Source organism: Streptosporangium sp. NPDC002607, from assembly GCF_053592655.1.
On the sequence record NZ_JBSFWD010000053.1, the window covers coordinates 1 to 54,009 of the forward strand.

Genomic DNA, 54,009 nt, shown 5'->3' on the forward strand with positions numbered 1-54,009 from the left:
AGGGAGCCGCAGCGTGCTGCGGTGACCGACGACAACGCGGCGAGGCGCCGCCTGACCGACCGCAGTAGGCAAAAGATCCGCAGGACAGGACCTAGAGGCGTCACCCTGCGGGAGTACGGCCGCAGATGTTTACCGCGTGCTCTGAATTGGGCTACGGTAAGCCATACCGTTCTGATTTCAGTGAATGCGTGTACAGGGATAACTCAGAGGACCGGCATCCGATGGCGACATCCGGATCTGGTTTGCGACTCGGTCAGGAGTGACAAACGATGGCGATGCTGAAAGCGGGCGACCGGCTGCGGAGTCGGGTGTGCACGACCGAAGTGATCGTCGTCCGGGCCACGGGCGACGACGTGTCGGTGTGCTGCGGCGGGCTGCCGATGGCCCGCGGCGACGAGGTCGTGGAGAAGCCCTCGGCAGGTTCCGCTCCGGGAGCCCCCGGGACCCTGCTCGGCAAGCGGTACTCCGACGAGGCGCGCCGGGTGGAGTTGCTGTGCGTCCAGGCGGGCGACGGTCCGCTGACGATCGACGGCCAGGTTCTCTCCACCCAGACGGCGAAGCCCCTGCCCGCTTCGGACTGAACGGGCCGAACGTCGATGAGCTACACCGGAGCCGGCCGGAACCGGCTCCGGTGAACATGTACCGCACCGGGTCCGTGGTCGGACTGCAGCCCCCGGGCCGCCTACGCCGGTCGTGACAGGCGTGCGCGCCTCATCGCCCGGTGCACCGCCGTCGCGTCGGCGGCACCGCGCAGATCCACCCCCACGAGCGGCTCGTACACCTCTCCCGACGACTCGAACGGGGGCCGTCCGCGGCGCCGTCCGCCGGTTCGGCAACGGAGACGCGAAGAAGGCCGACCGCTCGCCTCCCACTCTGACGATGTGGCATGTCGTTCCTTTCTCCGCCGGGCACCCTCATATCGACAGGAGGGCCTGCTCATGGCCCGGGTACACACCGGCTCAGAACCGGCGTGACACCGGAAACGGCCCCGTGACCGCGCCGGTCATGGGGCCGTTCTCGTACCGCGTCACGAGCGCGAAACGCTGTGAAGCGGGTCCTGATGAGCGGTCAGGCCTGCCGGTCCGGGAAGTTGTACACCCGGCGCGCGTTGAGCTCGACCATCTTCCTGGCCTCGTCCTCCGGCACGTCGACCAGCGCCTCGGCCAGCATCTTGCGGGTGTTCGGCCAGTTGCTGTCCGAGTGCGGGTAGTCGCTCTCGAACATGATGTTGTCGATTCCGATGGTGTGCCTGGCCGCGATTCCGGCGTTGTCGGAGATGAAGCAGCCGAAGATGTGCTTGCGGAACAGGTCGGACGGCCGGACCGCCCGGTTGACGTCGTTGTACCAGCGGTGCCGCTCCCACACGAAGTCGATGCGCTCGACCATGTAGGGCATCCAGCCGATGCCGCCCTCCGACAGCGCGATCTTCAGGTTCGGGAACTTGTGGAAGACCGGCGAGAGCAGCAGCTCGGAGGTGGCCGACATGGAGTTCAGGCCGAACAGCGAGATCGCGACGGTGAAGTTCGTCGAGCTTCCCTCCGCCGACACGTCGGGCGAACCACCGGAACCGAAGTGCAGCGAGAGCGGCATGTCCGTCTCCTGCGCGGCCGCCAGCAGCGGGTCCCAGTGGTCGGTGTGCCAGGACGGCAGGCCGAGCCGATGGGGCAGCTCGACGAAGGTGAAGGACTTCGCGCCCTTCGCGGCGGTGCGGTGGATCTCCCTCACCGACTCCTCGACATCCCACCACGGCACCATGACGAGCGGGATCTGCCGGTCGGGGGCGTAGGCGCACCACTCGTCGAGGATGAAGTCGTTGTACGCCTGCACGCACAGCCGACCGAGCTCCAGATCCTTGGAACGGGAGAAGACGGTGCCCGCGAAGCCTCCCATGTTCGGGAAGCACAGCTGTGCCCAGACACCCTCGGTGTCCATGTCCTTGATCCGGTCTTCGATCCGGTGACAGCCCGGGAGCATGTCATCGTAGGAACGGGGATCCATCCCGTAGTCCTTGGGATGCTTGCCGGCCACCGCGTTCAGCGCGAAATTTCCGGCCTTCTCTCCCTCATAGATCCACCAGTCGTTGCCGTCCTCCACCTTCTCGATACGCGGCGCGACGTCTTTGTACTTACTCGGAAGCCGGTCGAGCCACACCTGCGGGTGCTCGATCACGTGGTCGTCGACGGAGACGATCTTCGCGTCGTCAGGAAGCATCAGCGTCCTCCTAGATCACCTGGGAACCTGCACGGGGGGCGCCCTGGCGGCTGCGGCGATGACGAGACCCGTTCGAAAGGGCGGCGTCCGGCGATCACGCATGCCTGCACGCCTGGTGGACCATCCCGCGTCGCCCTTCGGAAAGCGAGTTATCGCCAACCAATTCGTAAGACTTACGGTACTTCCATCGCGCACTCTTGTCACTACCGTATTTCAACCGTGTGAACAGGTGCTTTCCGGCAGCCGGCCGGGCTTGAGGGCGTCTCCGACAAGTCGTCCCAGTACATTGCCAGCACTCATAGTAATACATACAGTATGGATTACTGTCGAGGTAGCCTCCGGGTCTGTCGCCGAGGGCTTCGGCCGCCGTGCCGTCTCGGGTCCGGCCAGGCAGACCTCAGTCACTCAGTCGCAAGGAGAAGACGAATGCCACTGGACGTGGAGAGCTGGTCAAACGCGGGTCTCGAGTTCCGCATCGAGAAGCAGGTGGCGTTTCTCGTCCTCAATCGGCCGGCTTTGAGGAACGCCGTGCACCATCCGCTGCGGGACGCGATCCTCGCCGCGCTGGACGAGGTCAACAGCGACGCCGACATCCGGGCCGCGGTCATCACCGGAGCGGGAGGAGCCTTCTGCTCCGGGGCCGATCTGAGCGAACCGGATCACATCGAGATCCCACCGGCGCACCGCCGCGGCACCCACACGCACATCGCCCGCGAGGACGGGCTGTCGTACGGCTGGTGGCGCGTGATCGAGAAGGTGTGGGAGAACACCAAGCCGATCGTCGCCGCGGTCGACGGCGCCGCCTACGGGTTCGGCTGCAACTTCGCCTTCGCCTGCGACCTCGTCATCGCCGGGGAGAACGCCCGGTTCTGTGAGGTCTTCGTCCAGCGTGGCCTGCCCCTGGAGGCGAGCGGCGCCTACCTGCTCACCCGGGGTGTGAGCCCGGTCCGGGCCAAGGAGATAGCGCTGTTCGGCGATGTGCTTCCGGCGCGTACCGCCCTGGAGTGGGGTCTGGTCAACCGGTGCGTGCCGGACGACCAGGTGCTCGAGGTCGCGACCGAGTGGGCGGAGCGGCTTGCCCAGGGCCCGACGATCGGCATCGGGCACATCAAGTCCCAGATCAACGCGGGCCTGGACATGAACATCCAGCAGACCTGGCGCGAGGAGGTCACCTTCCTGGGCATCGGATCCGGCGCGGACAGCGCGGAGGCGATGGCGGCCTTCAAGGAGAGGCGTCCGCCGAACTTCACCGGCCGCTGACCGTCGCGGTCGAAGGCGGAGTCCTTTCACGCCCCCGCCTTCGACCGCCGCTACCCCGCGCCAACCGGCTACAACCCGTTCAGCACACCGATCCTGTCGCGGTGGTGGTGGGGGTCCCCGAACATGAACTCCAGCGACTTCGCCCTGCGCAGGTAGAGGTGGGCCGGATGCTCCCAGGTGTATCCGATCCCTCCGTGGACCTGGATCGCCGTCTCCACGACCCGCGTCGCGGCAACGGAGCAGTACGCCTTGGCGACGGCGGCGATCTCGGCCAGCGCGGCCGGGTCCTCCGCGGCGGCGCGGCTGGCCGCGTTCACCGCGGCTCCGGAGCACTCCACCAGCGCGAACATCTCCGCGCACAGGTGCTTGACGGCCTGGAAGGAACCGATGGGCCTGTCGAATTGCTCCCGTGTCTTGACGTACTCGACCGAGATCTCCAGCATGCGCTCGGCCACACCCAGTTGCTCCGCCGCCGCCGCGACGGCACCGACCGCCAGCAACCTCTCCAGTGGCCGGGTGAAGTCGTCGCCGATCCGGACGGCGGGGGTGCGCGCGAGGTCCACCGTGACCTGCCGCCGGGTCCTGTCCAGCCCGTCGAGCTCCTCGACGGTGACCCCGGGGGCGTTCCGTTCGACGGCGAATAGTCCCGTCTGCTGTCCCACCGGGGCCACCAGCAGGAGAAGGTCGGCGACCTGACCGTCCGTGACCCGCGTCTTGCGGCCGGTGAGGCGCCAGCCGTCCGGTCCGGACTCGGCCACCGTCCGCGTACCCCGCTCGTCGTGGATGCCCACCGCGGCGACCGAGCGGCCCTCGGCGATGGCCGGAAGATACCGTTTCGCCGCCGCCACGTCACCGCTGCCCAGCAGGGCCGTGGGAGCCAGGACGCCGCTGGACAGCAGCGGGGCGCAGAGCAGGACCCGTGCCGCCTCCTGAAGAACCACCGCCATCTCAACCTGTCCCAGACCTTGACCACCGAACTCCTCGGGGATGAGCACTCCGGCCAGCCCCAGCTGCGCGGCCATCTGCCGCCAGGTGTCGAGGTCGGCTCCCCGCTCGTCGTCGATCAGGCCGCGCACGCGCGACTCGGGCGACCTCTCCGTGAGGAAGGCTCGAACGACCGTACGGAACTCCTGCCGTTCCGCGGCTGTTGTCGGTGTCACGCTCGATCTCCTTATGTCCTGTGCGTCGTCCACGTCAGCTGCGAGGAAGTCCGAGCACCCGTTCGGCGATGATGTTCTTGACGATCTCCGTGGTGCCGGCCGCGATGGTCGTCGCACGGCCGGAGAGATAGTCATGGGCCACGCCGGGGACGACACCGCTGACCCCGTCGACGCCCGCTATGGTCATGCACGTCGCGTCGAGTTGCTGGCTCGTCTGGCTCCACACCAGTTTGATCACGGACTGTTCCGGTCCCGGCGCGTCGCCGCCGGCGATCCTGTCCAGCATCTGCTCGCCCAGCATCGCGAGAACGCGGCTGTCCACGTACCGCTGCAGCAGCTCGTCCCGGAGTTGCGGCGCCAGCGGCTCGTCGCGCGCCTCCGGCCGGTTCTCCACCAGGGCGGTCCGTGCCCGCGTCTCCAGACGGCTCGCGAAGACGGCGACGCCCGCCCGTTCGTGGCCGAGGGTGGTCATCGTGACCTCCCACCCCCGGTTGAGCGGGCCAAGCAGATTCTCTCGTGGGATCCGCACGTCGGTGAAGAAGACCTCGGCGAACTCCGCTTCCCCGTTGATCTGCCTGATCGGGCGGACCTCGATGCCCGGGGTGTCCATGCGCACCAGCAGGACGGAGATGCCCTTGTGCTTCGGGGCCGAGCCGTCGGTCCGCACCAGGAGTTCCATGTGCGTGGCGTGCATGCCGTTCGATGTCCAGATCTTCTGGCCGTTGACGACGAACTCGTTCCCGTCCTGCTCCGCCCGGGTGCGCAGGCCGGCCAGGTCGGAGCCCGCGCCAGGCTCGCTGAACCCCTGGCACCAGATCTCGTCCGTGCTCAGGATGGCGGCCAGATGCCTCTTCTGCTCCGGCGTGCCGTACACCTGCAGCGTCGGCCCGACGTTCTTCAACCCGAGCATGCCGGGCAGTACGGGGGCCCCGTATCCGGCGAGCACGTCCTCGACCGCGAGCAACTCCGCCGTACCGAGACCACGGCCGCCGTATGTCGTGGGCCAGCCGGGGGCGGCCCACCCCTGGGACGCCATCAGGCGCTGCCAGGCGCAGCGGGCCTGCCAGGAGGAGTCGTCGGGCCACTGGTCGCGCCAGGCGGGCAACGACTTGTCGAGGAAGGCGCGCAACTCGTTCAGGACTTCGCTCATCGAAGAACCCCCATGATCTGGACAGCGTTGCAAAGGCTCTTACTGTAAGATATACGATATCTATCACAAGAATCTGGATGAAGCCTGATCTCACCTGGGAGCGAAAGATTTCATCACGGCGGGCACCTGCCATGGGGCGCGGAGCGCAGGCGAGGCGTCGATCGGCGCCCGGGGTATGCGGGCTCATCCGTCCAGCCGAGTAATGATCTTGACTACCGGGGACGGCCCAACGCCGTAGACTGGCTTCGGTAATGATGACTGTAAGGCATACCGCTTGGAGAGGTCCCATGCCGCCGAAAGCAGGGCAGACAAAGGCGAAGGCTGGCGTGTCGACCCGCCGGCCACGGGGTTCGTTGAGCCGGGAAGAGATAGTCAGAGGAGCCTACGAACTCGTCGAGATGGAGAGCGTCGACGAGTTGAGCATGCCCCGGCTGGGACGACACCTCGGCGTCGGAGTCACCAGCATCTACTGGTACTTCCGCAGCAAGGAGGAACTGCTCGACGCGCTCACCGAGCAGGCGGCGCGCCGGTTCAACGAGATCCTGCCGGAGTTCAGCGGGTATGACTGGGACGAACATCTGCGGCAGTATTTCCGCGCCTTCCGGCGTGTCTTCATCGAGAACCCGTCGCTGTGCGACCTCGTCGTCCTGCGAGCGCCCATGCAGTCGCAGCAGGCGATGGTCCACTACTTCGCCCGCCTCGACAAGGAGATCGGCGTGCTCGTGCAGGCCGGCTTCTCCACGGAGGAGGCGGTGCGCGCCTACATGACGCTCTCGGTCTACGCCCGAGGCTGCGTCGTGCAGGATCGGCTCTATTCCATGGCGGGCCGGTCGGCCAAAGGCGAGGAGGAGGAGCAGCAGCTCTTCGCTGCACTCGTCGGCCGGGCGTCCCTCCCGGTGATGGCCGAGGCGATCACGTACTGGAGCAACAGCTTCGCCACCGACGACGACTTCGAAGCCGGTCTGACGATCATCATCGACGGGCTTCGCGAGCGGTTGGCCCGGACCTTGACGCAGGCCGAAGGCCGTACCGAGGAATGACCACCGAGGGCAGCCAGGAGGGGCGGCTCCGGGCGGACGCGAACGCGACCTGCCGCCCCGGTCGAGCTCCCGCCCACGAAGCCGCGACCGGCTCGCGAACGCGGTAGGAGACACGGAGTCTCCGTGATTCGTATCCGCCGCCCGCTCCTCATCGGATTGACCTCAAAGGAGCGGAGAGCGACCTCGGTGTGTGTTTATGAGGCGGTCATCAGCATGGCCCCGGAGAACGGTCCCACAGCGTTGGCCCATACCGCGACTTCCGCCCCCGGCACCTGACGATCACCGCATTCGCCGCGGAGCTGGCGGATGGACTCGATGCAGAAGTTCGCCCCATGGCGGCGCCCCACGTTACAGGCCCCCCCGTCGGTGTTCACCGGAAGGCGTCCGCCCAGACGCGTGTGACCGGCTTCCACGAAGGGACCGGACTCGCCGAGCCCGCAGAAGCCGAGCGCCTCCAGCCACTGGAACACGATGATGGTGAAACCGTCGTAGAGCTGTGCGCAGTCCACGTCCTCGGGCCGCAGGTCGGTACGGTTCCACAGCTCGCGGGCGGCATGGAAGGGAGACGACCGGGTGAAGTCGTCGAGGTTCTCGAAGGTCATGTACTTGACCGAGGAGTAGGCCGCGGACTCCACGAAGACCGGCTTCTTCCGCCAGCTGTCGGCACGCTCCCCACTGGTGAAGATGACCGCGGAAGCGGAGTCGACGGGATAGTCGCAGTCCAGAATGCGGACCGGTGTGCTCAGGTAGCGCGAGGCCAGGTAGTCCTCGACGGTGAGCGGATCCCGGAAGATCGCGTCATCGTTCATGCTCGCGTGGTACCGCTGCGCGACGACGTGCGCGCCGAACTGCTCCTCGGTGGTACCGAAGGTGTCCATGTGCAGCCGCGCGGGCAGGGCCGCGATCGACTGGATCGGCGAGATCGAGCCGAAGGGAACGGTGAACTGGGCATCGTCGGGCGCGTATGTCGGTTTGACGGACGCCCCGTCCTTGGCCAGCCGATCGCCCGTGCTCACGCTCTGGTTGATGATCCGCAGGGTGAGCACGGTGTGGGCGAGCCCGGACTTGATGGCCGCGACGGCCTGGATGGCCGGCCCGACGTACGAGGGTCCCGCGGTGCCGTACCAGTTCAGGGTGTCCACACCCAGCATGTAGGCCAGGTCCATCGGGTCGACCACGTCGAGCCCGTCAGGAGCGGGTCCCGCGACCCCCCACAGCAGTGCGATCCCGTCCAGGTCCTGCGGCGTCATCCCGGCATCCGCCAGGGCGGCTTTGGCCGCCTGGATCGCGAGCTGCCAGGAGGTGAGGCCGGTACGGCGCCCGGTCGTGGAATAGCCGACGCCCACGGCCGCCACACGGTCGTTGCCCTTCATCACTTCTCCTCGGTCTGTGCGGACCCGTCGGCCCCGGTACGGTCCGACTCGGCAAGGGGCCGGAACAGCGGCAGGGTCACCTCCGGAGTCACCTCGGTGAAGACCACCTCAAGTGCCATGCCCGTGCGGATCCGCTCTCGCGGGCAGTCCACGATGTTCGTCGTCATGCGGAGGCCGGGCTGCTCCACCAGCTCCACCACGGCGATGTTGTACGGCACGCGATCCACGAAGTACGGATGAAACGCCTGCACCGCCCACGTGTAGCTGTACAGGACCGCCCGCCCGGAAACGCGTTCCGGCGCCAGCTCCATCGACAGGCACCGGTTACAGATGGGGCGCGGGTAGTGCACGAAGTGCCCGCAGGACTGGCAACGCAGGAACTTCAGCTCTCCGGCTCGCGTCGCCTCCCAGAAGAACGCGGTCAGCGCGTTGGGTTCCGGTAGCGGCGGCGAAGCCGTCGCGTTCGCGGTGGTCGTCATGTTCGATCTCCCTCGACAATCGGCCTGAAACACGATCCGCCGACCACGGAGTACTCGCGATCATAGTGGACGTAAGCCATACCGATAGTCTTACTGAAATGCATTCGAGTATGCAACACTCCAGATCGACGAGACGATCTGGGCGAGAGTGAGCAGCAGTGAAAGTACTCGACGGCATACGCATCCTCGATCTCACGACGTGGGCCTTCTGCCCCGCTGCCGGCACGATCCTGGCCAGCTGGGGTGCCGATGTCATCCACATCGAGAACCCGTCCGCGCCCGACCCGATGCGCGTGTTCGACGGAGGCGGCATCGAACCCGGCCAGGCCAACTGGATGTTCAGGCACTACAACCGGGGCAAGCGCGCCATCGCCCTGAACCTGGCCGACGACGAGGGTCGCGAGATCATCCACCGGCTGGCCGAGACCGCGGACGTGTTCCTGACGAGCTATCTGCCCGCGACCCGCAGGAAGCTGGGGGTCGACATCGACGACATCCGAGCCCGGAACCCGCGCATCGTGTACGCGAAGGGCACGGGTGCGGGGCCACGCGGCCCCGAGGCCGAGCGCGGCGGCTACGACTCCGCCTCCTGGTGGGCGCGCGGGTCGCTGGCCGGCACCGCGATGGCCGTCACCGGCATCGACCGACCCTCCGGCATGGTCGGCCACGGCGACGGAATGTCGGGCCTGGTCTTCGCGGGCGGGATCTGCGCGGCACTGCTCCAGCGTGAGCGCACCGGCGTGGCCCCGGTGGTCGACGCCTCACTGCTGGGCAGCGCGATGTGGTTCAACGCACCCGCGATCATCAGCAGCACGTTCCCTCCCGGCCGACAGGCGTTCAACTCCCGGCCGGCGCGCGAGCAGATCCACTGGACCGGGAACACCTATCGAACCGCGGATGGGCGTTTCCTCTCCCTCACCCTGCTCGGCGACCACGAGCGGGACTGGAGGGACCTCTGCCTGCATCTGGACCGCCTCGACCTGCTGGACGATTCGCGGTTCGCCGGGGCCGCGAACCGTGCCCGGCACAGCGCCGAACTCGTGCGCGTTCTCGACGAGACGTTCGCCACCAGGAGCCTGTCGGAATGGCGGACCATTCTCGTGACCATGAGCGGCGTGTGGGCGCCGGTGCAGACGCCGCGTGAGACGCACGACGATCCGCAGGTCATCGCCAACGGCTTCATCCAGGAGGTGGAGTACCCGGACGGCCCGCTGCCGCTGGTCGTCCCGCCCATTCTCTTCGACCAGGATCCCGGCCGGCCGAAGCGGGCACCGGAGTTCGCCGAGCACACCGCGGCGGTGCTCGAGGAAGCCGGGTACAGCCCCGAGGCCATAGCCCGGCATCGCGAGCGCGGTGTGATCGCGTAGGGGCGCCCGCCCGGTGGCGTGCCCCACGTCTCCGCGGAGGCTCCACAGTGTCGCGGACCTCCGCGGAGACGTGGGACGGTGCGCGATGCCCCGGCCATGGCGTGCGGGGAATCCCCGGGACGCGGCCTCAGTCCGCGGGCGACGGAGCGGGCACGGAGGAGCGCCTACCGCGCCGCGGGGCGGCCCAGGTGTGCAGCAGCACCAGGCCCAGGAGCGCACACCCCGCCCCCGCCAGGAAGATGCCGGAGTAGCCGCCGAAACCGTAGACGAGTCCCAGCAGCGCACCACCGGCCCCCGCCGCGATGTCGAAGAACATCGTGAAGGTCGCCACCGCGACCGCACGCTCCGCGGGGGGCACCCGGTTGACCGTGAACGCGAGCAGCGCAGGGTACTGCAACGCGGTGCCGGTGGCGAAGACGGCGGTACCGCCGTACAACCCGATCGCGGTGGGGACCGTGGCTATCAGGATAAGGCCCACGGTGATCAGCAGGGTGGCCACCGTGCTGACCGCCGCCCCGCCGAAACGGTCCGGAATCCGGCCGCCGAACAGCCGGAGCAGCAAGATGATCATGCCGTAGGCGAGGAACACGTACTGCGACCCGCCGACCCCGATCTCGCGGGTGTACAGCGGCAGGAACGTGGAGAAGGCGACCGCGCCGAACATGCCGAGGGCGAGGACCGCGCCGGGGCCGAGCGCGGACCGTTGTATCCGCGGTAGCCGCCCCGGCCGCTCCGTCAGCTCCTCGCGGCCGGGCTCGTCCGCCTTCTTCGGCAGGAGCCGGGCCGCCACGACTCCGACGAGCGCGAGCGCGCCGGCCGCCAGGCAGGCGCCCCGGATCCCGGCCAGTTGCACGATCGTCTCGCCCAGGGCCGGCCCGACACCGATGCCGAGCCACGGTGCGATCGAGAAGTAGCTCACCGCCTCGCCGCGCCGCTCCGCCGGGGCGATGCCGGTGACCAGCGTGATCGCGCTGACCAGGAAGAGTGCCTGGCCCAGTCCGGTGATGAGCCGGAAAAGCGAGAGGCTCACCAGTTCCGGCGCGATCCCGTATCCGATGAACGACAGCGACGCCAGCAGGGTGCCGACCAGCACGGTCCTCTTCAGCCCCAAGGACTCGCCGAACCTCGGGGCCCAGGGCCGGATGATGATGGAGGACACCGCCATGCCCCCCACGATGAACCCGACGAGGGCGCCTCCACCTCCCAGGTCGTCGACGATCAGGCGCGGCAGCATCGGAATCGTCATCCCGCTGGCGAAGAAGAAGACCGTTCCGCAGATCGCGATGCCGAGAAAGGGGCGGGTGACCAGCCGGGGCCGGTCCGCTCGTGTCGTGGTGGCGGTCACCGGCTCCCCTCTTCGGCCTTGGCGGGCGCCGGGCGCCAGGCCGCGCCGAGCAGCACCGCCGCGCCGAGCAGCCCGAGCCCCACGCCGATGGCCAGGCCGGTCCCACCGGCCAGGTCGATGCCCAGCGCCCCGTCCACCGAGGCCCTGCCCGGACCGGCCAGGGAGACTGCGGCACAGATCACCGCGATCATCAGCACGTACTCGTATCCGTCCCGGAACACGAAGAAGCCGTTGGACCGGTGCGAGATCACCCCGGCGACCGTCATCACACCGATCGCGGCGGCGCAGGCCAGCGGGGTGAGCAGGCCGATCGCGATGCCGATCCCCGCGGCCAGTTCGGCCAACACGCTCGCCCACGCGTGCACGACCCCCGGGCGCAGCCCCAGCCCTTCGAACCAGCCCGCCGTACCGGCGATCTTCCCTCCGCCGAACGCGTGATTGAGACCGTGCGCCACCAGGGTGAGACCCACGCACACCCGGATCAAGAGCAGAGCCACGTCTGTTACTTCCATGTCAACTTCCTTCTCGCTCACACCGCGCATCGCGGCGGCTCCGGTTCCCTGACCGTCCACGCTCGCCCGCCCGTCCGGCGGATGGACGGCTCACACCCGCTCGATGATCAGTGCGTTCGCCATCCCGCCGGCTTCACAGATCGTCTGCAGCCCGAACCGCCCACCGCGCAGCTCCAGCGCGTTGAGCAGCGTGACGAGCTGGCGGGCGCCGGTGGCGCCGAGCGGATGCCCGAGCGCGATCGCGCCGCCGTTGACGTTCACTCGTCCCTGGTCGGCGCCGATCTCCCGCTGCCAGGCGAGCACCACCGGAGCGAAGGCCTCGTTCACCTCGAACAGGTCGATGTCGTCGACGGTCAACCCGGCGCGCGCCAGCACCTTCCCGGTGGCGGGGATCACCGCCGTGAGCATCATCAGCGGGTCGTCGCCCTCCGCCACCGCGGCCCGCAGGACGGCCCGGATCCGGAGCCCGAGCCGGTCCGCCGTCTCCCTGTCGGCGATCAGCACACCAGCCGCGCCATCGCTGATCTGCGAGCTGTTGCCCGCGGTGATGCTCCAGTCGATCTCCGGGAAGCGCGCGGCGGACTCATCGGTACGGAATGCGGGACGCAGCTTCCCCAGCGCCTCGACACTGACCTCGGAGCGGATTCCCTCGTCGACGGAGAACTCGTCGTGACCGCCGGCGGGGACGGGGAGGATCTCACGGGCGAAGTCCCCCCGAGCCGTCGCGGCGGCCGCCCTGCGGTGCGACTCGGCGGAGAACTCGTCCAGTTCCGTGCGGGAGAGCCCCCAGTGAGCGGTGACGAGTTCGGCGGCGACGCCCTGGTGCACCAGTCCGTCCGGATAGCGACCGGCCATCCGGCGCCCGTAGACGTCCAAAGTGCCCGCCGCGGTCCCCCACGGCGCCCGGCTCATCGACTCGACTCCACAGGCGACGACGATGTCGGCGGCACCGCACATCACCGCCTGCGCGGCGAACTGCACCGCCTGCAGTGACGAACCGCACTGCCGGTCCACCGTCGTGCCCGGCACCCGTTCCGGCAGGCCGGCCGCGAGCACGGCGTTGCGCGCGATGTTCGCGGCCTGCTCCCCGGCCTGCGTCACGCAACCGGCCACAACGTCATCGATGAGGGCGGGGTCGAACCCGTTGCGCGTCACCAGGGCATCGAGCACGTGCGCGAGCAGGTCGACCGGATGCAGACCCGCCAGTGCCCCGCCGGTACGTCCGCGCGCGATCGGAGTACGGAGCGCGTCGACGATCACCGCCTCACGCATCGTTGTTTCCTTCCTCGTCTTCGGAACCGGCCGGGCGATCCGAGGGATACGACGGGTGCGGGCGCGACGGCCCCGCACGCAGCGACTCGACGAATCGCAGGGTCCGCAGCATGTCGTTCAGATGGGTGCAGCCGGCCGTCCCGGTCAGCGTGGTCCGTACCGCACCGTCGATCTCGCTCAGCGCGACGCCCGCCAGCCTGCCGACGTTGAGCGCGGCAAGCGGGCATTCCGCGAACGGCAGTGGCCGCGGGGTCGCGTTCACCGAGACGAGAACGGGTGGAGTGCCGTGGGCGCGAGCGTGCAGCTCGTACTCGTGGATCACCGCCTCCTCGCCGTCCGGCTCTTCGTAGGTGTCACGGAAGTAGCTGTAGATCGGACTGTTCTCATCGAGGGCGACATCCAGCAACCGTCTCCGGCGCACCGTGCCGGGTCTCGTCGGCCGATCCTCGTGCCAGCCGTTCGCGTCGGTCATCTCCGCCAGCGGGGTCGCGGCATGGTGGTCGCTCAGGATCTCCGATCCCGCAGGGGGTTCCTGGGTCGCCCGCCGAATCGCACTCCCTCCCGGCGCCCAGCCCATGCAGGTTCCGCTGAGGGGATGGCGGCGTGAGGCGGGCATCGACGGTTCGGTGGCCCGCTCGGCGCGCAACCGGCCGTATCCGGAGACGATGCCGAGCCCCGGGAAGTCGTCCAGCAGTGCCCCCTCCAACGAGGTGGGCCGGATCGAGGACAGGTTCGCGAGCACGGCCCGGAAGCCCCTGCGCGTGTCACGGCCGAGCAGTGCCTCCGCGAGCTCGGGCATCGTGGGGACCTCCAGCCCCCGCAGTTCCCCCGCGGCCCCGATGCGCGCGGAGATCTCCAGCCGGTCGAGGACCCGCGTCCCGCCCCCGGCCTCGGTCAGCAGGTCGCGGGCGCGGGCCGTCAGGAACCAGCCCGCCGCCCAGGAGCCGTCGGGAGCCGCGTCGAGCGTCACGGTCCTGCGCACCGAACCCCGGCGGCGCTCCGGTAGCACCCCGAGCGTCGCAGCGGCCGTACCGACTCTCTCCGCAGTCAGCGGAGGATCTTCATCCCTCATGGACACTCCTTCGAGGTCCTCGGCCCCGATCACAGCGGACGTCGGATCGAGGCGTCGGTTGCGGTTGGCCACCCGGACGACAATAGATACTGTAATTCATTCGGCAAGCCTTACGACAGTTGCCTCCGACAAAGCCGCGCACCGGAAGGACGGCTCCCTCCGGTGCGCGTCCGTGGTCTCACACCTCCTCGGCGACCTCACCGCCCAGGTAACTCTGCGCCACAGCGGCCATTCCGGCGTCGACGGGTCCCTCCCACACGACCGACCCGCGGCGCATGATCAGCACCCGATCCGCGAAACCGAGCGCCTTGTCCACGTACTGCTCGATCAACACGATGCTCACTCCCGTGGTCCTGGTCTTGGCGAGTGCCGTGTACACGGCCTCGATGACCAGCGGGGCCAGGCCCAGCGAGAGTTCGTCGATGACGATCAGACGGGGGTTGGTCACCAGCGCGCGAGCCAGCGCGAGCATCTGCTGCTCACCGCCGGAAAGGGTCTGAGCAACCTGCTTGACCCGCTCGCCGAGGATCGGGAAGTACTCGTAGGCCCGCGCCTCCGCGGCACGCCGCTGCCCGCGAGGCAGCGTGCGAACGCCGAGTTTGATGTTCTCCGCGACCGTCAGGGTGGGGAAGATGCCCCGCCCTTCCGGCAGGTAGACGACACCGTTGCGGGCGAGCCGGTATGGCGTGCTCTCCGTGTGCGGGTGCCCGGCCACCTCGATGCTGCCGCTCGCGGGCTTCAACAGCCCGGCGAGGGCTTTGGCCACCGTGCTCTTGCCCGCACCGTTGGAGCCGAGGACGGCCAGGCACTCTCCCTGGGCCACCCGGAAGGAGACCCCGTCGACGGCGACGGCGTCGCCGTACCGGATTGTGAGATCGTCGACAACCACCGTGTCCGTCACGCCTGCACCGTCCCCAGGTATGCCGCCTGAACGGCCTCGCTGTTCTTGATCTCATCCGGTGTGCCCGACTCGATCAGCTTCCCGAAGTCGAGCACGAAGATCTTGTCGCTGATGCTGAGAACCAGCTCCAGGTCGTGCTCGACCAGCAGCACCGCGATCGATCGCTCGCGGCACAGCCGCTTCACCAGGTCCGCGAAGACACCGGTCTCCGTGGCGTTGAGCCCGGCGGACGGTTCGTCGAGGAGCAGCAGCCGCGGCTCGTTGGCCAGGCACTGTGCCACCTCGACGAGCCGCCTGGTTCCCATCGGCAACGCGTCGGGGGTGGCATCGGCCATCGCGTCGAGCCCGAGTTCACCGAGCAACTCGTCGGCCCGCTCCGTCTCGCCGGCGCGGTCGGTCCTGCCCAGCCCCAGCACATCCCGCCAGAAGCGCGACCGATGATCGGCCGCGCGGTGCGCCAGCACGATGTGCTGGCGCACCGTGAGCTCCTTCACCAGCTGCGGTGACTGGAACGTCCGGGCCATCCCCTTACGCGCGAACGCCTGGGGGGGCTGCCCGGTCAGATCCGCGCCCTCCATCAGCACACGACCGGAGTTGGGCCGGAGCAGGCCCGAGGCGACGGCGAGCGTCGTGCTCTTGCCCGCGCCGTTCGGGCCGATAAGCGCGGTGACCCGGCTCGCGCACGCGTCGATCGAGACGTCGTCGAGAGCCTTGACACCTCCGAAGTTCACGCTGATCCCATGGCATTCGAGGGTTGTTCGCGCGGTTGTCATGCCCTCTCCTCCACCGGCTCCTGCCGGGCCTGGCCATCACCGACGGATTCGGCCTCGGGCCTCTCGACGGGCCTTTGTGACCGGCTCGCGACCGCCCGTTCGACGGCTACCGCCAGGCCTCTCATTTGCGCTCTGAGCTGGACGTTGATGCCGCTGGGCTGGGCGACCAGCAGGATCGCCATCAGCCCGAACAGCAGCGCCGGCAGATCGCCGAGCTCGCTGGGCAGGAACAGTCCGAACAGCGGCGGCATCACGGCGAGCGACAGCCCGGCCATGGCCGCACCACCCATGCTGTTCGCGCCCTGCGCGATCGCCACGGCGAACCAGACAAGACCGGCCGTCGCGAGATAGGCGTTGGGCAGTGCCACCAGCTGGTAGCTGGCCACGAATCCGCCACCGAGGCCGGCGACGCCGGCCCCCAGTATGAACGCCCACAGCCGGGCGCCGAAGATGTTGAACCCGAGCGTCTCCGCCCGGGCCCGGCTCGCCCGGATCGTGGCGAACACCATGCCGGTCGTCGACCGTCGCAGGTTCCACAGCAGCAGACCCACCGCGGCGAAGGAGGCGACCATCAGGAAGTAGAACGACACGTTGCCGTCGAAGACGAACGATCCGATCGCCGGCCGGTCGACGGCGATGCCCGAGTCCATGTTGGAGAACTGCTGCATCGGAAACACCACCTCGCCGATGAGCAGCGCGAACGCGAAGGTGGTGATCGCCGTGTAGAGCTGGCCCAGGGGCAGGCACACGACCCCGACCACGATGCCGCACAGCCCCGCGATCACCGCGCTCAGCAGGATCGCCGGCAGCACCGGCAGCCCGTACACGGTGGCCAGCTGACCGGTGGCGATCGCGCCGAGGCCGGCGAAGGTGATCTGCGACAGGCCGATCACACCGACCTCGCCGGTGATCAGGCGGTAGGAGAGGAAGATCACCGAATAGGCGAGCCCGAGCGCCACCACCCCGATCCAGAAGTCGTCCAGCACGATCGGGAAGAAGACGATCACACCTGCGAGCAGGATCCATCCGACCCGCCGGTCCCATCTCCCCTCCTTGCCGCGCATCAGAGCCGCGTTGTGCGCCTGGCGACGGTCGATGTCGCTCTGCAACGAGGCGACCTCGCGCTGCTGGGTCTCGGCCCGCAGCTCGCTCGACCTGCTGTAGACGAGGATCGCGATCATCATGAACAGGAACGGGATGCTCGGCCGCAGTGCCGTCGCCAGCAGTCCCGAATCGGGCAGGTACGGGACCACGACGGACTGGGCGACGCCGACGAGCAACGCTCCGGCGAAGGCCCGCCACAGGTTGGTCAGCTTGCCGATCACCACACCGGCGAAGGAGGCGGCGATGAGGTTCGCGAAGCTGAGCGAGTCCAGCCCGACTCTCGGCGCGATCAGGATGCCGGCGAGTCCGGCCAGCGCCGCACCGGCGGCCCAGGTCACCGCGGTGACGGCGTTCGGGTTCGTCCCGGTGAGCACGGTCATCAGCTTGGAGTCCACGGCACCGCGAGTGATCAGCCCCGCCGTCGTGCCGTACAGCACCACCGCGCCCACCGCGGCGACCAACACCGCCGCGCCGAGGATGAGCAGCTGTTCGCTGGAGAGCGCGACTCCGGCGATGTTGAGAACGACCTCCGGATTTTTGATCAGTCCCGCCGCCTCGTACACCGGCTGGTGCCCGAAGATGAGCGCCGTGGCGGCGGTCAGCGCCACCTGCAGGCCGATGGTGCCGGCCAGGCGGACCAGGGGCACCGACGAGCCGAGCCGGTTCAGCAGCACCGCCCAGAGCAGCAGTCCGAGACCCGGGGCGATCACGAAAAGGCAGAGCACCGCGGCGACGAACACCGGCAGGCCCACCTCCGTGTGCAGGAAGTGATAGCAGTAGGCCACGAAGAACGCGATGGCCGCCTGTCCGAAGTTGAACACCTTGGAGGCGTTGTACGTGATCACCAGCGCCATGGCGGAGATCGCGTAGATACCGCCGGTCACCAGACCGCCGACAATGTAGCTCAGCATGTCGGCCCTCCGGCGTCGGGTGCGGCCAGGGCCGTGGTTCCAGTGGCCCCGAGGTGGCTCACCCGGAGAGATGTCTGAGAAGCGAATTCATAACCCACGTCGGTCCGTCCCTTTCGGTCGTCGGGAATCCTTGGGCCCAAGACAGCGGCCACGGACTCTCACGCCCCGAATCGGTTGATCTCTACTGAACCTTGACCAGTTCGCCGCAGATCTTGTCGGCGTCCGGCACGTACTTGCCGTCCTTGATGGTCTCGAGCCAGACGCACTTGACCGGGTCTCCGTTCGGGAGGATGCCCGGCTTGAAACTCACCGGCTGCACCAGCAGCCCGCGCCCCGTGTACGCCTCCTCCTTCCGCAGGTTGTCGATGAACGCCTGACGGGTGGGCGATGCGCCGGCCAGGTCAAGCCCGTGCAGGAACAGGTCCGCGGAAATCCAGCCGACAGCGGTGAAGAGGTTGCCCGCCGGGTCGACCTTCGGGGCGTACTTGGCCATCAGTTCCCGGTACTTCCTGACCGGCTCCTGGTCGAGTTCGAGCGGGATCGTCCCGCTGGGCGTGCCGAGCGCCCCTTCGAGCGCCTTGCCCGCCTGGGCGATGGCGCTGGGGTCATAGGTGACGTACCCCGCCTTCAACTCGATGCCCTGCTGCTTGACCGCCTGCATGATCGACACATTGGACTGCGTGAGCATGGGGAGGTAGACACCGTCGACGCCGAGCTCCTTCAGACGCACGGCGATCGCGGTGGCGTCGAACGATCCGAGCGGGATGTCGTACTGCTTCATCACCACCGGAAGGCCCACCTGCTTCGAGGCGAAGACGAAGGCGTCCGCGGAGTTGATGGCTCCCGGGGAGTTATGCGCGAAGACCGCCATCTTGGTCACGCCACGGTCCTTCACCGTCTGCGCGGTCGCAGTCTGGGCCAGGCCCATCGCGAAGGAGCCGTAGGCTCCGAAGGCGTTACGGTCGTTCGCGAAGGGCGGCTGTCCCGGGAACCCCGTCACCGGCACGTTGTTCTGCTTCAGATAGGCGTACATCGTGTCGACCCGGGAGGCGGCGATGATGCCGAACGCCTTCTCCGACTGCACGGCGTTCCGGCCGGCGACCACCTGCTGGGCGCCGTCCCCGGCGTCGTCGAGGGTGACGAGCTTGATCTTGCGGCCGTGCACGCCGCCGGCCGCGTTGGCCTCTTCGAAGCGTGCCCTGATTCCCTGCTCGAAGCCGTCGAACGTGGGTGCCGACGGACCGGTCTTCGGCACGACTATGGCCACCTTGACCTCGGTGTCGGTGATGCCGGGAGTGTCACTGCCGCCCGAGCCTCCGTCACCACAGGCGGTGGACGCGGTGAGCGCGAGCAGCAGGACGCCCGCGAGGCGAGCTCGTACCGAGGACGAGCGGCCCTCGTGCCGTTCGCCGGAGCGGGGAGAGAAACGTGTGAGCATCAGGAATGTCCTTTCGACCGGGATGTTTGGCGGCTTGCCGGCCTCTGAGGTACCGAGCCGATCTGGATGGGTGTCTGGCACGCGTTCCGGCCTGGCAGTGGTGGCGAAACCTGGCCGCCCCTGCCATGGGTCACTCCAGTCGAATGCCTTACCGTTTGGATTACGGTTGTGTATTTGGTAATCCCTGGGAGCGGAGGGGTCAAGGGGGCGGGAAGCATCTGTTTGACACTTGTTATCCCGAGATATCTGGATATTCGAGGCAGCCCGAAGAGCGCGCTCGGCGCGACACCGGCGGCACGGACGGGGAGGGGACGGCTCGGAGGGGGAGGACACGTCCGGGGACCGGCCGACGGTCCCCGGACGTTGAGGCGACGCGCGTCAGCCCTGGGCGGACATGACCCGGGCCCGTTGGACGAGTTCCCGCCGGAGGATCTTTCCGGTGGCGGTCTGCGGCAGTTCCCCGAGGAAGACGACGTCGTCCGGTGTCCTGGAACTGCGCAACCGGGCGCGCACCCACGCGCGGATGTCCTCGCCGTCAACGGAGTGACCGGATCTGACGACGACGAAGGCGACGATGCGATGCCCCCACTCGTTGTCGTCGACACCGGCGACGGCGACCTCGGCGACCGCGGGGTGATCGAGGATGACATCCTCCACCTCCGCGGGGGCGATGTTCTCCCCGCCGCGGATTATGGTGTCGTCGGAACGGCCACCGACGAAGAGATAGCCGTCCTCGTCGACGTGTCCATGGTCCCGGGTGGCGAACCAACCGTCCCGGTCCAGGGTGGTACCGGACTCGAGGTACTCACCGGCGACCTGAGCACCACGCACCCAGATCTCTCCCGGCACGCCGGTCGGGCAGATCCCGCCCTGATCGTCGCGGATCTCGACGGCGATGCCCGGTAGCGGACGTCCCGCCGAGCCGAGCCTGGCCCGGACCCCGGGATCGTCGGCGGTGAGGGCGTCCCGATGGTCCTGCGGAAAGAGGACCGCGATGGAGGACGAGGTCTCGGTGAGGCCGTAGGCGTTGACGAAGTCGGTCTCGGGGAACAGCCGCAACGCCCGCTCGATCACCTGACGCGGCATCTTCGCACCCCCGTAGGACAGGGAGCGCAGCGATTCCGGAGCGGGCACGCCGCCGCGTTCCAACTCGTCCACGATGCGGGCGAGCATGGTGGGCACGACCATCGTGTGGGTGATCTGCTCGGTCCGGACGATGTCAAGCCATCCGGATGCCGAGAAGCTGTCGAGATAGACGATGCGGCGCCCGGCGTACAGGTTCGTCAGCAGGTTCGCCACCGCCGCGATGTGGTAGGGGGGAACGGCGACCAGGGTGGCCTCGTCCTCGCCGGCGGACCCGAACTCGACGGTGCCGAGCGCGTAGGAGGCCAGGTGCCGATGCCTGAGCACCGCGCTCTTCGGCGTGGAGGTCGTGCCGCTGGTCTGCAGGAGCACGGCGATGTCGTCGGGATCGGGAGAGTCCACCGGCAGGCCGGGGCCACCGCCCTCAAGGCACCGGGCCGGCCAGTCGGCGAGGGAGATCCACCGGGTTTCCGCACCGGCCAGCGCACCGACCCGCTCCCCGGCGATGAGTAGCGGGGCGGACTGCCTGGCCAGCGTGTCCGCGAGCGCCTGGGGCGCGAGCCGGTAGTTCAGCGGCAGGAACGGCATGTTCGCCGCCGCGGCCGCGAACATCGCCACCGGGAAAGCCGGGCCGTTCTCACCGACGAACACGACGGTCCGCCGGTCCTCAGACCGGATCAACCCCGCACCCCCGGCGGCCGCCTCCCGCAGCTGTCGATAGGTAATGCCGGTCCGCTGGGATCCCAAGGCCACCCGGTCACCGAATCCGGCAACCGCCATGTCCAGCAGCATCAGCGTGTTCATCGCGACTCTCCGAATCGGTCCGTGGCGGGCAGAGGTTCGTCGTTCCGCATCAGGGTCCATCCATTGCACAGGCTTATAGTTAGCAATACAGTAGTGTCTACGGTACTTCTCCACAACGGTCGTCCCGAGGTTTCCGCCCACCCGAGTTCGCCCTGACAGCACGGCACTCGGGAAGATTTCCGGAACTCGGAGTCCCCCTTCAACGCGGCTCTCCGTGGCCGCACGGCCCTCAAGGTGGTTTCCATGACAGACGTGCTCGCGGGTGTCCGAGTGATCGAGCTGGCTTCCTGGACCTTCGTTCCCTCGGCGGGAGTGGCGCTGTCCGACTGGGGGGCAGACGTGATCAAGGTCGAGCATCCCGACGGAGGCGATCCGGGCAGGGCGCTGGTGGTCGGCGGTCTGCGGCCCGGCGGCGGGAAAACCGAACTGGACTACATGATGGAGCTCGGCAACCGGGGCAAACGCAGCGTCGGGCTCGACCTGCGGACCGAGCAGGGCAGGGAGCTCCTGCTCCGCCTGGTGGCGAACGCCGACGTGTTCCTCACCAACTGGCTGCCCGCCGCGCGGCGCAAGCTGCGCATCGACGTCGAGGACCTGCGTGCGGTCAACCCGAAGCTGATCTACGCGCGGGGCTCCGGCCTGGGCCCACGGGGAGCGGAGGCGGAGAACGGAGGCTTCGACTCGGCGACGTTCATGGCCCGGGGTTCGGTCGCCTACGCGCTGGCCACCGACCCGGCACAGCGGCCGATCGCCCAGCGGCCTGCCTACGGCGACCTGCCCTCGGGACTGACCCTGGCCGGGGGCATCGCAGCCGCCATGTACCGTCGCGAACGCACCGGCGAACCGTCCGTGGTGGACGTGTCGCTGATGGCTCAGGCGATGTGGACGATGGCACCGGACATCATGGCCGCCGACTTCTTCGACGTCGACCGGATCCCGATCGGCGTGGGCAAGACGGCGATGAACCCGATCACGAACGCCTACCGGACCCGGGACGGACGCTGGCTCCAGCTCGTCATGTTGCAGCCGGACCGCTACTGGCGTCCGCTGTGCGCCGCGCTCGGCCACCCCGAACTCGCCGACGACCCGCGGTTCCCCGACGGCGCCTCACTGGTGGCGAACGCCGCCGACGCGGTCGGCGAGCTCGACCGGATCTTCGCCGCACACGATCTGGACCACTGGCGGCAGGCGCTGGCCCGGCAGGAAGGCGTCTGGGCCGTGGTCCAGTCCCCCAAGGAAGTCCTCAGCGACCAGCAGGCCGTCGCCAACGGGTACGTCGTCCAGGCCAAGGACCCGGCGGGCGTGCCGTACCACTTCGTCGCGAACCCGATCCAGATCGACGAGACCGCGCCTCGGCCCACGTCCTCCCCGGAACACGGCCAGCACACCGAGGAGGTCCTCCTCGAAGCCGGGCTCAGCTGGGCCGAGATCGCCACGGCCAAGGAGAGCGGCGCGGCGATGTGACCGCCCCGGCACATCGCCCACGATCAGATTTCAAGGAGCAACGACATGTCCACTGACGCAACCCTCGCCGGACGAGTAGTGATCGTGACGGGGGCCGGACGGGGAATCGGCCGGGAGGAGGCCCTGGCCTTCGCCAGGGCGGGCGCCTCGGTGGTGGTGAACGACCTGGGCGGATCCGCGGACGGGCAGGGCGCCTCCAGCGGGCCGGCCGAGGAGGTGGCCCAGGAGATCCGGGCGGCCGGCGGCCGCGCCATCGCCAACGGCGAGGACGTCTCGGACCCTGACGGCGCGACGCGACTGGTCCAGTCGGCGCTGGAGGAGTTCGGCGGCCTCGACGTGCTGGTGAACAACGCCGGCATCCTGCGTGACCGCGCCCTGGTCAACATGACGATCGAGGACTGGGACGCCGTCATCCGGGTCCACCTGCGCGGGCACTTCTGTGTCCTGCGGGCCGCCGCCCGATACTGGCGAACCCAGTCCAAGCAGGGACGTCCGGTCGACGCGCGAGTGATCAACACCTCCTCCGGCAGCGGCCTGTTCGGCAACTTCGGCCAGGCCGGCTACGGTGCGGCGAAGGCGGGCATCGCAGGCCTCACGCTCATCGCCGCCACGGAACTCGCGTCGTACGGGGTCACGGTCAACGCCATTGCCCCGGTCGCCCGCACCCGGCTCACCGCCACCGCCGGCATGAGCCTCGACGCCGAGCCCGACACCTTCGACCCGCTCGACCCCGCGGGCATCGCCCCCCTGGTGGTCTGGCTGGCCGGCCCTGCCGCCCAGAAGGTCACCGCACGCGTCTTCCATGTCTCGGCCGGCCACGTCGCGGTCTGCGAAGGCTGGAACATCGGCCCCAAGACCAGGCGGGATCGGCCGTGGACCACTGCCGAGCTCGACGAGATCATCCCCGAACTGGTCGCCGCCGCCGCCCCGAACGCCGGCGTGCTCGACCACCAGAAGGACTGATCCATGCCTGTCGACCTCACCGCGGTGGGTTATCGCAGCGCGCCCCATCAGGTCACCTGGAACGCCGACCAGGCCATGCTCTACGCCCTCGGCGTCGGTGCCGGCGCCCAGGACCCGCTGGACGAATTGCCGTTCACCACCGAGAACTCCGAAGGTCTCCCCCAGCGGGCCCTGCCGACGTTCGCCGTCATCCTGTCCATGATCCCGCTCGGCCGTTCCTACGGTGACTTCGATCCGGCCAGGCTCCTCCACGCCGAGCAGGGCATCAGGCTGTACCGGCCCCTGCCCGTCGCGGGGGAAGGGCTGGTCACCGCGGGCATCGACGCGATGTACGACAAGGGCAGCGGCGCGCTGGTCACCGTCAGCTCACGCCTCACCGACGCGCACGGCGAACCGATCGCCGACGTCACCCGCGGCGCCTTTCTACGCGGTGAGGGAGGTTTCGGGGGAGAACGCGGCCCCGCCGACACCTGGCAGGTCCCCGACCGGGAGCCCGACGCCGTGGTCGAGGAGCGGACGGCCCCCAACCAGGCGCTGCTGTACCGGCTGTCCGGCGACCGCAACCCGCTGCATTCCGATCCGAAGTTCGCCGCCGCCGGCGGGTTCGACCGGCCGATCCTGCATGGCCTGTGCACGTACGGCTTCGCCGGCCGTGCTCTGCTGCGCGGCGCGTGTGAATCCGAACCGGCCCGGCTGACCGAGATGAGCTGCCGGTTCAGCAGGCCGACCTATCCCGGGGGCACCTTGCGCACATCCATCTGGATCGACGGCGAACAGGTGTGGTTCCGCACCGCGGACGGTGATGGAGCGATCGTGCTCGACCGCGGCAGGGCCCGGATCGGCGCGCCGTCATGAGCGGCCCGGCTCTTCCCGTACCGACCCCGGAGACCCGGTTCTACTGGGACAGGGCGAGCCAGGGCGAGCTCTGGCTGCGCCGCTGCGGCCCGTGTGACCGCGCCTACTTCTATCCACGTGACCACTGCCCGTTCTGCGGCGGCGCGGAGGTGTCCTGGGTACGGGCGCGAGGACGGGGGCGGCTCGCGTCCTACGTGATCAGCCATCGGCCGGCGCCGGGCTACGACGACGTGCCGTTCGTGATCGCCCTCGTCGAACTGGTGGAAGGACCGAGGATGCTCACCAACATTCTCGAGGTGGAACCCGACCCGTCGAAGCTGCCGATCGGTCTGGAACTCGACGTGGTCTTCGAGCGGCGTGGGGATATCAGCGTTCCCCAGTTCCGGCCGGTGGGCGAGGCGGGCCATGAGTGATCTGCTGATAGTGGGCGCGGCGGAGTCCGAGCGGATCGGCTCGGTGCCCGACCGGTCCGCGATGCAGTTGCACGTCGAGCCGGCGCTGGCCGCTCTGGCGGAGTGCGGTCTCACTCCGGCCGAGGTGGACGGGATCGCCTGCGCCACGTTCTCGCCGGTCGAGCTGGCTCACTACCTGGGAGTCAGACCGCGCTGGCTCGACGGCACCAATGTGGGCGGCTGCTCCTACATGCTGCACGTGCGGCACGCCGTCGCCGCCATCCGCGGCGGGGCCGCATCGGTGGTCGTGGTGGCCCACGGCCAGTCGGGCCGGTCCCGGGTGGGCGAGCCGCCGTACTCGTTCAACCCGGCCGGCGCGGTCGGCCAGTTCGAGGCGCCGTACGGCCTCGCCGGGCCGCCCAGCAGGTTCACGCTGCCCGCGCTCGCCTACCTGAACCGGTACGGCGTCACCGAGGAACAACTGGCCTTTGTCGCGGTGGCCCAGCGACGGTGGGCCACGAGCAACCCCCGCGCCTTCCGCCGTGACCCGATCACGGTGCAGGACGTGCTCGCCAGCAGATTGATCGCCTGGCCGTTCCACATCCACGAGTGCTGCGTGGTCACCGACGGCGGCGGCGCTCTGGTGATCACTTCCGAGAGGCGTGCCGCCGACCTCGACATCACCCACCCGGCGGTACGAATCCTCGGCACGGGAGAATCCAGTGAGGGCCCCGGGGTCTCCATGATGGATGACCTCACCTCCTTCCGTGCGTTCCGTGACGCGTCTCGGGAGGCATTCGGCGAGGCCGGGATGACCACCGATGACATCGATCACCTGATGATCTACGACGCGTTCGCGCACGTCCCGCTCTACGGGCTGGAGGACCTCGGGTTCGTCGGCCGCGGCGAGGCCGGCGCGTTCGTGGCGAGCGGTGCCACCGCGCCGGGGGGAACGCTTCCGATGAACACCAACGGCGGCGGCCTGTCCTACACCCATACCGGAATGTACGGGATGTTCGCCATCCAGGAGGCCGTGCGCCAGCTCCGCGGCCAGGCCGCGGCCCAGGTTCCCGGCGTGCGCACCAGCCTCGTGCAGGGCATCGGCGGCATGTTCGGATCGGCCGGAACCCTGGTGCTCGGCAGCTCGTAGCGTCCGATCGCCGGACGAGATCCGCTCCCGCGCCGGCCGGGGCGGATCCTCACATGGCCGGCCCGCGTCCCGGCGACACCGCGCCCCCGTGCCGTCCGGCCAAGGTCGAGCCGGAGCCCGGCGACGTGCGGTCGTGCCGCTTTTCGGCCTGCCCTGATGGCCGCCGGTACCGGGTCCGCGGCCGGTTTCCGGAAAACGATGGATCGGCGGCTCGACCTGCTTTGATCTTTCACCTTTTCTCTTTAACCGGCATGCCCGTGCCCGCGTCGCCATACGGGTAACAGACCACTCAGCCCATCGAACCGTCGATCTCGAAACAGTGGATCGCGGCATGGCGGGCACGGGAATGCGCGTTCAGCCGCTTCCTGAAAGGTGAGCCGATTGTGTTTCACGGCCGGATTCACAGATCTCGCCGTCAACCAGGCCCCGGGGCCTCCGCGGGATTCTCGGCTCAACGACCGGTCGGCGTACGAGCGATTACATTACCCCGAATCCCGCTCACGCCCTCTCCGGTCCGGAATTCCTCAGCGTCCCGCCGGAAACTCGTAGATCAGGCGAATCGCGTCGTCGATGGCCTTGTACACGTTGTCGATGGTCCGGCGTCCCATGATCCAGGCGCGCAGCGCGCGGGTGAGGTCCGCGCCGACGTCATCGCCAGGGGACCGGCCGGGGCCGCCTGGCGGCGATTGCCGGGTGGCAGGGTGCCGAACGCCCGCCGGATGAACGTTTCACGCTCGGCGCACGCCTTTTCACAGCTTTGACCAGGTCATCCCCGCACCGGAAGCCGGAGCCGGCGGCCGCCTACCTTCGGACGGCCGCCGATGTGATACTTCCGGTGCCGGGAAGCCCGATTCGAGCACCCCGCGCGTTTCTCCGGAAACACACTTCGTTCATGCCGCAGGAGAATTGATGCGCAGAATGCGAGCTTTACTCGTTTCGGCCTTCCTTGCCACCGGCCTGGCGCTGTCCGTCGGTGTGCTGCCCGCGCAGGCCGCCACACTCAGAAACGTCTACTACTACGACTGGGACTGCCACCGGGTCGGAAACCTCGGCATCCAGGAGGGGTGGTGGACCTCGTACACCTGCACCCCCCAGTCCGGGTTCTGGTTCCTCTACGCATGACGCCGCTCCCGGCACGCCCGCGTGCCGGCCGGCGGCCGGGAGCGGAGACCCCGGGATTCGGCGGTCGCGCGGGGTGGCCGCCGGATCGGGCCGCGCCGCCCGATCCGGCGGCCACCTCGCGTCACGGGCGTGCGAGAAGGGTCGCGATCCCCTGTCCCACGCCGATGCACATCGTGGCGATGGCGTGCTCGTGCCCCTCGTCGGCCATGGTCATCGCGGCGGTCAGTGCCAGGCGGGCGCCGCTCATGCCGAGCGGGTGGCCGAGCGCGATCGCGCCGCCGTGCGGGTTGACGTGCTCGGCGTCATCGGGCAGCCCGAGCAGGCGCAGCACCGCCAGGGACTGTGCGGCGAAGGCCTCGTTGAGCTCGATGGTCCCGACCCGGTCGAGGCCGACGCCGGTCCGCTCGGTGAGCCGCCGCACCGCGGGTGCCGGGCCGACGCCCATGACCCGCGGCTCGACGCCGACGCTCGTCGTCGCGACGATCCGCGCCAGGGGTTCGAGGCCGTAGCGCGACACCGCCTCCTCCGAGGCCAGGAGCAGGGCCGCGGCGCCGTCGTTGACCCCTGAGGAGTTGCCGGCGGTGACGGAGCCCCCCTCGAAGAGAGGCCGCAGCGCGGCGAGCCGCTCCGGCGAGGTCTCGCGGGGATGCTCGTCGGCGGTGACGAGCGTGGGGTCGCCCTTGCGCCGGGGCACCGGCACGGGGACGATCTCGCGTTCCAGGCGGCCGCTCGCCTGTGCCTTCGCCGCCCGTTCCTGGGAGCGCAGCGCGAAGGCGTCCTGGTCCTCGCGGCTGATGCCGTGGTCGTCGGCGACGTTCTGTGCGGTGCGCGGCATGGCGTCCGTGCCGTACGTCCGCTGCATCTCGGGGTTGACGAAGCGCCAGCCGATCGTCGTGTCATGGATCTCCGCGGTACGTCCGAAGGCGGTGGCCGCCTTCGGCTGCACGAACGGTGCCCGGCTCATGCTCTCCACGCCGCCCGCGATGACGAGGTCGGCGTCGCCCGCGACGATGGCGCGGGCTCCGTACGCCACGGCGTCGAGGCCGGACCCGCAGAGCCGGTTCACCGTCACCCCGGGCACGGTCACCGGCAGGCCGGCCAGCAGAGCGGCCATCCGGGCGACGTTGCGGTTGTCCTCCCCCGCCTGGTTGGCGCAGCCGAGGACGACCTCGTCGGTCGCCTCCCAGTCGACACCGCCGTACCGGGTGGTCAGCTCGCGGACGACGTGGGCCGCGAGGTCGTCGGGGCGTACCTCGGCGAGAGCGCCGGCGTACCTGCCGACGGGGGTGCGGACCCCGGAGACGAGGTAGGCGATGCGGGTAACACTCATGTGGGCCTCCAGAAAGACGTGTCAGCGATCCTCGTCGAACAGCAAGGTCTCCACCCGCTGCCGATAGTCGCGGTAGATCTGCCGGTACCGCTCGACGGCCCCGGCGCGATCGCCCCGCTCGATCAGCTCAAGGGTCTGCCGGTAGCCGGTCAGCCAAACGCTCCACACGTCGCTCTCGGCGGTGAGGGCCAGCACCCGCAGGGTGCGCGTGACCACCAGGTCGACGTGGGTCTGCAGTTCCCGGTTACCGCTCGCCAGGATGACCACCGTGCTGAAGTCCGCCCCCGCGGCGGCGGCGGCCGTCACGTTGCCCTGCCGGAGACCCTCGGCGAACTCGCCGAGCTTGACGCGCAGAGCGGCGACGTGCTCGTCGGTGATGTTCTCCATGCCCCACTCGAAACCGGCGCAGGCCAGCACCATCATCACGTCGATCAGCTCGAGCGCGCTCTTCTGGGTCACCCGGGTGACCTGCCGCGTCCGGTTGGGCGAGATGTCGATCAGTCCCTCGGCGGCGAGCTGGGTGATCGCCTCACGTACCGGGGTGATGCTCACGCCCAGCCGAGCCGCTATCTCCGCGTCCTTGATCAACGCGCCCGGTTTCAGCAGGCCGGTGATGATCTCCTCGCGCAACCGGCGCAGGACCGCTTCTTTCCGCGTCAGCGGTACCGCAAAGGACATGGGGACGCTCTCGGTCAGGAGGAAGCCGACGCCGCCATCCTACGATCCCCGCTCGGAGACTGATCAAGCGGAGCCCGAAGCGGCCGAGAAGGCGCGGCGGCAACGCGGCACACGCCCCGGAGCCATGGGTTTAGGTCAGCACACAAACCCCTCAGAGCTGTTGACTCCTCATAGAATGCATTTTACATTGATGTAACTTCCAGATAGTACGTACGTGATGCTCTCCCTGATCGCGACAGGGCAACCATTCCCGGGCCAGAGGGCGCCCGATGGCGGGACACCGCCGCACGAGATGACGCCCGGCCACCAGAGATCTCCGCACCGCGGGACAGGTCTACGCCCCACGACCCGCCGGCGCGGCCGTATCCCCATATCACCGGCGACTCCCAGCCACACGCACGAGTTCCGCACCATGGTCGACCTCCTGCCGGACGGCACCGCCGGCCTGGACCACGTCATCCCGGCGATCGTCGGGAGCCTGGCCGGGCGGTCCGTCTGACGCCGCCACCCGTCACTCCCTCGCGGAGCCCCGGCCCGCGCCACCGACCCGTCCGCCGTGACGCCCCGGTTGCGAGCGGGTCCCCCACCACCCCGGTCAGATGAGCATGGCCCTGAGGCGATGACGCACGCCCTCATGGCCGGATGGCGTCGTGAGGTCGCGATCTCCGCGCCGCGCATACCGATTCGTCACACCCCTCGCACCTCAGGAGGACGAATGTCCGCACCCGACTCCGGCCCGCGCACCGTTCCCGCCTCCGTCGACGTCGTTGTCGTCGGCGCCGGCTTCTCGGGCATGTACCTGCTGCACAAGCTCCGCGAGATGGACCTGTCCGCGGTCGTGTTCGAGACCGGCACCGACGTCGGCGGCACCTGGTACTGGAACCGCTATCCCGGAGCCCGGGTGGACGTGGAGAGCCTGGCCTACTCCTACTCGTTCTCCTCAGACCTTGAGCAGGAGTACGAGTGGCAGGAGCGCTACCCGACCCAACCGGAGATCCTCCGGTACGCGCGACACGTCGCCGACCGGTTCGGCCTGCGCAGGGACATCCTCTTCGAAACACGCGTGGCGGCGGCCACCTACGACGAGCCCGGCAGGACCTGGCTGGTGCGCACCGAGGCCGGGGAAACCGTCACCGCCCGCTTCCTCGTCATGGCCACCGGCTGCCTGTCGTCTTCGAAGCTGCCGGAGATCCCCGGCATCGACGGCTTCGGCGGCGCCACCTACCACACGGCGCACTGGCCACACGAGGGTGTGGACTTCAGCGGCATGCGAGTCGGGATCATCGGCACCGGGTCCTCCGGCGTGCAGTCGATCCCGGTCATCGCCGAGCAGGCCACCGACCTCACCGTCTTCCAGCGCACCCCCGCTTACAGCCTCCCGGCCCGTAACCGCAGGCTGCGTCCGGACGAGATCGCCGACATGAAGGCGAACTACCGGGCCTTCCGCCAGGCCCAGAAGGAGTCCGGGTTCGGGGTCCCCACGCCGATCCCGACGAAGTCCGCCCTGGAGGTCTCCGACGAGGAGCGCGACGCCACCTTCGAGGGGGCCTGGGAGAGCGGCAGCCTGGTCAACCTCCTGACCGCGTACGCCGATCTCAGCGTCGACCAGGAGGCCAACGACACGGCGAAGCGGTTCATCCACGGCAAGATCCACCAGATCGTCGAGGACCCGCGGACCGCCGCGGACCTCTGCCCGGAGTACCCCGTGGGCACCAAACGCCCCTGCCTGGACACCGACTACTACGAGACTTACAACCGCGAGAACGTGCACCTGGTCAATCTGCGGCGCACACCGCTCGTGGAGGTCACCGACAGGGGCATCCGCACCTCCGACAGGGAGTACGAGTTCGACGCGATCGTCTACGCGACCGGGTTCGACGCGATGACGGGGGCGCTGACGAACGTCGACATCCGCGGCCGGGGCGGCGCCTCACTCAAGGCGGCGTGGAGCGCGGGCCCCCGCACGTATCTCGGGATCGGCTCCGCGGGCTTCCCGAACCTGTTCATGATCACCGGGCCGGGCAGCCCGTCGGTGCTCTCGAACATGGTCGTCTCCATCGAGCAGCACGTCGACTGGGTGGTCGATGCGATCGGGCATCTCGGCCACCGGGGTCTGCGGACGATCGAGCCCACCTTGGAGGCCCAGGACGCCTGGGTGGACCACGTCAACCTCATCGCCGACTCCACCCTCTACCCCAGGGCGAACTCCTGGTACATGGGAGCCAACGTGCCGGGCAAGCCGAGGGTCTTCATGCCCTATGCCGGCGGTGTCGGGGAGTACCGCAGGAAGTGCGACGAGATCGCCGCCCTGGGCTACGAGGGCTTCGCCCTCTCCACCTGAGCGTCTGAGAGCCGTACGGTCCTCGCCGCCCGTCCGCCGGGCGATGACACCGAGCCCCAACCGTTCTACGTTCACATCCACCAGATTCGTGACCCGTTGGAGGTCCAATGTCCCGTCGTGACCTGATCGACCCCGAATCCCGCGTTCCCCTGGACGGGCTGCTCGGGATGTTGCCCGGCGGCTTCAACGCCATCCCCGACATCGTCCAGCGCCGAGCCGCCGTCGAAGGCATGATGGGCGCCCTCGAAGTGCCCGAGAACCCCAACGTCACCAAGGAGGATCGGACCGTCCCCGGCCCCGACGGGGAGCCCGACATCACCGTACGGATCTACCGGCCGGTCAACGCGTCCGGCACGCTGCCCGGCATCTACTACATCCACGGTGGCGGCATGATCCTCGGCAACGTCGCGGGCGAGGACGCCGCCGCGACGATGATCTGCGACCAGGTCGGCGCCGTCGTGGTCTCCGTCGAGTACCGCCTCGCCCCGGAGCATCCCCATCCCGCCCCGGTCGAGGACTGCTACGCGGGCCTGGTATGGACGGCGAAGAACGCCGGTGAGCTGGGCATCGCCCCGGAACGCCTGGCGATCTACGGCGCCAGCGCCGGTGGCGGGCTGACCATCGGCACGGCGCTCCTGGCGCGGGACCGCGGCGGCCCGGCCCTTTCGTTCATGATGCCGATCTACCCGATGGTCGACGACCGGAACGAGACGCCGTCAAGCCACGAGATCACCGACATCGGGATCTGGGACCGCGCGGGCAACGTCGAGGCCTGGGAGTGGTACCTCGGGGGCAAGGAGGCCGACCGGTACGCGGCCCCGGCGCGCGCCGAGGACCTGTCCGGTCTCCCCCCGGCCTTCATCGACGTCGGCACCGTCGACCTGTTCCGGGACGAGGACATCGCGTTCGCGCAGCGGCTCATGCAGGCGGGCGTCCCGACCGAGTTGCGCGTCAATCCGGGTAGTTACCACGCCTCGGAGACGTTCGCGCCCGAGGCGGAGCTCTCCAGGCGGATCTGGGCCGGGCGGATCGACGCCCTCAGGCGCGCTCTCGCCTGAGGGGGACGCCCCGGTGCCGTGGACAGCCTGAGGTTCCGTTCACGGCACCGGGGCGTACCTGCCTCAGCCGACGCGAGGACATCGACCGGAATGGCGATGTTCCGCGGCGCGCGGACGTCGCGGGGGTACAGCGACAGCTGATCCAGGCCGTTCACCGGGCGGCCGTGCCGTCAGCCCGACGTCCGCGGTCCGCCGGATATCAGGTGGTGCAGTTCGTGCCGTTGAGGGTGAACGATGCCGGTACACCGGTGTTGCCGGTGTGGCCGGCCTGGAAGCCGAACGAGGTCGAACCACCCGCCGGGATGGCCGCGTTGTAGCTCATGTTCCTCGCGGTCACGGCGCCGCTCGCGGGCGTGATCGTGGCGTTCCACGCCGAGGTGACGGCCTGGCCCGAAGGAAGCGTGAAGGCCAGGGTCCAGCCGTTGATCGCGGAGGTGCCGGTGTTGGTGACGGTCACCGAGGCCGTGAGGCCGGTGTTCCACGCGTTGGTGGTGTAGGCGACCCGGCAGGGCGCGGTTCCGGGGGTGGGGGTCGGCGTGGGAGTCGGCGTGGGGGTCGGCGTGGGGGTCGGGTCCGGCGGGGTCGTGCCGTCCAGGCCGAAGAACGAGATGACCATCGCGGCCTGGCCGCCCAGCGGCAGGTTGTGCCCCACCCCCTGGAGGCTGATGGCCTCGACGGCGGAGCCGTACCGGGTGCGGGTCCAGGTCGGCTGGGGCTTGTCGGTGGAGGTGGGGGTCTGGGAGAGGCCGTGGACGTTGGTCCACTGCTTGATCTCCTCGGTGAAGTTCGGGTAGCGCAGCGTCGTGTCCTCGGTGCCGTGCCAGACCTGCATCCTCGGGCGCGCCCCCGGGTAGCCCGGATAGGCGCCGCGGACCAGGTCTCCCCACTGCTGCGGCGTCTTCGTCACCTGCCCGTTGGCGCAGGCACTGTTCCACGTCGAGCCGTCGGTCGTGGCGAAGCAGCCGAACGGCACGCCCATGAACGCCGCCCCGGCCTTGAACACGTCGGGGTAGTCACCCAGCAGGACGTTGGTCATCATGCCCCCGGAGGAGGCACCCGTGACGAACACCCGGCCGGTGTCGGCGTTGTAGCGGGACGTCACGTAGTTGACCATCGACACGATGCCGACGGGGTCGCTGTTGCCGTTGCGGGTGAGGGCTCCGGGCGAGTAGACGTCGAAACAGGAGCCGCTGCGGGTGGCCGACGGGTAGATGACGATGAAGCCGTACCGATCGGCCAGCGACGCGAACTCGGTGCCGGAGTGGAACGCCGGACCCGACCCGGTGCAGTAGTGCACGGCCACCAGGATCGCGGGACGCGCGGTGACGTTGTTCGGGACGTACAGGTGCATGCGGAGGTTGGTCGGGTTCGTGCCGAAGCCTGTCACCTCGACGAGCGAGGCGGCCCCTGCGGGCGGCGCCGTCATCAGGCCGACGGCGACGAGCAACGCCGCCACGATGCCCAGGAGTCGTTTCATCTGCTCTCCTCTTCTCGAAATGTTCTGAGCATCACAGAAATATTTCAGTCATCAAGAGCGAGGAAGATCACAATGAGCTGACCTGGAAGTGCGCAATCAAGGGAATGAAAGTTTCGGAAGACTTCCTCATCGGATTGGCCACCAGGACGCAGCAGGGGTGCCCCTCTCGGGGACACCCCTGCCAGCCGGTAAAAAAACCCGGTCCGAACGACAGAGCACGCCGGAGCAGCCGCCACACGGCCGGCCCGGCCCGACCGCCCTCGCGGCTCTTGACAGGTGACCCGGGTCACCCTGACCATACGTAACCACCGCATTAATTAACTATCTAGTTCGTAACCCGGCCGTCATCTCGGCGGGCACCATCCAGCGCCACCCCACGGGGGACGCTGACCAGCGAACGCAGAATCCCGCGGCCGACGAGAGACCCACCCCCCAAAACGCCGATCGCCTCGTTGCTCGCATCGGGGCATTCGCGAAGGAGCACGACGTGACCGAAACCCCCCCGTCCCCCGCCGCGGGAACGCCCGTCCTGCCGGGGCGGCCCCGCAAGGCGGCGCTCGCCGCTTGGATCGGAAGCGCCCTGGAGTACTACGACTTCTTCATCTACGGCACCGCCGCGGCACTGATCTTCGGCAAGGTCTTCTTCCCCACCTCCGACGCCGCGAGCGGGACGCTGCTGTCGCTGGCGACGTTCGGAGTCGGTTACGCGGCCCGTCCCGTCGGCGCCTTCGTTCTCGGGCACTACGGCGATCGGCTCGGCCGTAAGAAGATCCTGTCCGTCACCCTGGTCCTGATGGGCGTGTCGACCTTCCTCATCGGCTGCCTGCCCACCTACGAGCAGATCGGCATCGCGGCGCCCGCGCTCCTGGTGACGTTGCGCCTGCTGCAGGGCCTGTCGGCGGCCGGGGAGCAGGCCAGCGCCAGCTCCATGACCCTTGAGCACTCGCCGGACCACCGCCGGGCGTTCTACACCAGCTTCACCCTCAACGGCACCCAGGCCGGTTCGATCTTCGCGACGCTGGCGTTCATTCCGATCGCCGCCCTTCCGGACGAGCAGTTGTTCTCCTGGGGCTGGCGGATCCCGTTCTGGTTGAGCGTCGTCGTCGTGCTGGTCGGATACGTCATCCGGCGCCGGATGGAGGAGACACCCGAGTTCGAGCGGGTGACCGCGGAGGGCGCCGTGGCCAGGTTCCCGCTGTCCGTGCTCTTCCGCGAGCACCGGGCCGACGTACTGCGCGTGACCGCGGCGGCCCTGTTCGCCACGGTGAGCACCATCGCCGGTGTCTGGGCCCTGTCCTTCGCCGTCAACACCGTCAAGCTGGACAGGTCCGCCCTGCTGTGGGTCAGCGTCCTGGCCAACGTCGTCGCCTTGGTGGCCATTCCGTCGTGGGCCGTGCTGTCGGACCGGATCGGGCGCCGGCCGGTGTTCATCTTCGGCGCGGCCGGCTGCGCCGTGTTGATGGTCGCCTACCTGTGGGCGATCTCCCTGGGCGGCTACGTGCTCATCTTCATCGTCGGCATCCTGCTGCTCGGGGTCGTCGGCAGCGCGGCCAACGGTCTCCAGCCGGCGTTCTACAGCGAGATGTTCAGCACCCGCGTCCGCCTGTCGGGCGTGGCGATCGGAACCCAGATCGGCTACGCGATCGCCGGTTTCTCCGCCACTTTCGCGGCCACGATCGCCGGCCCGGACGGCACCAACTGGCAGGGGGTCGCGGTACTCGCCGCCGTCCTGTGCGCCATTCCGGTGATCGCTGCGGCGACCGCGCGGGAGACGTACCGTATCCCCACCGCGCAACTCGGCACGAAGCCGGTCAAGGTCGCGCCGACGGAAGCGCCGGCCTGACGGATCAGTGCCGATCAAGACCGTACCCGAGAGCACACCGGCGGCGTCGCGGTCAACGCCGCCGGTCACGGCCACGCGTCGACGGCGTCGCGCGACGCCCTGGCGGCCATGTCCTCGATTCGCCCATCTGTCCCGGCCACTGGAGAGAACACCAGGATGACCTCACATCTGATCGGGCTGATCGGCTCAGGCGTCGGCCCCTCCCTCAGCCCCGCCCTGCACGAGCGGGAGGCCGACCACCACGGCCTCCGCTACCTCTACCGGATCATCGACATCACCCCGCTGGGACTGGACGCCGCCACGGCCGGTGGCCTGGTACGGACGGCCCGGCGACTCGGCTACACCGGGCTCAACATCACCCATCCGTGCAAGCAGACGGTCATCGAGCACCTCGACGAACTGTCACCGGACGCCGCGACGCTCGGCGCCGTCAACACCGTGACCTTCGACGGGGAGCGTGCCATCGGGCACAACACCGACTGGACCGGATTCGCCCGATCGTTCACCCGGGGCCTGCCGGACGCGGCCACCCGCCGGATCGTGCAGCTCGGCGCGGGCGGCGCGGGGGCGGCGGTCGGACACGCGCTGCTGACGCTCGGCGCCGGGCAGATCGTCCTCGCCGACGCGCTACCGGCGCGGGCGGAGTCGCTGGCCACCGAACTGGAGCGCCGCTTCGGCAGTGGACGTGCCCGCGCCGTACCCCTCGGCGAGCTGGCCGGGCTGCTCGGCGGCGCGGACGGTCTGGTCAACGCGACGCCTACCGGAATGGCCGCGTACCCCGGAACGCCGGTACCCGCCGAGCTGCTCCACCCCGGCCTGTGGGTCGCCGACGTGGTCTACCGCCCGCTGGAGACAGAGCTGCTGCGCCGGGCGCGCCGGCTCGGCTGCCACACTCTCGACGGCGGGGGCATGGTGGTCTTCCAGGCCGCGCACTCCTTGCGCCTCTTCACCGGCGTCGAGCCCGACACCGAACGGATGCTCGCCCATCTGACCGACCTCGTCGCCGTCTGACCTCCGGGAGAACGACATGCGCAAGTCCATCGCCACCGTGTCCGTGAGCGGCTCGCTGAGCGACAAACTCGCCGCCGTCGCCGCCGCGGGCTTCGACGGTGTGGAGATCTTCGAGAGCGACCTGCTCGCCAGTCCCCTGTCCCCGGAACAGATCCGTGAACGGGCCGCCGACCTGGGTCTCGCCATCGATCTCTACCAGCCGTTCCGCGACTTCGAGGCGGTCCCCGCCGAGGTCCTGGATCGCAACCTGCGCCGCGCCGAGCGCAAATTCGAAGTGATGGAACGCCTCGGCGCGGACCGGCTGCTCGTGTGCTCCAGCCTCTCCCCCGACGCCGTCGACGACGACGCCCTCGCCGCCGAGCACCTGCGCCTCCTCGCCGAACGTGCCGCGGAGCACGGGATCCGGATCGCCTACGAAGCGCTCGCATGGGGCCGCCATGTCGACGATTACCGACATGCGTGGCGGATCGTCCGGATGGCCGACCATCCCCACCTGGGAGTGTGCCTCGACAGTTTTCACATGCTGTCGAAAGGCGCCGATCCGCGCGGTATCGAGGAGATCACCGCAGACAAGATCTTCTTTCTGCAGCTCGCCGACGCCCCGATCCTGGCGATGGACGTCCTGCAGTGGAGCCGCCACTACCGCTGCTTCCCCGGGCAGGGCGATTTCGACCTGTCCGGGCTGCTGTCCCACGTGCTCCGGGCCGGGTACTCCGGCCCGCTGTCGCTGGAGGTGTTCAACGACGTCTTCCGGCAGGCCGACACCGGCCGCACCGCCGTGGACGCCATGCGGTCACTGATCTCGCTGGAGGAGGCCACCGCCCGGCGCCTCGGCGCGGAACCCCCGGCGGCCGTGCTCAACGTGCCACCGCCCCCGGTCTTCCCGACCGGAATCGCCTTCGCCGAACTGGCGACCCCGCAGACCGCCGGGCTCAGCGGCCTGCTCACCGCTCTGGGGTTCGCTCGTGTCGGCGTACACGCCGGCAAACCGGTCGAACTATGGCAGCAGGGACAGGCCAGAATCCTGTTGAACGCCGGCGCCCGGGGCGCCGGCGACGACCCGGCCCTGGCCGCCATCGGGCTGGAAAGCCCCGATCCCGCCGGCTCGGTGGCACGCGCCGAGGCACTGCTGTCACCGGTGCTCCCCCGCCGACGCGCGCCACGGGACGTGCCGCTGAACGCCGTCGCGGCGCCTGACGGCACCGCGCTGTTCTTCTGCCGCACCAGGCGGCCGGACCATCCGAGCTGGACCGACGACTTCACCGGAGTACTGGACGGGCCCGCGGTCCCGGTACAGGCCGATCCGGACTTCCGGACCAGCCCCTCCGGAACTGCGGGAACGGCGGAGTCCGCCGGCATCACCCACGTCGACCACGTGGCGCTCACCCAGCCGTGGCACCACTTCGACGAGGCCGCGCTGTTCTATCGCAGCGTCCTCGGCCTGAGGCCCCACCGGAGTCTCGAACTGCCCGACCTGTACGGGCTGCTCCGCAGCCGCGCGATGTCCAGCGAGGACGGCGCCGTACGCATGGTCCTCAATATCCGCGCGCACCCCGGCTCCCCGGACATCCCCGCACAACACGTCGCACTGGCCAGCGAGGACATCATCGCCACCGCCCGCCGGCTGCGCGCGCTCCAGAACGTGCTGCTGCCCATCCCGGACAACTACTACGACGACCTCGAAGCCCGCCACGACCTGGGGAGCGAGCGACACCGCACGCTGCGCGAGCTGGGCCTTCTCTACGACCGCGACGAGCACGGCGAGTTCCTGCACCTCTACACCGTCACCGTCGGCCGCGTCTTCTTCGAGATCGTGCAGCGGATCGGCCGCTACCAGGGGTACGGCGCGGTGAACGCCCCGGTCCGGCTCGCCGCCCAGCACGCCCGGCCCCGTCTTTCCACCGGCCGAAGGACCGTGCCGGGCCGAAGCACGGTCGCCGAACTGCGGGGTGACGCCGACGACTAGGATGTGGACGGTCTGATCTGCCCTGCCCGTGGAGCCGTATGTCCTCGCAGCCCGTCACATCGGCGTCCCGAGAACGACAGCGTGACCCCGAACGCACCCGGGCGGAGATTCTGGAGGTCGCGCAGCGCGAGTTCACCCGCAGGGGATACACCGGCGCCCGGATAGACGAGATCGCCGCCCTCATGCGCACCTCCAAGCGCATGATCTACTACTACTTCGGCAGTAAGGAGCAGTTGTACATCGCCGTCCTGGAGAAGGTCTACACCGAGGTCCGGGCGGCCGAGGCGGCGATCGACGTGGAACATCTCGCGCCGGTCGCGGCGATCCGCACACTGGCCGAGCTGACCTTCGACCACCATGACGCCCATCAGGACTTCATCAAGCTCGTCAGCATCGAGAACGTCCATGAGGCCGAATACCTCCGGCGTTCGGAGTCCTTGGTGAACCTCGGTGTCCCGGTGATCGACCTGATCTCGCGCATCCTGGCTGCGGGCCGGGCCTCTGGTGACTTCGTCGCCGAGGCCGACGCCGTCGACGTGCATATGATGATCAGCGCGTTCTGTGTCTTCCGCATCGCCAACCAGTACACCTTCGGCGTCCTGTTCGACCGTGACCTGGCCGCGCCCGAGCACCGGGCCCGGCACCGCCGGATGGTCGGCGACATGGTCGTCGCCTACCTCACCGGAGCAGGCGCCCCCCGCCCGTAGCCTCGGCCCGGCCTCCCCGCCGCACACGCTGCCACGCACGGGGGATCGCGGACGCCGGGGAGATCCGCGCGACATGCGGCTGAATTCGCGTTACATCCAGCCGGAATCACTATCAGTCGGCGGCGAGATGCTCCGGCGTGGGCAACGCCTTCTCGGCCATGGTGAGCACGGTTCGCAGAGCCGCGGACGGGTTGTCCGTGCGCCAGGCCAGTGCCGCCCGGAGGCGGATCGGCGGGCCGGCCAGCGGGCGGTACACCAGGCCCGTCTGCTGGATGTGCCGGCAGGAGGTGAGGGTGAGGGTCACCCCCACCCCTGCGGCGACCAGGGCGAGAACCGTGTGGGAGTCCGGGGCCTCCTGGACGATCCGCGGGGTGAACCCGGCGGCCTCGCAGGTGAGGAAGGTGGCGTCGCGCAGGGAGGATCCCGTGTCGGCGGGGAAGCTGACGAACGGTTCCCCGGCCAGGGCGGAGACCGGGATGTGACCGTGCCGCGCCAGCCGGTGGTCCGAGGGCACCGCGCAGACGAGCTCCTCCTCGTCGATCACGCGCGTGGCGACACCTGGCGGGGTGGTCGGCTGGGCGGCCGGCAGACGGACGAAGCCCAGATCCAGCGAGCCGTCCGCGACCCGGGCCAGGGCGGCGTTGGCGTAGGTCTGGCCCGTCAGGACCAGCTCGATGCCCGGATGAGACACCCGGATCGCGCTGGTCAGCAGGGGTAGGGTCTCGTGACTGGAGGCTCCGGCGAAGCCGACGGTGACTCGCCCGTACTCCCCCTGGCCGGCCGCCCTGGCCGCCCGCCTGGCGGCGTCGACGCTCTCCAGCACCATCCGTGCCGGCTCCAGGAAGGACCGGCCGGCGCTGGTGAGCCGCACCGAGCGGGTGTTGCGCTCGAACAGCTGGACGCCCAGCTCTTTTTCCAGCTGGCGGATCCGCTGGCTGAGTGGCGGCTGAGCCATCTGCAGCCGCCTGGCGGCGTGACCGAAGTGCAGCTCCTCGGCCACGGCGACGAATGCCGTCAGGTGACGCAGTTCCATGACCGTGTCCGTTTCCGGGGCCGGTCGGCCCGATTAATTAATATGACGTCTGAGTCTGACCTTAATTTGGTATTGGACACTAATCAATGTCCCTGGCACCCTGTGACCGACTGCTCGCACTCGCCGAGGAGCACCGCGGAGAAGCAGCATCCGGGACAGGACGGCCCGGCGGCCCGTGCCCGCGTCCGGCCGCCGACCGGGCCATGCCGGTCGGCGGCCGTAGCCGACCGCGCCGGGAAAGACGTCGAGAGAAACGAGGATCCCCGTGCGCGTCAGGGTTGTCGGCACCGGAGTCATGGGCCGCGGCATCACCCGGTGGGCTGCGACGGCCGGCCACACCGTCGAGCTCTGCGACGCCCACCGGCCGGTCCGGGTGGCCGGCGACGGACCGGATGCCGACGTCTGACCGGCCCTCACCGTCATCGCAGGTCATCACAGGTCATCACAAGGAGAAGGAACATTGTTCAGCCGGGACTTCGGCCTGACCCAGACTCAACGCGACATCAGGACCATGGCCGCGGAGTTCGTCGACACCGAGATCGTCCCCTGCTCCCAGGAATGGGACCGGGCCGAGCGGGTCGACTCCGCGATCGTGAAAAGGCTCGGCGAGCTGGGCTTCCTGGGCCTGACGATCCCCGAGCAGTACGGCGGCGTGGACGTCGACGTACTCTCCTACGTCCTGGTCACCGAGGAGCTCGGACGCGGTGACTCCTCGGTCCGCGGGATCGTCTCGGTCTCGCTCGGGCTGGTCGCCAAGACCATCGCCGCCCACGGGTCCGAGGAGCAGAAACAGGAGTGGTTGCCGCAGCTCACCAGCGGCGACGCGGTGGGGTGCTTCGCGCTGACCGAACCGGGCACCGGCTCCGACGCGGCCTCCCTGTCCACCCGCGCCGTGCGGGACGGTGACGACTGGGTGATCAGCGGCGGCAAGATGTTCATCACCAACGGAACCTGGGCGAAGGTCGCGCTCACCTTCGCCAGGACCGGCGAGACGGGCATCACCGCCTTCCTGGTGCCCACCGACTCGCCGGGCTTCACCGCCTCGGAGATCCACGGCAAACTCGGCCTGCGCGGCCAGGCGACCGCCGAACTCGGCTACGACGCGGTGCGCGTCCCGGACTCGGCCCGGCTGGGGCAGGTCGGCAAGGGGCTGGGCATCGCGCTCGGAGCGCTGTCGCGGGGCCGGATCTCGGTGGCGGCGGGCGCGGTGGGCGTCGCCCAGGCGTCGCTCGACGCGGCCGTGCGCTACTCGACGGAGCGGACCCAGTTCGGCAAGCCGATCGCCTCCTTCCAGCTCGTACAGGAGTTGCTCGCGGACTCCGCCGTCGATGTCATGGCATCCCGGCTGCTGACCCACCAGGTCGCTCGCATGGTCGACGCCGGAGCCGGCCCGAAGGACTACGCCGTGGACGCCTCCGTGGCCAAGTACCACGCGAGCGAGACGGCGGTGCGGGTGAGCAACAACTGCTTGCAGGTGTTCGGCGGTTACGGGTTCATCGACGAGTACCCAGTCGGAAAGTACCTGCGGGACGCACGGGTGCTCACCCTCTACGAGGGCACCAGTCAGGTGCAGAAGCTCATCATCGGCCGTGACCTCACCGGGGTGGACGCCATGTTCTGAACGATCGCCGGCGGTGCGAGGAGCGGCACTGGAGCGAGGAGACAGGTGAGCCGCTCATCTTGTCTCCTCGCTCCTCGTTTCCTCCCGTTGTCAGCCGGGCAACGGCAGCACGTCGCGGCCGAAGCGCTCCATCGCCTCGATCCCGCGCTCGATCGAGGTCCGCGGACGCACCCCCGGGCGGGTGCTGCCGGACAGCGCGCGCACCCGCAGCGCGATGTGGCCGATACCGGCCTCGCCGGCGCCGAACACGCGGCGGTGCACCTTGGGCTGACGCCCGCCCACTTGTGCACTATCGGTGTGCACCACCAGTACACTCCAGGCATGCGAGCTGTCGTCAAAACCGTGGGCACCATCCTTGTCACGATCATCCTTGGCTATCCGCTCTGGGCCCCGGAGTGGGGGCTCGGGATCCTCGGTGAGATCGGGGCGCTGGGCATGCCCGGCGGGCTGATCGCCGTCGCCGTTTTCTTCGGGCTCGTCGCGCTGTACTGCCGTGCCCTTCAGCGGACGATGACGCTCGTGCGCCCCGATGCCAGGACCGCACCGCCCGCATCGGTCTGGTGGATGTTCGCGATCCCCTACAACTTCACTGAAGACTTCTTCATCGTGCGGACCGTCTCCGCCTCAATGACCGCTGACGCGCGTATGCCGGGCGGATTCATCCGGTGGTGGGCGGCACTCGGATACGGATGGTGCGGTTTCCAGATCCTGTCGCTCTTCCCCGGAATGGCCGGGTACATCGGCGGAGCGATCGCCCTCCCGCTGTGGGCCGCACACTGGATCATGACGGGCCGCGTCAACCGCAGGCTTGCCATCCGGCAGCCGGCCTCCCCGCTCACATACAGCCCTTAGGGAACCCATGCCACTTCCCCGCTTCGACCGACTGCCGGCTGACACGCGAGCCGCCATCCTTGCCGTCGCCCGCACCCACTTCGCGCGCGACGGCAAGGATGCGGCGTCCTTCAACCAGATCATCGCCGAGGCCGGTATCTCCAAGACCTCCGCCTACCACTACTTCGACGGCAAAGACGACCTCTTCGGCGCTGTGCTCGCCGACGCGGGCGGCCGAACGCTCACCGCGCTCGGCCCCTGGGCCGACGTGGCGACCGAGGATGAACTGTGGAAGCAGGTCGTGGCGGGCACGACCCGGCTGGTGGCACATCTGCGCGAACACCCGGACGACCGGGCGGTACTTGCCGAGCGCCCCCACCTCGACCGTGAAAGCCGATCCTGGATTCACCGACTCGTCGCGAACGGCCTGCGCATCGGCCTGATCGATCCGCTGCCAAACGTCGAATTGATCACCGTGGCGACGATCGGCGTCTTCGACGCCCTCGACACATGGGCGCTCGACCATCCGAGTGAGCCCGACCACTCCGTCGCGGGCACGCTCACTCTGTTCCTCGCGCGGCTCTGGAACACCCCCTCCAGGGGGGAGGGTGCCGTGGTGTAGCTCACGCGGTTGCGGACTCCGCCGGCGACCTCGCCGGTCAGAGGCGGATCCTCCCTTGCTCGGCGTCACCGAGCAAGGGAGGATCCCGGTCGTCCGAAGCGTCCGGGGCGGTGGCCACGACCGCGATGGCCGTGATCACCAGACCCCCGCGTACCAGCCAGCGGCCGGAGAACTCCCTCAGCTCGCTGCCGTCGCGCAGTCTCGGCCCCTCGACCAGCAGCCGGGCCAGGAAACCGCCCCCGACCGGGTCGAAGGTGATCGACGCCTCGGTGAAGTCGAGGCGTGGTTCCCGCCGCGGGGCCAGCGGGAACCACGCCTTGTAAACGGACTCCTTGGCGCTGAACAGCAGCCGGTCCCACCTCGCCGACGGGTCGCGCCGCAAGAAATCCGTCACCCAGCGTGACTCGTCGTCGACCGCGATGGTCTCCAGGATGCCGGGGGGCAGCGGTTTGTTCGGCTCGGCGTCGATCCCAAGGGTCGTGATGTCATCGGACCGGGCGACGGCGGCGGCACGGTATCCGGCGCAGTGGGTGATGCTGCCGACGACACCGGGGGGCCAGACCGGCGCGCCCTTCGCGCCCGGCACCACGGGCACCAGCGGGTGACCCAGGCGCCTCAGGGCGTCGCGGGCGCACCAGCGCGCCGTGGTGAACTCGCGGCGGCGCTTCTCCACCGCCCCGCTGATCACTGCCTCCTCGGCGAGGAACAGGGCGCATGGCTGCGAGTCGTCGAAGGCCTCCGACGACATGATCTCGCCGGGCAGCAGGTCCTCGATCATGGCGTGAGTTCGGGGGCCAGAATGATCGACCGCGCCGGACGGGGGGTCCCACCCCGTCGGCGCCACTCCCGCGGGTATCCCAACGAAACCTCCTCGAAGCGAACTCCGTCGTGCCACGTCGTGCGTGGTATGTGCAGGTGGCCGTACACGACCACGGCCGCCCGGTACTTGAGGTGCCAGTCGGCGGTCCGCTGGGTGCCGCACCACTGGGCGAACTCCGGATAGCGCAGGACGCGGGTGGGCTCACGTACCAGTGGATAGTGATTGACGAGGATGACCGGGTGGTCGGGATCGCACGCGGCGAGCCGACGCTCGGTGAATTCCAGCCTGGCCCAGCACCATTCCTCGCGGCTCGGATACGGATCGGGATGCAGCAGCATCTCGTCCGTGCACACCACACCGTTCTCGTACGCCACTGCCAGCGACTGCGCCTTCGTGGCCGTTCCAGGGGCGTGGAACGAATAGTCGTACAGCAGGAAGAGGGGCGCGATGGTAACCGGTCCCCCGGGCCCGTCCCATATCAGGTAAGGGTCCTCCGGCGTGCGAACTCCGAGGCGACGGCACATGTCCACGAGGTACCGGTACCGGCTGTCACCGCGAAGCTGAATCGGGTCGTCCTGCGGCGTCCACAGTTCATGGTTGCCCGGCGCCCAGATGACCTGGGCGAAGCGGCGTGCCAGCAGGGTGAGCGCCCATTCGATGTCCTCGGCACGCTCGCCGACGTCACCCGCGACGATCAGCCAGTCCTCCTCGGACCCGGGCCGGAACCCTTCGACGAAGCGTCGATTCTCGGCGTAGGCGACATGCAGGTCGCTTACCGCGAGCAGATTTCGCGCCTTCATGATGTGGTCAGCTCCCGCATGATCCGGAATGGTGATGAATTCACGACAGGCCGAGCTCGTTGTCGAGGATCTCGAACATCTCGCTGTCCGTGGCCGAATCGAGGTCGAACTCCATGTCGCCGGAATCGTGCGACAGCGCCGCCCATTTGGTCTTCAGAACGTCCAGCCGCGCCGCGACCTGCTTGTGCACATCGATGTCGACGGTCATCTCGCTGAAGGCCTTCTCCAGTTTCGCGAGCTCGGCCAGGAGCGCCGCGGACCCCGTCGGCTCGGTCAGGCCGAGCCGGTCAAGCAGGTGGTCCGCGAGAGCGAGCGGCGTGGGGTGGTCGAACACCAGGGTGACCGGCAGGCGCAGCCCGGTGGCGCCGTTCAACCGGTTGCGCAGCTCGACGGCGGTGAGCGAGTCGAAGCCCAGCTCCTTGAGGGCGCGGTCCGGTTCGACGGAGTCGGCTCGGGCATGCCCGAGCACGCCCGCCACCTGGGCGCGCACGAGATCCAGGAGCACCTCGGCACGCTCGGCGGCACCGAGAGCGGTCAGACTGCGCACCAGGGTGTCCGGTTCCTGTTGCCGCCCGCCCGTGGCCGTACGGCGCCTGGCGGACACCAGGCCCCGCAGCAGCGGCGGAACGTCCTCACGCGCCCGCAGCGCCGGCAGATCGAGCCGGACCGGCGCCAGCACCGGGCGGTCCACGGCGACGGCCGCGTCGAACAGCCAAAGCCCCTGCCTCACCGACAGCGGGCGAATACCCGCGCGCGCCATCCGCCGCCGATCGGTGTCGTCAAGCCCGCCGGTCATGCCACCGGTCATCCCGGTGTCCTGCGCCCAGGGCCCCCAGGCCAGCGACATCGCGGGCAGCCCGGCGGCCCGCCGGTGGTGGGCCAGACCGTCGAGGAAGGCGTTGGCCGCGGCGTAGTTGCCCTGCCCCGCGCCGCCGGCCAGGCCGGCCACCGACGAGAAGAGCACGAACGCGGCGAGATCCATGCCCTGGGTGAGCTCGTGCAGGTACCAGGCGGCACCCGCCTTGGGCAACAGCACGGTGTCCAGCCGCTCAGGCCGCAGGGAGGGAATCGTCGCGTCGTCCAACACCCCCGCCGCGTGGACGACCGCGGTCAGCGGATGCTCGGCGGGTACGGCGGCCAGCAGGCCGGCGAGCGCGTCCCGGTCGGACACGTCGCACGTGGCGATGGTGACCTCGGCACCGCAGGCGGCCAGCTCGGCCCGCAGCGCGGGGGCGCCCGGCGCCGCCGGCCCCCGGCGACCTGCCAGCAGCAGATGCCGTACCCCGTGCTCGCTCACCAGATGCCGCGCCACCTCGACGCCGAGACCGCCCGTACCGCCGGTGATCAGCACCGTGCCCTCGGGGTCCCACCGCCGTACGGTGTCCTCGCCCGGCGCCACCGGTGCCAGGCGTGCCACGCTCAGCACCCCGTCGCGCACCGCGACCTGCGGCTCACCACAGGCCAACACCGCCGACAGCAGCGCCCTGGACGGCTCCCCCGGCACATCGAGATCGACGAGCACGAACCGGCCGGGGTCCTCCGCCTGCGCGGCACGGACCAGGCCCCACACGGCGGCCCCCGGCAGGTCGATCAGGCGGTCGTGGTCCGGGTCGTGGTCTGGGACGGTGACCGCGCCGCGCGTCACCACGATGAGGGGGGTGTCGCCGAACCGGTCTTCCGCGAGCCAGCGCTGCAGGAGGTCCAGAACGCGGGCGGTGGACTCGCGCGTCGCGGCGACGACATCCATGGAACGGGCGGAGTCCGCGGCGAGGAACGAGCCCGCGGCCACGGCCACGGCACGCGGCGCGTCCGGTGCCCCTGCCGGCAGGCCGTCCAGTGCGGCGAGGTCCCCGGTCAGCACCGCCACGTCCAGCTCTGCGACGGAGACCGGCTCCTCGGGCAGAGGTGTCCACTCCAGCTGGAACAGCGCGTCCCGTGGCGCTCGGCGGTCACCGCCGGCGACCGGCCCGCCGGGCGATGCCGGACGCGACACCAGCGACTCGGCGGTGAGCACGGGCGCTCCCGCCATGTCCACCGCGGTCACCGACACCGCGTCCGCGCCGGTCCTGGTCACGCGCACGCGCAGTATCGTCGCGCCGCCGGCGTGCAGGTGCACTCCGCCCCACGCGAACGGCAGGCGTCCCGCCTCAGGCTCGGCCGCCTCCAGGAACGGCACCGCGTGCAAGGCGGCGTCCAGCAGCGCCGGGTGCACGCCGTACGAGCCGGCGTCGCCGACCTGCTCCGGCAGGGCGATCTCCGCGAACACCTCATCGTCGCGCCGCCAGACCGCGCGCAGCCCCTGGAACACCGGCCCGTAGGCGAACCCGCCTTCGGCGAACCGGTCGTAGAGGCCGTCCAGCTCGACGGCGGACGCCCCCCGCGGCGGCCACACCTCGGTGTCGAACGCCTGGCCCCGGCCCGCGGCCGCGCGGCCGCCGTCGGAGAGAACACCGGTCGCATGCCGCACCCATGGCTCGTCATCGGCGGCGTCGGCGGGCCGCGCGTAGACGCCGAGCTCGCGGTGGCCCGACGCGTCGGGCGCGCCTACCGACACCTGTACGGCCATCGCGTCCCGCTCGCCGAGCACGAGCGGGGCGGCCATGGTGAGCTCCTCCACCCGGTCGCACCCGGCCTGGTCTCCGGCCCGGATGGCGAGTTCCAGCAACCCCGCGCCGGGGAAGACCACCGTCCCGCCCACGGTGTGGTCCGCGAGCCACGGGTGCGACCGCAGCGAGAGACGGCCGGTGAGCACGACGCCGTCCGTCCCGGCCAGCTCCACCGCCGCCCCCAGCAGCGGGTGCGCCGCCGCCGCGAGCCCGAGATCCCGGGCGTCCCCGACCCGCCGCCCACTCGGCCAGAACCATCGATGCTGGAAGGCGTACGTCGGCAGATCCACCCGGCGGGCACCGGCGAACGCGGTCCTGAACACGGCCGGCCAGTCCACCGCGACACCGTGCGCGTGCAACCTCGCCACCGCCGTCATGATCGCGGTCTGCTCGTCGCGGTCCCTGCGTAGCGCCGGGACAAGCACCGCGCCCACTTGCGGCCCGGACTGCCCCGGGTGCCCGGCGGCCTCGCCCGAGACGACGTCCTCGGCCATCGCCGTCAGCACCCCGTCGGGTCCCAGTTCGAGGTACGCGGTGACCCCTTGCCTTTGCAGCGTCCCCACGCCGTCGGCGAACCTGACCGCGCGCCGTACCTGCGCCACCCAGTAGTCCGGCGAGCACAACTCCTCGGCCGATGCCGGCTCGCCGGTCACGGTCGAGACCACCGGAATCCGCGGCGGTGCGAAGACCAGGCCCTCGGCCACCCGCCGGTACTCCGCCAGCATCGGCTCCATCAGCGGCGAATGGAACGCGTGGCTCACCCTCAGCCGCGTCGTCTTGCGCCCTTCGGCCTCCAACCGGGCGGCGATCCGGACGACCGGTTCCTCGGCACCCGCGATCACCAACGAAGCGGGACCGTTCACCGATGCGATGGAAACCTCGTTCTCGTGCCCGGCGAGAAGCGGCAGTACCTCCTGTTCCGGAGCCTGGACGGCGACCATCGCCCCGCCCGGCGGCAGCGCCTGCATCAGCCGGGCACGCGCCGCCACCAGCCGGCACGCGTCCTGGAGCGGCAGCACGCCGGCCACGTGCGCGGCCGTGATCTCGCCGATCGAATGCCCGGACAGGAAATCCGGCCTGACGCCCCAGGACTCCACCAGCCGGAACAGCGCCACCTCCAGCGCGAACAGCGCCGGCTGGGTGTATCCGGTCTGGTCCAGCAGTTCGGTGTCGCCGAACATCACCTCGCGCAGCGGGTGGTCCAGCTCGGGATCCAGGTGGGCGAGCACGGCGTCGAAGGCACCGGCGAACACCGGGAACCGCTCGTACAACCCACGGCCCATTCCGGGCCGTTGAGCACCCTGCCCGGTGAACAGCAGCGCGAGCCTGCCCGGCCGCGTGCCACGTCCGTGGACCACTCCGGTCGCCGAATGCCCGTCCGCCACCGCCGTCAGGCTCGCCGGCAGCTCGTCCCGGTCACCGGCCAGCACCACCGCCCGATGCTCGAACGCCGAGCGGGTCGTCGCCAGCGAGAAGCCGATGTCCACCGGGGAGGCGTCCAGATCGTCCTGGACCCGCGACAGCAGGCGTGCCGCCTGGGCCCGCAGCGCGTCACTCGTCTTCCCCGAGAGCAACAGGGGCACCGCACCCGGCACGACGCCTGGCGCCGAGCCGGTCCCCGCATCCGTGGTCGGCGGCACCTGCTCGAGGATCACGTGTGCGTTGGTCCCGCTGATGCCGAACGACGACACCCCGGCCCGCCGCGGCCGTCCGATCTCCGACCACGGGCGGTGCTCGGTGAGCAACTCCACCGCGCCCTGGTTCCAGTCCACGTGCGACGAGGCCGCGTCCACGTGCAGCGTGCCCGGCAGCACTTCGTGGCGCATCGCCATGACCATCTTGATCACACCGGCTACGCCCGCGGCCGCCTGGGTGTGGCCGATGTTCGACTTGATCGAGCCCAGCAGCAGCGGGCGGTCATCCGGCCGGTCCTGCCCGTAGGTCGCCAGCAGCGCCTGCGCCTCGATCGGGTCACCCAGTCTCGTCCCGGTCCCGTGACCCTCCACCACGTCCACGTCCGCCGGGGCCAGCCCGGCGCCGGCCAGTGCCTGGCGGATCACCCGCTGCTGCGACGGACCGTTCGGCGCGGTCAACCCGTTGGAGGCGCCGTCCTGGTTCACCGCCGACCCGCGCACCACGGCCAGCACCTGGTGGCCGTTGCGCCGCGCGTCGGACAGGCGTTCCAGCACCAGCATCCCGACACCCTCGGACCAGCCGACACCGTCGGCGGCCTCGGAGAATGACTTGCACCGGCCGTCGCCGGCCAGCCCGTCCTGAGCACTGAAGTTGATGAACGCCCCCGGGGTGGCCATCACGGTCACCCCACCGGCCAGCGCCAGCGAGCACTCACCCGAGCGCAGCGCCTGCGCGGCCAGGTGCATCGCCACCAGTGAGGAGGAGCACGCGGTGTCCACCGTCACCGCCGGCCCTTCCAGGCCGAGCGTGTAGGACAGCCGTCCGGACACGACGCTGCCGGCCGTGCCGGTGCCCATGAAGCTCACCACGTCCGGCGGGAACTCGGCGCTCGTCGCGTAGTCGTGGTACATCACCCCGGCGAACACGCCCGTGTGGCTGCCCCGCAGCGAGAGCGGGTCGATCCCGGCCCGCTCGACCGCCTCCCAGGACACCTCAAGAAGGAGCCGCTGCTGCGGGTCCATCGCCAGCGCCTCGCGGGGCGAGATGCCGAAGAAGCCTGGGTCGAAATCCCCCGCGTCGTGCAGGAACCCGCCTTCGCGGACGTAGCTGGTGCCCCGGCGCTCGCGGTCGGGATCGTACAGCGACTCCAGATCCCAGCCACGAGAGGCCGGGAACGCCGAGATCGCGTCCGTACCTTCCGCGACCAGCCGCCACAGATCCTCGGGGGAGGTCACTCCGCCCGGGTACCGGCACGCCATCGACACGATCACCACGGGATCGTCATCGGCCGATGTGACCGGCTGCGCGACCGTCCGCGTGGTCGCCGAGCCGCCGTGCTCGCCCAGCAACTCCGCCAGGAGGAACTCCGTCAGCGCCGTGACGTTCGGGTAGTCGAACACCAACGTCGCGGGCAGGCGCAGCCCGGTGGCCGCGGACAGCCGGTTGCGCACCTCGACGGCTGTCAGCGAGTCGAAGCCCATGCTCTGGAAGCTGCTCAGCGGCTCGATCGCGTCGCCGTCCGCGTGGCCCAGCACCAAGGCGATCTGGTCGCGGGCCAGCTCCAGCAGGGCGGCCGTCCGCTCGCCTGCTCCGAGCGGCGCGACGCGATCGGCGAGTGCGGTCGCCGCTGCGACCGTCGCCTGCCGGCGGGCCGACGACCGGATCAGCCCTTGGAGCAGGAGTGGGACGTCCTGGCCGGTACGGAATGCCGCCAGATCCAGGCGCGCGGGCACCAAGGCCGGTTCGTCGCCCGTGACCGTCACGTCGAACAGCGCCAGACCGTGATCCGGAGACAGCGGGAGCATCCCGCGCCTGGCGAGCCTGCCCATCTCGGCCTCGCTCAGGGCGCTGGTCATGCCACCGGCCTGGGCCCACGGCCCCCATCCCAGTGAGAGCCCCGGCAGGCCCTCGGCCCGGCGGCGCCGGGCGAGCGCGTCCAGGAAGGCGTTCGCCGCCGCGTAGTTGGCCTGGCCCGCCGTCCCGAACGTCCCCGCCACCGACGAGAACAGCACGAATGCGGACAGATTCTCGTCTCGGGTCAGCTCGTGGAGATGCCAGGCCGCATCCACCTTGGGGCGGAACACCCGCTCCAGGCTCTGCGACGTCAACGTGCCGATCACACCGTCGTCCAGCACGCCCGCGGTGTGCACCACCGCGGTCAGCGGATGCTCGGCGGCTATCCCGGCCAGCAGACCGGCGACAGCGTCGCGATCCGCCAGATCGCATGCCACGACGATCACACGAGCACCGAGCCCGGTAAGCTCCGCCACCAGCTCGCCGGCGCCCTCCGCCCGGTCACCGCGACGGCTCACCAGCGTCAGGTGCCTGATGCCGTGCACGGTCACCAGGTGACGGGCCAGCAGGCCGCCCAGGCCGCCGGTGCCGCCGGTGATCAGCACCGTGCCCTCGGGATCCCAGGCCAGGCCAGGTGGCTCAGCGGGCGGGAAGACCCGGGCCAGCCGGCCGGCCAGCACGGCACCATCCCGGATCACCAGCTGCGGCTCGGCGGCGGCCAGGGCCGACGGCAGCGCGGCGATCGAGGCCGCCGGCGCGCCCACGTGGTCAAGGTCGAGGTCGACCAGTACAAACCGGCCTGGGTGCTCCGCCTCGGCGGCGCGCACGAGCCCCCACACCGTCGCCGCCGCCACGTCATCGCCGTCCACCGCGCCCCGGGTGAGGAACGCCAGCCGCGAACCGGTGAACCGCTCGTCGGCGAGCCAGGATCGCACCAGGTCCAGCACGGACGACGCCAGGCCGTGCGCGGCCGCCGGCACCCCGTCGCCCGGGCCTCCGGCCACCGGTACCAGCACCGTGCGCGGCACGAGAGCACCGCCGTCGTACGCCTCTCCCAGCGACCGCAGATCGGCACCTGTCCCGACAGGACCGCCCATGGCGTCGGCAAGGGCTTCGGCGAGACCCCACTCGTCCGGACCCACTACTGCCAGAGTGCTCGGCGACACCGCGGATACCGGCGGGGCCGGGGCGACCAGCGGGACCCAGTTCAGCCGGAACAGGGAATCCCTTCCGATTGCTCGCGAGCCGGTGGCCTGCTCGTCCGAAAGGACTCGCAGGGTCAGCGACCTGATCGAGGCCACGGGACCGCCCGCGCCAGCGATCGCGATCGACATCGCGTCCGGTCCGGCCCAGGACAACCGCACCCGGACCGCCGATGCCCCCGCCGCGTGCAAGGACACGCCCTCCCACGCGAAGGGCACCTTACGCCGGGCGTCCTCGCTCTGGTCGAGGAGCAGGCACAGGTGCAGCACCGCGTCCAGCAGCGCCGGATGCATACCGAACGCCCCCGCCTCGGCCGCGTCCTGCTCGGGCAGACCGATTTCGGCGTACATATCCGAGTCGCATCGCCAGGCCGCGGTCAGGCCGCGGAACGCCGGCCCGTAGTCGAAGCCGTCCGCCGCCCGCCCCTCGTAGAAGCCTTCCAACGAGATCGGCGTCGCACCCGCCGGTGGCCACACCGTCGTGTCGAACGGCGGTGCGGTAAGGGGCTCGTCGACTGCCAGGAGACCGTCCGCGTGTCGTGTCCAGGGGCGCTCCTCCTCGCCTTCCGGCCGCGCGTGCACGCTCAGCGGCCGGTGTCCCCTCTCGTCGGGCTCGCCCAGCCGCACCTGTACCTGGACACCGCCCTGTTCGGGCAGCGTCAACGGCGCGGCCAGGGTCAGCTCGTCCACTCGCGCGCAGCCGACCTCGTCACCGGCTCGGATCGCCAGTTCCAGGAACGCCGTCGCCGGTACCACCACCCGGCCCGACACCACGTGATCGGCCAGCCACGGCTGGGAACGCACCGACAACCGGCCGGTGAAGAGCACCTCGTCGCCGCCCGCCAGCTCAACGGCGGCTCCCAGCAAGGGATGGTCCGGCGCTCCGAGCCCGGCGTCGGTCACATCGCCGACGCGGGAGAGCGCAGGCCTCGGCCAGAAACGCCGGCGCTGGAAGGCGTAGGTGGGCAGCTCCACCCGGCGGGCGCCGGGGAACACCGCACACCAGTCCACCGGCACCCCGCGCACGTGCAGGGCGGCCAGCGCCGTCATCACCGTGTTCTGCTCGTCCCGGTCCCCGCGCAGCACCGGCACCAGCAGCGCGTCCGGATCCGCCACCGCCTCGGCGTCTGTCAGGACGTCCTGCGCCATGGCGGTCAGTACGCCGTCGGGGCCCAGTTCCAGGTAGGCCCGCACTCCTTGAGCGTGCAGCGTCCGGATTCCGTCGGAGAAGCGGACGGCCCGACGCACCTGCTCGACCCAGTAGTCCGGCGAGCACAGCTGCTCGTCGGTGGCCGCCTGGCCGGTCACCGTGGACACCACCGGGATCTGTGGCGAACTGTAGGACAACGTCCGGGCCAGGGCACGGAAGTCCTCCAGCATCGGCTCCATCAACGGCGAATGGAACGCGTGCGACACCCGCAACCGCTTCGTCC

42 protein-coding genes are annotated in these 54,009 nt (G+C 69.7%); 20 read left to right on the top strand and 22 right to left on the bottom strand.

The genetic code is table 11. From position 1 onward, the window contains the following. Positions 1-269 precede the first annotated feature (269 nt). Positions 270-581 carry a hypothetical protein gene (locus tag ACWD3H_RS38570; RefSeq protein ID WP_451958510.1) on the top strand — a complete coding sequence of 104 codons (312 nt, stop codon included), beginning with the start codon at positions 270-272 and terminating at the stop codon, positions 579-581. Positions 582-1,068: 487 nt separating this feature from the next. Here ACWD3H_RS38570 and ACWD3H_RS38575 read toward each other — a convergent pair whose 3' ends face one another. Further along, on the bottom strand, positions 1,069-2,211 hold the full coding sequence (locus tag ACWD3H_RS38575) for an amidohydrolase family protein (protein ID WP_451958511.1): 1,143 nt from the start codon (positions 2,209-2,211) through the stop codon (positions 1,069-1,071). A gap of 426 nt (positions 2,212-2,637) precedes the next feature. Between ACWD3H_RS38575 and ACWD3H_RS38580 the strand changes: the two genes are divergently transcribed. Further along, a complete protein-coding gene (locus ACWD3H_RS38580; protein WP_451958512.1) occupies positions 2,638-3,471 on the top strand; it encodes an enoyl-CoA hydratase/isomerase family protein in 834 nt (277 codons plus the stop codon). Positions 3,472-3,539: 68 nt separating this feature from the next. Here ACWD3H_RS38580 and ACWD3H_RS38585 read toward each other — a convergent pair whose 3' ends face one another. Both ACWD3H_RS38585 and ACWD3H_RS38590 read right to left on the bottom strand, forming a co-directional pair. Next, the gene (locus ACWD3H_RS38585) at positions 3,540-4,631 is read right to left on the bottom strand and encodes an acyl-CoA dehydrogenase family protein (protein ID WP_451958513.1); all 1,092 of its coding nucleotides are present in this window, start codon (positions 4,629-4,631) and stop codon (positions 3,540-3,542) included. A gap of 34 nt (positions 4,632-4,665) precedes the next feature. Beyond that, the gene (locus tag ACWD3H_RS38590) at positions 4,666-5,781 is read right to left on the bottom strand and encodes an acyl-CoA dehydrogenase family protein (RefSeq protein WP_451958514.1); all 1,116 of its coding nucleotides are present in this window, start codon (positions 5,779-5,781) and stop codon (positions 4,666-4,668) included. A 353-nt stretch (positions 5,782-6,134) separates the two neighbouring features. On the opposite strand from ACWD3H_RS38590, the gene ACWD3H_RS38595 reads away from it, so the two are divergent. Further along, the gene (locus ACWD3H_RS38595; protein ID WP_451958515.1) at positions 6,135-6,821 is read left to right on the top strand and encodes a TetR/AcrR family transcriptional regulator; all 687 of its coding nucleotides are present in this window, start codon (positions 6,135-6,137) and stop codon (positions 6,819-6,821) included. Positions 6,822-7,015: 194 nt separating this feature from the next. Here ACWD3H_RS38595 and ACWD3H_RS38600 read toward each other — a convergent pair whose 3' ends face one another. After that, on the bottom strand, positions 7,016-8,194 hold the full coding sequence (locus ACWD3H_RS38600; RefSeq protein ID WP_451958516.1) for a thiolase family protein: 1,179 nt from the start codon (positions 8,192-8,194) through the stop codon (positions 7,016-7,018). Beyond that, positions 8,194-8,673, bottom strand: coding sequence for a Zn-ribbon domain-containing OB-fold protein (locus ACWD3H_RS38605; protein WP_451958517.1), 480 nt, complete (start codon positions 8,671-8,673; stop codon positions 8,194-8,196). The genes ACWD3H_RS38600 and ACWD3H_RS38605 overlap by 1 nt, the downstream gene beginning before the upstream one ends. Positions 8,674-8,831: 158 nt before the next feature. Between ACWD3H_RS38605 and ACWD3H_RS38610 the strand changes: the two genes are divergently transcribed. Beyond that, positions 8,832-10,040 (top strand): CaiB/BaiF CoA transferase family protein, encoded by a 1,209-nt coding sequence (locus ACWD3H_RS38610; protein ID WP_451958518.1) that lies wholly within the window; start codon positions 8,832-8,834, stop codon positions 10,038-10,040. A gap of 127 nt (positions 10,041-10,167) precedes the next feature. Here the strand turns inward: ACWD3H_RS38610 and ACWD3H_RS38615 are convergent, their stop codons facing one another. The 9 genes from ACWD3H_RS38615 to ACWD3H_RS38655 form a co-directional block, all read right to left on the bottom strand. Then, positions 10,168-11,385 carry an MFS transporter gene (locus ACWD3H_RS38615; protein ID WP_451958519.1) on the bottom strand — a complete coding sequence of 406 codons (1,218 nt, stop codon included), beginning with the start codon at positions 11,383-11,385 and terminating at the stop codon, positions 10,168-10,170. Next, positions 11,382-11,897 carry a DoxX family protein gene (locus tag ACWD3H_RS38620; protein WP_451958520.1) on the bottom strand — a complete coding sequence of 172 codons (516 nt, stop codon included), beginning with the start codon at positions 11,895-11,897 and terminating at the stop codon, positions 11,382-11,384. Before ACWD3H_RS38620 ends, ACWD3H_RS38615 begins: the two co-directional genes overlap by 4 nt. Positions 11,898-11,987: 90 nt before the next feature. Then, on the bottom strand, positions 11,988-13,169 hold the full coding sequence (locus ACWD3H_RS38625) for a thiolase family protein (protein WP_451958521.1): 1,182 nt from the start codon (positions 13,167-13,169) through the stop codon (positions 11,988-11,990). Beyond that, positions 13,162-14,241, bottom strand: a complete 1,080-nt coding sequence (locus tag ACWD3H_RS38630; RefSeq protein ID WP_451958522.1) for a DUF2889 domain-containing protein — start codon at positions 14,239-14,241, stop codon at positions 13,162-13,164. Before ACWD3H_RS38630 ends, ACWD3H_RS38625 begins: the two co-directional genes overlap by 8 nt. Before the next feature lie 178 nt (positions 14,242-14,419). After that, positions 14,420-15,142, bottom strand: coding sequence for an ABC transporter ATP-binding protein (locus ACWD3H_RS38635; RefSeq protein WP_451958523.1), 723 nt, complete (start codon positions 15,140-15,142; stop codon positions 14,420-14,422). Beyond that, positions 15,139-15,915, bottom strand: a complete 777-nt coding sequence (locus tag ACWD3H_RS38640; RefSeq protein WP_451958524.1) for an ABC transporter ATP-binding protein — start codon at positions 15,913-15,915, stop codon at positions 15,139-15,141. The genes ACWD3H_RS38635 and ACWD3H_RS38640 overlap by 4 nt, the downstream gene beginning before the upstream one ends. Continuing rightward, positions 15,912-17,930: an ABC transporter permease gene (locus ACWD3H_RS38645; RefSeq protein ID WP_451958525.1), complete on the bottom strand. Its 2,019-nt coding sequence runs from the start codon at positions 17,928-17,930 to the stop codon at positions 15,912-15,914. Before ACWD3H_RS38645 ends, ACWD3H_RS38640 begins: the two co-directional genes overlap by 4 nt. A gap of 181 nt (positions 17,931-18,111) precedes the next feature. Then, positions 18,112-19,368, bottom strand: coding sequence for an ABC transporter substrate-binding protein (locus tag ACWD3H_RS38650; protein WP_451958526.1), 1,257 nt, complete (start codon positions 19,366-19,368; stop codon positions 18,112-18,114). Between the two features lie 378 nt (positions 19,369-19,746). Continuing rightward, on the bottom strand, positions 19,747-21,255 hold the full coding sequence (locus tag ACWD3H_RS38655) for a class I adenylate-forming enzyme family protein (protein WP_451958527.1): 1,509 nt from the start codon (positions 21,253-21,255) through the stop codon (positions 19,747-19,749). Between the two features lie 243 nt (positions 21,256-21,498). On the opposite strand from ACWD3H_RS38655, the gene ACWD3H_RS38660 reads away from it, so the two are divergent. The 6 genes from ACWD3H_RS38660 (at position 21,499) to ACWD3H_RS38685 (ending at position 27,201) form a co-directional block, all read left to right on the top strand. Continuing rightward, complete coding sequence (locus tag ACWD3H_RS38660) at positions 21,499-22,719, top strand: CaiB/BaiF CoA transferase family protein (protein WP_451958528.1); 1,221 nt, start codon at positions 21,499-21,501, stop codon at positions 22,717-22,719. Between the two features lie 45 nt (positions 22,720-22,764). Continuing rightward, complete coding sequence (locus ACWD3H_RS38665; protein ID WP_451958529.1) at positions 22,765-23,682, top strand: SDR family oxidoreductase; 918 nt, start codon at positions 22,765-22,767, stop codon at positions 23,680-23,682. A gap of 3 nt (positions 23,683-23,685) precedes the next feature. Beyond that, positions 23,686-24,537: a MaoC/PaaZ C-terminal domain-containing protein gene (locus ACWD3H_RS38670; protein WP_451958530.1), complete on the top strand. Its 852-nt coding sequence runs from the start codon at positions 23,686-23,688 to the stop codon at positions 24,535-24,537. Continuing rightward, a complete protein-coding gene (locus tag ACWD3H_RS38675; RefSeq protein ID WP_451958531.1) occupies positions 24,534-24,950 on the top strand; it encodes a Zn-ribbon domain-containing OB-fold protein in 417 nt (138 codons plus the stop codon). The genes ACWD3H_RS38670 and ACWD3H_RS38675 overlap by 4 nt, the downstream gene beginning before the upstream one ends. Further along, positions 24,943-26,079, top strand: a complete 1,137-nt coding sequence (locus tag ACWD3H_RS38680) for a thiolase C-terminal domain-containing protein (RefSeq protein WP_451958532.1) — start codon at positions 24,943-24,945, stop codon at positions 26,077-26,079. The genes ACWD3H_RS38675 and ACWD3H_RS38680 overlap by 8 nt, the downstream gene beginning before the upstream one ends. A gap of 909 nt (positions 26,080-26,988) precedes the next feature. Next, positions 26,989-27,201, top strand: a complete 213-nt coding sequence (locus tag ACWD3H_RS38685) for a hypothetical protein (RefSeq protein ID WP_350930058.1) — start codon at positions 26,989-26,991, stop codon at positions 27,199-27,201. Positions 27,202-27,322: 121 nt separating this feature from the next. On the opposite strand, the gene pcaF is transcribed toward ACWD3H_RS38685, so the two are convergent. Together pcaF and ACWD3H_RS38695 are read right to left on the bottom strand one after the other, a co-directional pair. Continuing rightward, positions 27,323-28,531 (bottom strand): 3-oxoadipyl-CoA thiolase, encoded by a 1,209-nt coding sequence (gene pcaF, locus ACWD3H_RS38690; RefSeq protein WP_451958533.1) that lies wholly within the window; start codon positions 28,529-28,531, stop codon positions 27,323-27,325. A gap of 21 nt (positions 28,532-28,552) precedes the next feature. After that, positions 28,553-29,209: a GntR family transcriptional regulator gene (locus ACWD3H_RS38695; protein ID WP_451958534.1), complete on the bottom strand. Its 657-nt coding sequence runs from the start codon at positions 29,207-29,209 to the stop codon at positions 28,553-28,555. A gap of 715 nt (positions 29,210-29,924) precedes the next feature. Between ACWD3H_RS38695 and ACWD3H_RS38700 the strand changes: the two genes are divergently transcribed. Together ACWD3H_RS38700 and ACWD3H_RS38705 are read left to right on the top strand one after the other, a co-directional pair. After that, on the top strand, positions 29,925-31,550 hold the full coding sequence (locus ACWD3H_RS38700; protein ID WP_451958535.1) for a flavin-containing monooxygenase: 1,626 nt from the start codon (positions 29,925-29,927) through the stop codon (positions 31,548-31,550). A gap of 107 nt (positions 31,551-31,657) precedes the next feature. Beyond that, on the top strand, positions 31,658-32,608 hold the full coding sequence (locus ACWD3H_RS38705; RefSeq protein ID WP_355567901.1) for an alpha/beta hydrolase: 951 nt from the start codon (positions 31,658-31,660) through the stop codon (positions 32,606-32,608). Between the two features lie 199 nt (positions 32,609-32,807). Here ACWD3H_RS38705 and ACWD3H_RS38710 read toward each other — a convergent pair whose 3' ends face one another. Continuing rightward, on the bottom strand, positions 32,808-34,085 hold the full coding sequence (locus ACWD3H_RS38710) for an extracellular catalytic domain type 1 short-chain-length polyhydroxyalkanoate depolymerase (protein ID WP_451958536.1): 1,278 nt from the start codon (positions 34,083-34,085) through the stop codon (positions 32,808-32,810). 487 nt (positions 34,086-34,572) lie between these two features. On the opposite strand from ACWD3H_RS38710, the gene ACWD3H_RS38715 reads away from it, so the two are divergent. From ACWD3H_RS38715 to ACWD3H_RS38730, 4 genes are all read left to right on the top strand, one after another. Continuing rightward, on the top strand, positions 34,573-35,928 hold the full coding sequence (locus tag ACWD3H_RS38715; RefSeq protein WP_451958537.1) for an MFS transporter: 1,356 nt from the start codon (positions 34,573-34,575) through the stop codon (positions 35,926-35,928). A 156-nt stretch (positions 35,929-36,084) separates the two neighbouring features. Continuing rightward, a complete protein-coding gene (locus ACWD3H_RS38720) occupies positions 36,085-36,939 on the top strand; it encodes a shikimate dehydrogenase (RefSeq protein WP_451958538.1) in 855 nt (284 codons plus the stop codon). Positions 36,940-36,955: 16 nt separating this feature from the next. Beyond that, positions 36,956-38,905, top strand: coding sequence for a bifunctional sugar phosphate isomerase/epimerase/4-hydroxyphenylpyruvate dioxygenase family protein (locus ACWD3H_RS38725; protein WP_451958539.1), 1,950 nt, complete (start codon positions 36,956-36,958; stop codon positions 38,903-38,905). Between the two features lie 38 nt (positions 38,906-38,943). After that, on the top strand, positions 38,944-39,612 hold the full coding sequence (locus tag ACWD3H_RS38730; RefSeq protein ID WP_451958540.1) for a TetR/AcrR family transcriptional regulator: 669 nt from the start codon (positions 38,944-38,946) through the stop codon (positions 39,610-39,612). Between the two features lie 112 nt (positions 39,613-39,724). Here the strand turns inward: ACWD3H_RS38730 and ACWD3H_RS38735 are convergent, their stop codons facing one another. Beyond that, on the bottom strand, positions 39,725-40,645 hold the full coding sequence (locus ACWD3H_RS38735; RefSeq protein ID WP_451958541.1) for a LysR family transcriptional regulator: 921 nt from the start codon (positions 40,643-40,645) through the stop codon (positions 39,725-39,727). Positions 40,646-40,910: 265 nt separating this feature from the next. Here ACWD3H_RS38735 and ACWD3H_RS38740 point away from each other — a divergent pair, with 265 nt between their 5' ends. Next, positions 40,911-41,051, top strand: a complete 141-nt coding sequence (locus ACWD3H_RS38740) for a 3-hydroxyacyl-CoA dehydrogenase NAD-binding domain-containing protein (RefSeq protein WP_451958542.1) — start codon at positions 40,911-40,913, stop codon at positions 41,049-41,051. A 54-nt stretch (positions 41,052-41,105) separates the two neighbouring features. Further along, complete coding sequence (locus tag ACWD3H_RS38745) at positions 41,106-42,266, top strand: acyl-CoA dehydrogenase family protein (protein ID WP_451958543.1); 1,161 nt, start codon at positions 41,106-41,108, stop codon at positions 42,264-42,266. Between the two features lie 90 nt (positions 42,267-42,356). On the opposite strand, the gene ACWD3H_RS38750 is transcribed toward ACWD3H_RS38745, so the two are convergent. After that, complete coding sequence (locus tag ACWD3H_RS38750) at positions 42,357-42,569, bottom strand: hypothetical protein (RefSeq protein WP_451958544.1); 213 nt, start codon at positions 42,567-42,569, stop codon at positions 42,357-42,359. An 18-nt stretch (positions 42,570-42,587) separates the two neighbouring features. Here ACWD3H_RS38750 and ACWD3H_RS38755 point away from each other — a divergent pair, with 18 nt between their 5' ends. Both ACWD3H_RS38755 and ACWD3H_RS38760 read left to right on the top strand, forming a co-directional pair. Continuing rightward, positions 42,588-43,118, top strand: coding sequence for a hypothetical protein (locus ACWD3H_RS38755; RefSeq protein WP_451958545.1), 531 nt, complete (start codon positions 42,588-42,590; stop codon positions 43,116-43,118). Positions 43,119-43,125: 7 nt separating this feature from the next. After that, on the top strand, positions 43,126-43,719 hold the full coding sequence (locus ACWD3H_RS38760; protein WP_451958546.1) for a TetR/AcrR family transcriptional regulator: 594 nt from the start codon (positions 43,126-43,128) through the stop codon (positions 43,717-43,719). 37 nt (positions 43,720-43,756) lie between these two features. Here the strand turns inward: ACWD3H_RS38760 and ACWD3H_RS38765 are convergent, their stop codons facing one another. Genes ACWD3H_RS38765 through ACWD3H_RS38775 form a run of 3 tightly spaced genes read right to left on the bottom strand, consistent with a single transcriptional unit; the run spans position 43,757 to position 53,992 of the window. Continuing rightward, on the bottom strand, positions 43,757-44,497 hold the full coding sequence (locus ACWD3H_RS38765) for a 4'-phosphopantetheinyl transferase family protein (protein ID WP_451958547.1): 741 nt from the start codon (positions 44,495-44,497) through the stop codon (positions 43,757-43,759). Further along, the gene (locus ACWD3H_RS38770) at positions 44,494-45,339 is read right to left on the bottom strand and encodes a metallophosphoesterase family protein (RefSeq protein ID WP_451958548.1); all 846 of its coding nucleotides are present in this window, start codon (positions 45,337-45,339) and stop codon (positions 44,494-44,496) included. The genes ACWD3H_RS38765 and ACWD3H_RS38770 overlap by 4 nt, the downstream gene beginning before the upstream one ends. Positions 45,340-45,379: 40 nt before the next feature. After that, a complete protein-coding gene (locus ACWD3H_RS38775; RefSeq protein ID WP_451958549.1) occupies positions 45,380-53,992 on the bottom strand; it encodes an SDR family NAD(P)-dependent oxidoreductase in 8,613 nt (2,870 codons plus the stop codon). Positions 53,993-54,009 lie beyond the last annotated feature (17 nt).

Coding starts and splice junctions, on each gene's coding strand:
- ACWD3H_RS38570 (WP_451958510.1), top strand. CDS start 270: ATGGCGATGCTGAAAGCGGGCGACCGGCTGCGGAGTCGGGTGTGCACG.
- ACWD3H_RS38575 (WP_451958511.1), bottom strand. CDS start 2,211: ATGCTTCCTGACGACGCGAAGATCGTCTCCGTCGACGACCACGTGATC.
- ACWD3H_RS38580 (WP_451958512.1), top strand. CDS start 2,638: ATGCCACTGGACGTGGAGAGCTGGTCAAACGCGGGTCTCGAGTTCCGC.
- ACWD3H_RS38590 (WP_451958514.1), bottom strand. CDS start 5,781: ATGAGCGAAGTCCTGAACGAGTTGCGCGCCTTCCTCGACAAGTCGTTG.
- ACWD3H_RS38600 (WP_451958516.1), bottom strand. CDS start 8,194: ATGAAGGGCAACGACCGTGTGGCGGCCGTGGGCGTCGGCTATTCCACG.
- ACWD3H_RS38605 (WP_451958517.1), bottom strand. CDS start 8,673: ATGACGACCACCGCGAACGCGACGGCTTCGCCGCCGCTACCGGAACCC.
- ACWD3H_RS38620 (WP_451958520.1), bottom strand. CDS start 11,897: ATGGAAGTAACAGACGTGGCTCTGCTCTTGATCCGGGTGTGCGTGGGT.
- ACWD3H_RS38625 (WP_451958521.1), bottom strand. CDS start 13,169: ATGCGTGAGGCGGTGATCGTCGACGCGCTCCGTACTCCGATCGCGCGC.
- ACWD3H_RS38630 (WP_451958522.1), bottom strand. CDS start 14,241: ATGAGGGATGAAGATCCTCCGCTGACTGCGGAGAGAGTCGGTACGGCC.
- ACWD3H_RS38640 (WP_451958524.1), bottom strand. CDS start 15,915: ATGACAACCGCGCGAACAACCCTCGAATGCCATGGGATCAGCGTGAAC.
- ACWD3H_RS38645 (WP_451958525.1), bottom strand. CDS start 17,930: ATGCTGAGCTACATTGTCGGCGGTCTGGTGACCGGCGGTATCTACGCG.
- ACWD3H_RS38650 (WP_451958526.1), bottom strand. CDS start 19,368: ATGCTCACACGTTTCTCTCCCCGCTCCGGCGAACGGCACGAGGGCCGC.
- ACWD3H_RS38655 (WP_451958527.1), bottom strand. CDS start 21,255: ATGAACACGCTGATGCTGCTGGACATGGCGGTTGCCGGATTCGGTGAC.
- ACWD3H_RS38660 (WP_451958528.1), top strand. CDS start 21,499: ATGACAGACGTGCTCGCGGGTGTCCGAGTGATCGAGCTGGCTTCCTGG.
- ACWD3H_RS38665 (WP_451958529.1), top strand. CDS start 22,765: ATGTCCACTGACGCAACCCTCGCCGGACGAGTAGTGATCGTGACGGGG.
- ACWD3H_RS38670 (WP_451958530.1), top strand. CDS start 23,686: ATGCCTGTCGACCTCACCGCGGTGGGTTATCGCAGCGCGCCCCATCAG.
- ACWD3H_RS38675 (WP_451958531.1), top strand. CDS start 24,534: ATGAGCGGCCCGGCTCTTCCCGTACCGACCCCGGAGACCCGGTTCTAC.
- ACWD3H_RS38680 (WP_451958532.1), top strand. CDS start 24,943: ATGAGTGATCTGCTGATAGTGGGCGCGGCGGAGTCCGAGCGGATCGGC.
- ACWD3H_RS38685 (WP_350930058.1), top strand. CDS start 26,989: ATGCGCAGAATGCGAGCTTTACTCGTTTCGGCCTTCCTTGCCACCGGC.
- pcaF (WP_451958533.1), bottom strand. CDS start 28,531: ATGAGTGTTACCCGCATCGCCTACCTCGTCTCCGGGGTCCGCACCCCC.
- ACWD3H_RS38695 (WP_451958534.1), bottom strand. CDS start 29,209: ATGTCCTTTGCGGTACCGCTGACGCGGAAAGAAGCGGTCCTGCGCCGG.
- ACWD3H_RS38700 (WP_451958535.1), top strand. CDS start 29,925: ATGTCCGCACCCGACTCCGGCCCGCGCACCGTTCCCGCCTCCGTCGAC.
- ACWD3H_RS38705 (WP_355567901.1), top strand. CDS start 31,658: ATGTCCCGTCGTGACCTGATCGACCCCGAATCCCGCGTTCCCCTGGAC.
- ACWD3H_RS38710 (WP_451958536.1), bottom strand. CDS start 34,085: ATGAAACGACTCCTGGGCATCGTGGCGGCGTTGCTCGTCGCCGTCGGC.
- ACWD3H_RS38720 (WP_451958538.1), top strand. CDS start 36,085: ATGACCTCACATCTGATCGGGCTGATCGGCTCAGGCGTCGGCCCCTCC.
- ACWD3H_RS38725 (WP_451958539.1), top strand. CDS start 36,956: ATGCGCAAGTCCATCGCCACCGTGTCCGTGAGCGGCTCGCTGAGCGAC.
- ACWD3H_RS38730 (WP_451958540.1), top strand. CDS start 38,944: ATGTCCTCGCAGCCCGTCACATCGGCGTCCCGAGAACGACAGCGTGAC.
- ACWD3H_RS38735 (WP_451958541.1), bottom strand. CDS start 40,645: ATGGAACTGCGTCACCTGACGGCATTCGTCGCCGTGGCCGAGGAGCTG.
- ACWD3H_RS38755 (WP_451958545.1), top strand. CDS start 42,588: ATGCGAGCTGTCGTCAAAACCGTGGGCACCATCCTTGTCACGATCATC.
- ACWD3H_RS38760 (WP_451958546.1), top strand. CDS start 43,126: ATGCCACTTCCCCGCTTCGACCGACTGCCGGCTGACACGCGAGCCGCC.
- ACWD3H_RS38765 (WP_451958547.1), bottom strand. CDS start 44,497: ATGATCGAGGACCTGCTGCCCGGCGAGATCATGTCGTCGGAGGCCTTC.
- ACWD3H_RS38770 (WP_451958548.1), bottom strand. CDS start 45,339: ATGAAGGCGCGAAATCTGCTCGCGGTAAGCGACCTGCATGTCGCCTAC.